The 56,790-nt window shown below is 58.4% G+C and carries 51 protein-coding genes, 1 tRNA gene and 2 pseudogenes (1 of these 54 only partly in view); 26 read left to right on the top strand and 28 right to left on the bottom strand.

Annotated features, from left to right (window positions below; all coding sequences use genetic code 11):
• Positions 1–1,963 (top strand): annotated as a pseudogene (locus H8F21_RS27825) (AAA family ATPase); its annotated part reaches 311 nt to the left of the window's first position; the annotation flags it as partial.
• A 68-nt stretch (positions 1,964–2,031) separates the two neighbouring features.
• Entirely contained in the window at positions 2,032–2,265 is a 234-nt protein-coding gene (locus H8F21_RS27820; protein ID WP_203481254.1) for a PLD nuclease N-terminal domain-containing protein, read from the top strand.
• 65 nt (positions 2,266–2,330) lie between these two features.
• Here the strand turns inward: H8F21_RS27820 and H8F21_RS27815 are convergent, their stop codons facing one another.
• Entirely contained in the window at positions 2,331–2,807 is a 477-nt protein-coding gene (locus H8F21_RS27815) for a hemerythrin domain-containing protein (protein WP_203481263.1), read from the bottom strand.
• 274 nt (positions 2,808–3,081) lie between these two features.
• Complete coding sequence (locus H8F21_RS27810; protein WP_203481265.1) at positions 3,082–4,266, bottom strand: zinc-dependent alcohol dehydrogenase; 1,185 nt, start codon at positions 4,264–4,266, stop codon at positions 3,082–3,084.
• Between the two features lie 276 nt (positions 4,267–4,542).
• Here H8F21_RS27810 and H8F21_RS27805 point away from each other — a divergent pair, with 276 nt between their 5' ends.
• From H8F21_RS27805 to H8F21_RS27785, 5 genes are all read left to right on the top strand, one after another.
• Positions 4,543–5,013 carry a sigma-70 family RNA polymerase sigma factor gene (locus tag H8F21_RS27805; RefSeq protein WP_203481267.1) on the top strand — a complete coding sequence of 157 codons (471 nt, stop codon included), beginning with the start codon at positions 4,543–4,545 and terminating at the stop codon, positions 5,011–5,013.
• On the top strand, positions 5,010–5,996 hold the full coding sequence (locus tag H8F21_RS27800) for a FecR domain-containing protein (protein ID WP_203481269.1): 987 nt from the start codon (positions 5,010–5,012) through the stop codon (positions 5,994–5,996). Before H8F21_RS27805 ends, H8F21_RS27800 begins: the two co-directional genes overlap by 4 nt.
• Positions 5,997–6,092: 96 nt before the next feature.
• On the top strand, positions 6,093–8,630 hold the full coding sequence (locus H8F21_RS27795) for a TonB-dependent siderophore receptor (protein ID WP_203481271.1): 2,538 nt from the start codon (positions 6,093–6,095) through the stop codon (positions 8,628–8,630).
• Between the two features lie 238 nt (positions 8,631–8,868).
• Positions 8,869–9,237 carry a hypothetical protein gene (locus H8F21_RS27790; protein ID WP_203481273.1) on the top strand — a complete coding sequence of 123 codons (369 nt, stop codon included), beginning with the start codon at positions 8,869–8,871 and terminating at the stop codon, positions 9,235–9,237.
• Between the two features lie 270 nt (positions 9,238–9,507).
• Positions 9,508–9,807: a hypothetical protein gene (locus H8F21_RS27785; protein WP_203481275.1), complete on the top strand. Its 300-nt coding sequence runs from the start codon at positions 9,508–9,510 to the stop codon at positions 9,805–9,807.
• A 138-nt stretch (positions 9,808–9,945) separates the two neighbouring features.
• Here the strand turns inward: H8F21_RS27785 and H8F21_RS27780 are convergent, their stop codons facing one another.
• Together H8F21_RS27780 and H8F21_RS27775 are read right to left on the bottom strand one after the other, a co-directional pair.
• Positions 9,946–10,527, bottom strand: a complete 582-nt coding sequence (locus tag H8F21_RS27780) for a hypothetical protein (protein WP_203481277.1) — start codon at positions 10,525–10,527, stop codon at positions 9,946–9,948.
• Between the two features lie 314 nt (positions 10,528–10,841).
• Positions 10,842–11,081: a hypothetical protein gene (locus H8F21_RS27775; RefSeq protein WP_203481278.1), complete on the bottom strand. Its 240-nt coding sequence runs from the start codon at positions 11,079–11,081 to the stop codon at positions 10,842–10,844.
• Positions 11,082–11,346: 265 nt separating this feature from the next.
• Here H8F21_RS27775 and H8F21_RS27770 point away from each other — a divergent pair, with 265 nt between their 5' ends.
• Positions 11,347–11,538 carry a hypothetical protein gene (locus H8F21_RS27770; protein ID WP_203481279.1) on the top strand — a complete coding sequence of 64 codons (192 nt, stop codon included), beginning with the start codon at positions 11,347–11,349 and terminating at the stop codon, positions 11,536–11,538.
• Between the two features lie 117 nt (positions 11,539–11,655).
• Complete coding sequence (locus H8F21_RS27765) at positions 11,656–12,114, top strand: GNAT family N-acetyltransferase (protein ID WP_203481280.1); 459 nt, start codon at positions 11,656–11,658, stop codon at positions 12,112–12,114.
• 1 nt (position 12,115) lies between these two features.
• Here H8F21_RS27765 and H8F21_RS27760 read toward each other — a convergent pair whose 3' ends face one another.
• Complete coding sequence (locus H8F21_RS27760; protein ID WP_203481281.1) at positions 12,116–12,358, bottom strand: hypothetical protein; 243 nt, start codon at positions 12,356–12,358, stop codon at positions 12,116–12,118.
• Between the two features lie 85 nt (positions 12,359–12,443).
• On the opposite strand from H8F21_RS27760, the gene H8F21_RS27755 reads away from it, so the two are divergent.
• Entirely contained in the window at positions 12,444–12,629 is a 186-nt protein-coding gene (locus tag H8F21_RS27755) for a hypothetical protein (protein ID WP_203481283.1), read from the top strand.
• A gap of 15 nt (positions 12,630–12,644) precedes the next feature.
• Here H8F21_RS27755 and H8F21_RS27750 read toward each other — a convergent pair whose 3' ends face one another.
• Together H8F21_RS27750 and H8F21_RS27745 are read right to left on the bottom strand one after the other, a co-directional pair.
• Complete coding sequence (locus tag H8F21_RS27750; protein ID WP_203481285.1) at positions 12,645–13,058, bottom strand: DoxX family protein; 414 nt, start codon at positions 13,056–13,058, stop codon at positions 12,645–12,647.
• A 116-nt stretch (positions 13,059–13,174) separates the two neighbouring features.
• Positions 13,175–13,259: transfer RNA gene (locus H8F21_RS27745), tRNA-Leu, on the bottom strand.
• Positions 13,260–13,529: 270 nt separating this feature from the next.
• Here H8F21_RS27745 and H8F21_RS27740 point away from each other — a divergent pair.
• The 3 genes from H8F21_RS27740 to H8F21_RS27730 are packed head-to-tail and all read left to right on the top strand — an operon-like array spanning position 13,530 to position 16,533.
• Positions 13,530–14,684, top strand: coding sequence for a two-component system sensor histidine kinase NtrB (locus H8F21_RS27740; RefSeq protein ID WP_236043253.1), 1,155 nt, complete (start codon positions 13,530–13,532; stop codon positions 14,682–14,684).
• 12 nt (positions 14,685–14,696) lie between these two features.
• Positions 14,697–16,142 carry an ATPase domain-containing protein gene (locus H8F21_RS27735; protein ID WP_203481353.1) on the top strand — a complete coding sequence of 482 codons (1,446 nt, stop codon included), beginning with the start codon at positions 14,697–14,699 and terminating at the stop codon, positions 16,140–16,142.
• Between the two features lie 19 nt (positions 16,143–16,161).
• Positions 16,162–16,533: a response regulator gene (locus H8F21_RS27730; protein ID WP_203481287.1), complete on the top strand. Its 372-nt coding sequence runs from the start codon at positions 16,162–16,164 to the stop codon at positions 16,531–16,533.
• Positions 16,534–16,605: 72 nt separating this feature from the next.
• On the opposite strand, the gene csrA is transcribed toward H8F21_RS27730, so the two are convergent.
• From csrA to H8F21_RS27690, 8 genes are all read right to left on the bottom strand, one after another.
• The gene (gene csrA / locus H8F21_RS27725; protein WP_136476935.1) at positions 16,606–16,806 is read right to left on the bottom strand and encodes a carbon storage regulator CsrA; all 201 of its coding nucleotides are present in this window, start codon (positions 16,804–16,806) and stop codon (positions 16,606–16,608) included.
• A gap of 282 nt (positions 16,807–17,088) precedes the next feature.
• Positions 17,089–18,102, bottom strand: coding sequence for a DNA topoisomerase IB (locus H8F21_RS27720; RefSeq protein WP_203481289.1), 1,014 nt, complete (start codon positions 18,100–18,102; stop codon positions 17,089–17,091).
• Positions 18,103–18,144: 42 nt separating this feature from the next.
• Entirely contained in the window at positions 18,145–19,233 is a 1,089-nt protein-coding gene (gene modC / locus H8F21_RS27715; protein WP_413243003.1) for a molybdenum ABC transporter ATP-binding protein, read from the bottom strand.
• A gap of 3 nt (positions 19,234–19,236) precedes the next feature.
• Positions 19,237–19,917 carry a molybdate ABC transporter permease subunit gene (gene modB, locus H8F21_RS27710; protein WP_203481297.1) on the bottom strand — a complete coding sequence of 227 codons (681 nt, stop codon included), beginning with the start codon at positions 19,915–19,917 and terminating at the stop codon, positions 19,237–19,239.
• Complete coding sequence (modA, locus tag H8F21_RS27705) at positions 19,917–20,675, bottom strand: molybdate ABC transporter substrate-binding protein (protein WP_203481299.1); 759 nt, start codon at positions 20,673–20,675, stop codon at positions 19,917–19,919. Before modA ends, modB begins: the two co-directional genes overlap by 1 nt.
• A gap of 81 nt (positions 20,676–20,756) precedes the next feature.
• Positions 20,757–21,830, bottom strand: a complete 1,074-nt coding sequence (locus H8F21_RS27700) for an NAD(P)H-dependent flavin oxidoreductase (protein WP_203481301.1) — start codon at positions 21,828–21,830, stop codon at positions 20,757–20,759.
• Positions 21,831–21,858: 28 nt separating this feature from the next.
• Positions 21,859–22,029 (bottom strand): hypothetical protein, encoded by a 171-nt coding sequence (locus H8F21_RS27695; protein ID WP_203481303.1) that lies wholly within the window; start codon positions 22,027–22,029, stop codon positions 21,859–21,861.
• 3 nt (positions 22,030–22,032) lie between these two features.
• Positions 22,033–22,335, bottom strand: coding sequence for a DUF1883 domain-containing protein (locus tag H8F21_RS27690; protein WP_038612501.1), 303 nt, complete (start codon positions 22,333–22,335; stop codon positions 22,033–22,035).
• Between the two features lie 160 nt (positions 22,336–22,495).
• Here H8F21_RS27690 and H8F21_RS27685 point away from each other — a divergent pair, with 160 nt between their 5' ends.
• Entirely contained in the window at positions 22,496–22,846 is a 351-nt protein-coding gene (locus tag H8F21_RS27685) for a hypothetical protein (protein WP_136476930.1), read from the top strand.
• 48 nt (positions 22,847–22,894) lie between these two features.
• Here the strand turns inward: H8F21_RS27685 and H8F21_RS27680 are convergent, their stop codons facing one another.
• Positions 22,895–23,557 carry an HAD family hydrolase gene (locus H8F21_RS27680; RefSeq protein ID WP_203481306.1) on the bottom strand — a complete coding sequence of 221 codons (663 nt, stop codon included), beginning with the start codon at positions 23,555–23,557 and terminating at the stop codon, positions 22,895–22,897.
• 77 nt (positions 23,558–23,634) lie between these two features.
• Between H8F21_RS27680 and lexA the strand changes: the two genes are divergently transcribed.
• From lexA to H8F21_RS27660, 4 genes are read left to right on the top strand one after another with little or no spacing between them, the layout of a single operon-like run.
• Positions 23,635–24,255 carry a transcriptional repressor LexA gene (lexA, locus tag H8F21_RS27675; RefSeq protein ID WP_203542741.1) on the top strand — a complete coding sequence of 207 codons (621 nt, stop codon included), beginning with the start codon at positions 23,635–23,637 and terminating at the stop codon, positions 24,253–24,255.
• Positions 24,255–24,872, top strand: a complete 618-nt coding sequence (gene imuA, locus H8F21_RS27670) for a translesion DNA synthesis-associated protein ImuA (protein ID WP_203481310.1) — start codon at positions 24,255–24,257, stop codon at positions 24,870–24,872. Before lexA ends, imuA begins: the two co-directional genes overlap by 1 nt.
• Positions 24,873–24,878: 6 nt before the next feature.
• Positions 24,879–26,294: a Y-family DNA polymerase gene (locus tag H8F21_RS27665; protein ID WP_203481312.1), complete on the top strand. Its 1,416-nt coding sequence runs from the start codon at positions 24,879–24,881 to the stop codon at positions 26,292–26,294.
• Positions 26,270–29,377, top strand: coding sequence for an error-prone DNA polymerase (locus H8F21_RS27660; RefSeq protein ID WP_203585724.1), 3,108 nt, complete (start codon positions 26,270–26,272; stop codon positions 29,375–29,377). The genes H8F21_RS27665 and H8F21_RS27660 overlap by 25 nt, the downstream gene beginning before the upstream one ends.
• Here the strand turns inward: H8F21_RS27660 and H8F21_RS27655 are convergent.
• Positions 29,328–30,290, bottom strand: a complete 963-nt coding sequence (locus H8F21_RS27655; protein ID WP_203481316.1) for a LysR family transcriptional regulator — start codon at positions 30,288–30,290, stop codon at positions 29,328–29,330. The two genes, H8F21_RS27660 and H8F21_RS27655, sit on opposite strands and share 50 nt — an antisense overlap.
• Positions 30,291–30,457: 167 nt before the next feature.
• Between H8F21_RS27655 and H8F21_RS27650 the strand changes: the two genes are divergently transcribed.
• Genes H8F21_RS27650 through H8F21_RS27640 form a run of 3 tightly spaced genes read left to right on the top strand, consistent with a single transcriptional unit; the run spans position 30,458 to position 34,062 of the window.
• On the top strand, positions 30,458–31,762 hold the full coding sequence (locus H8F21_RS27650; protein ID WP_203481318.1) for an MFS transporter: 1,305 nt from the start codon (positions 30,458–30,460) through the stop codon (positions 31,760–31,762).
• 28 nt (positions 31,763–31,790) lie between these two features.
• Positions 31,791–33,020, top strand: coding sequence for a Zn-dependent hydrolase (locus H8F21_RS27645; RefSeq protein ID WP_203481320.1), 1,230 nt, complete (start codon positions 31,791–31,793; stop codon positions 33,018–33,020).
• A gap of 10 nt (positions 33,021–33,030) precedes the next feature.
• Positions 33,031–34,062 carry a histone deacetylase family protein gene (locus tag H8F21_RS27640; RefSeq protein ID WP_203481321.1) on the top strand — a complete coding sequence of 344 codons (1,032 nt, stop codon included), beginning with the start codon at positions 33,031–33,033 and terminating at the stop codon, positions 34,060–34,062.
• Between the two features lie 17 nt (positions 34,063–34,079).
• On the opposite strand, the gene H8F21_RS27635 is transcribed toward H8F21_RS27640, so the two are convergent.
• On the bottom strand, positions 34,080–35,501 hold the full coding sequence (locus H8F21_RS27635) for an aminotransferase-like domain-containing protein (RefSeq protein ID WP_203585723.1): 1,422 nt from the start codon (positions 35,499–35,501) through the stop codon (positions 34,080–34,082).
• 223 nt (positions 35,502–35,724) lie between these two features.
• Here H8F21_RS27635 and H8F21_RS27630 point away from each other — a divergent pair, with 223 nt between their 5' ends.
• From H8F21_RS27630 to H8F21_RS27620, 3 genes are all read left to right on the top strand, one after another.
• Positions 35,725–37,143, top strand: a complete 1,419-nt coding sequence (locus H8F21_RS27630) for an amino acid permease (protein WP_203481325.1) — start codon at positions 35,725–35,727, stop codon at positions 37,141–37,143.
• Between the two features lie 168 nt (positions 37,144–37,311).
• Complete coding sequence (locus H8F21_RS27625; protein WP_203481327.1) at positions 37,312–40,863, top strand: leucine-rich repeat domain-containing protein; 3,552 nt, start codon at positions 37,312–37,314, stop codon at positions 40,861–40,863.
• 90 nt (positions 40,864–40,953) lie between these two features.
• Entirely contained in the window at positions 40,954–41,931 is a 978-nt protein-coding gene (locus tag H8F21_RS27620) for an NEL-type E3 ubiquitin ligase domain-containing protein (RefSeq protein ID WP_203481329.1), read from the top strand.
• Positions 41,932–41,987: 56 nt separating this feature from the next.
• Here the strand turns inward: H8F21_RS27620 and H8F21_RS27615 are convergent, their stop codons facing one another.
• Genes H8F21_RS27615 through H8F21_RS27600 form a run of 4 tightly spaced genes read right to left on the bottom strand, consistent with a single transcriptional unit; the run spans position 41,988 to position 46,121 of the window.
• Positions 41,988–43,556 carry an FAD-binding oxidoreductase gene (locus tag H8F21_RS27615; protein WP_203481331.1) on the bottom strand — a complete coding sequence of 523 codons (1,569 nt, stop codon included), beginning with the start codon at positions 43,554–43,556 and terminating at the stop codon, positions 41,988–41,990.
• 11 nt (positions 43,557–43,567) lie between these two features.
• Entirely contained in the window at positions 43,568–44,263 is a 696-nt protein-coding gene (locus H8F21_RS27610) for a hypothetical protein (RefSeq protein ID WP_236043251.1), read from the bottom strand.
• Between the two features lie 10 nt (positions 44,264–44,273).
• Complete coding sequence (locus H8F21_RS27605; protein WP_203481333.1) at positions 44,274–44,609, bottom strand: c-type cytochrome; 336 nt, start codon at positions 44,607–44,609, stop codon at positions 44,274–44,276.
• Between the two features lie 36 nt (positions 44,610–44,645).
• Entirely contained in the window at positions 44,646–46,121 is a 1,476-nt protein-coding gene (locus H8F21_RS27600; protein ID WP_203481334.1) for an aldehyde dehydrogenase family protein, read from the bottom strand.
• A 331-nt stretch (positions 46,122–46,452) separates the two neighbouring features.
• Here H8F21_RS27600 and H8F21_RS27595 point away from each other — a divergent pair, with 331 nt between their 5' ends.
• Positions 46,453–48,291: a sigma-54-dependent Fis family transcriptional regulator gene (locus H8F21_RS27595; RefSeq protein ID WP_203481336.1), complete on the top strand. Its 1,839-nt coding sequence runs from the start codon at positions 46,453–46,455 to the stop codon at positions 48,289–48,291.
• Between the two features lie 16 nt (positions 48,292–48,307).
• On the opposite strand, the gene H8F21_RS27590 is transcribed toward H8F21_RS27595, so the two are convergent.
• The 4 genes from H8F21_RS27590 to H8F21_RS27575 all read right to left on the bottom strand — a co-directional run bounded on the left by H8F21_RS27590 (position 48,308) and on the right by H8F21_RS27575 (position 53,229).
• On the bottom strand, positions 48,308–49,231 hold the full coding sequence (locus tag H8F21_RS27590) for a SphA family protein (RefSeq protein WP_203481338.1): 924 nt from the start codon (positions 49,229–49,231) through the stop codon (positions 48,308–48,310).
• A 223-nt stretch (positions 49,232–49,454) separates the two neighbouring features.
• Positions 49,455–50,891, bottom strand: coding sequence for a coniferyl aldehyde dehydrogenase (locus H8F21_RS27585; RefSeq protein WP_203481340.1), 1,437 nt, complete (start codon positions 50,889–50,891; stop codon positions 49,455–49,457).
• 3 nt (positions 50,892–50,894) lie between these two features.
• Complete coding sequence (locus H8F21_RS27580; RefSeq protein ID WP_328824545.1) at positions 50,895–52,511, bottom strand: GMC family oxidoreductase; 1,617 nt, start codon at positions 52,509–52,511, stop codon at positions 50,895–50,897.
• Between the two features lie 37 nt (positions 52,512–52,548).
• Complete coding sequence (locus H8F21_RS27575) at positions 52,549–53,229, bottom strand: OmpW/AlkL family protein (protein WP_236043250.1); 681 nt, start codon at positions 53,227–53,229, stop codon at positions 52,549–52,551.
• A 135-nt stretch (positions 53,230–53,364) separates the two neighbouring features.
• Between H8F21_RS27575 and H8F21_RS27570 the strand changes: the two genes are divergently transcribed.
• A complete protein-coding gene (locus H8F21_RS27570) occupies positions 53,365–54,414 on the top strand; it encodes an AraC family transcriptional regulator (protein WP_203585721.1) in 1,050 nt (349 codons plus the stop codon).
• Between the two features lie 48 nt (positions 54,415–54,462).
• Here H8F21_RS27570 and H8F21_RS27565 read toward each other — a convergent pair whose 3' ends face one another.
• Together H8F21_RS27565 and H8F21_RS27560 are read right to left on the bottom strand one after the other, a co-directional pair.
• On the bottom strand, positions 54,463–55,221 hold the full coding sequence (locus tag H8F21_RS27565; RefSeq protein WP_203482856.1) for a hypothetical protein: 759 nt from the start codon (positions 55,219–55,221) through the stop codon (positions 54,463–54,465).
• 16 nt (positions 55,222–55,237) lie between these two features.
• A pseudogene (locus H8F21_RS27560) lies at positions 55,238–56,790 on the bottom strand (T6SS effector BTH_I2691 family protein); the annotation flags it as partial.

Below are 56,790 nucleotides of genomic sequence, written 5' to 3'. Positions count from 1 at the left end.
GCTGCTGGTGTTGCGCGAAAGCGCCGGCCTGCTGCGATACACACCCGCGGCGAGAGGCTTTGCCGCGCTGTTCTGGAACCGCTGGGGTGAGGACATCGAGGCCGAGCTGTGGCCAGAGCGTGCCCGCAGCAGCCTGCAGCTGCGCGAGCTGTTTGGCAGCAGCGATGGCGTGCTGCGGCTGCAGGAAGAAATCGGTGCAGCAATGCTGGGGTTCCTTGGTCAGCATCCGCTCCCGATTGGCCTGGCACAGCGCCAGGCCGCGGCGGCCTACCTGGTTGAGGAACTGGCGGCCAAGTCGATCGAATTCACGTTCAGCAAATACGCCCGGCAATTGCTCGAATGTCTGCAGCGGCGCCTGCAGGCCAGCCATATGTGGGCCGACTATCGCGAGGCGCTGGACAACTTGCGTGGCCGCACGCTGCAACGTTGGTCGCTGGTGCAATCCTGGCTCGAGGGTCTTTGCGCCAAGGACGAGGCGCTTGCAGCACTGGCCGAGTACATTCCCGAAGCCGTCGCCATCAGCCTGCTGGACGATAAATTCCCGCGTCGCTTCACCGAGGTCGATCTGCGTTTGGGCGTCGGCGGTCTGCTCGGTGAGCATCCGTGTGTGCAGGGCGGTGCGCTGGTGCTGGCTATCGATGACTACTTCGTTCGCCTGCAACAGCACCGCAACGAATTCGTGCCGCAACTGCAGCGCTATCAGGCGCTGCGCCAGGAAGTGATCAACCGCGAGCGTCAGGCCCTGCGCCTGGCCGAGTTCAAGCCGCGGCCGTTGTCGTCGTTCGTACGCAACAAACTGATCAATGATGTGTATCTGGGTTATATCGGCGATAATCTGAGCAAGCAGATGGGCACCGCTGGCGAGAGCAAACGCACTGACCTTATGGGGCTGTTGATGCTTATCTCGCCGCCCGGTTATGGCAAGACCACGCTGATGGAATACGTTGCCCATCGCCTGGGCCTGATTTTCATGAAAATCAATGGCCCGGCGCTGGGCCACGAGGTGCGTTCGGTGGATCCGGCGCAGGCGCCCGACGCCACCTCACGTCAGGAGTTGGAAAAACTCAATCTGGCGCTGGAAATGGGCAATAACGTGATGCTCTACGTCGACGACATTCAGCACACCCACCCGGAGTTCCTGCAGAAATTCATCTCGCTGTGTGACGGAACACGGCGTATTGAGGGTGTGTGGAAAGACAGGACCAAGACCTACGACATGCGCGGCAAAAAGTTTTGCGTGGTGATGTCGGGCAACCCCTACACCGAGTCCGGTGACGTGTTCAAAATTCCCGACATGCTTGCCAACCGTGCCGATATCTACAACCTCGGCGACACTTTGGGCGGAATGCAGGAATCCTTCGACTTAAGCTATATCGAGAACGCCCTGACCTCCAACCCTGTATTGGCACCACTGGCCACTCGCGACATGGCCGATGTCTATTGTCTTGTGGCCAAGGCTGAGGGAAAACCCTTCTCAGTGAGCGAGCTATCGCACACCTACAGCGCCGCCGAGATCAACGAAATCAGTGCGACCCTACAGCGTCTGATGCAGGTTCGCGATGTGGTCGGTCGGGTCAACCAGCAGTACATCGTCAGCGCTGCGCAGGCCGATAGCTACCGCTGCGAGCCGGCGTTCAAGCTGCAGGGCAGCTATCGCAATATGAACAAGATGGCGGAGAAAATCAGCTCAGCCATGAACGACGCCGAACTGTTGCAACTGATCGCTGATCACTACCAGGGCGAATCGCAACTGCTCACCACGGGTGCTGAGGAAAACCTGCTTAAGCTTGCCGAGCTGCGCGGCAACCAGACGCCCGAGCAGGCTGAGCGCTGGGCACAGATCAAGCGCGACTTCATGCGTAACAAGGCCATGGCTGGCAGTGGTAGTGACGTGGGTGGCCGGGTGGTTGCGCAGCTCAATGACCTGGTCGAGAGCATACGTGGTTTGGTGGCCGTTAAACAGAAGTCGAAAATTTGAACGCCTCGGATAACGCGCTGCCAACCCTATATCAATCCCAGGGAGAAGCAGCCATGGCAGATGTCGTTATCTATTTCGGGATATTCGTTGCAGCAATCATCGTGCTCGTCGATCTGTGGGCGATCATCAGCGTTTTCCGTAGTGATAAGTCAGATGGCGTTAAAGTCCTGTGGTTTCTAGGCATCGTTATTTTCCCCGTTCTGGGGCTGATTGTCTGGGCGCTGTTCGGCCCTCGCGGAATCAAACCCGGCACGGGGCCGAGTTCACCCGAGCACAGTAAAGGCTGACGTCGTAAAGGTTACCCCGCTATCAACAATAAGCCCGCTTACGCGGGCTTATCGAGAAAGACAGTTCAGGCCCCGACTGCAATCCCAGACATGGACTTCTTGAGCTCAGCTTTCATCGCTTCCATCTGCATTCCGATTTCATCGAGTTTTGCCTTGCCGAGTATCTTCTTGGCTTTAGGAAACATTTCTTTCTCCTCTTCTTCGATGTGATGCTCGAGGAGTTCCTTGACGACCTTCACGCGCCCGGCAAATTCGGGTGTGCCCGGATCAGTCTGCTGCAGGTCCGGCAGCACCAATGAGTCGACAGTACGGTGCTCCTCCTTGGCTTCAAAGTACATGACATCTTCTTCTCTGCTCCCGGCGGCTTTGAAAGCGGGATACAAGATTTGCTCTTCCAGCTGGGTATGGATCGCGACTTCCATTTCCAGCTTGGCAAGCAAGTCAGTGCGCTTTTTGATACCGCGCTCGGTTGATTCACTCAGCGCTTCAAGAATCGACTTCACACGTTTGTGGTCTTCTTTCAACAACTCGATGGCGTTCATCATCGTCTCCTCGGGATTCGATTCGCATCAACGAAGGTGCCGATGCCGATTAAACAACCCTAAGACCCACGCAGCATTTGTGCCCACCGGTTGATAATAATTAATCGTTGAGAATCAGTAAGTTGAGCAAGCGTAGTGGCGACTTGCATCGTGCAAGCTGCCCGATACGCTTTTCCCATATTGCAATCAGCAAGGTCTGTTCGCACTCGTGGAGCACTCATTATCGCAAGAGTGGCTAGTACCGCTAAGCGAAGCCATGGAATGTTCAAGCGCTCTAGGCTCCACGCCCAGCGCCTGGAACAAGAATGACCTTGCGACATTCATCCTCTTTTTTATCGAACATCTTGTAGCCTTGGGCTGCTTCCTCCAACGCTAACCGATGGGTGACGATCAGTTCTGGTTGCAAGCGGCCAGCTTCAATGTGTTCCAGTAACGTCGGCAGATATTTTTGCACATGGGTCTGGCCCATCTTGAACGTCAGGCCCTTGTCGAAGGCATCGCCGAACATGAAGGCATGAATAAACCCCGCATAAACGCCTGGCACGCTGACCACACCGCCGCGGCGAACGGCGGCGATACTCTGGCGCAGCGCTTTGCCGCTACTGCCTTCGATCTTCAGGGCCGCGAGGACGGTTTCGGTCGTGCTGCCCTTGGCTTCAAAGCCCACTGCGTCGATTACCGCATCGACGCCACGCATTCCCGGTGTCTGGCGAATGATGGTATCGGCGGGATCGTCGTCTTGTTCAAAGTTGATGGCAATGACGCCATAGGTGTCGCGGGCATAGGCGAGTCGATAATCGTTGTCATCGACCATGAAAATCGTCTGTGCGCCAAGCATCTTCGCGCATGCGGCGCTGAGTAGGCCAACGGGGCCGGCGCCATAGATGGCAAGCGAGGAACCTTGGCCAATTTCGGCGTTGAGTACCGCCTGCCAAGCGGTCGGAAGGATATCCGAGAGAAACAACACTTTATCGTCGGTCAGTGCTGCGGGCACCTTGAACGGTCCGACATTGGCTTTTGGTACCCTTACTAATTCAGCCTGGCCGCCAGGAATACCGCCGTACAGATGGCTGTAGCCAAACAACGCCGCACCTGGCGGGATACTCTTCTTATTGATAATCGAGCCGCGTCCCGTATTGGTGGTTTCACAGGCGGCAAACAGCTCATGTTGACAAAAAAAGCAGCTGCCGCAGGCAATGACGAAAGGAATAACCACCCGATCACCGCGGTGCAATTCGATCACGGCACTGCCAGTGTCCTCCACTATTCCCATGAACTCATGGCCGAAGATGTCGCCATGTTCGGTAGACGGGATCTTGCCTCGATACAGGTGCAGGTCCGATCCACAGATTGCGGTAGCGGTCACTCGAAGGATGATGTCGTCTGGCTCTTGGAGCGCGGGGTCGGCAACGGTTTCCACCCTGACATCGTGTGCACCGTGGTAGGTCAATGCTCGCATGGGCTGTACTCCTCAAAATGGATTTTTGGGCATCTTTAGAGAGGAAGCCGAGCTGCCTGGCAAAGTTCAAACGAATGTTCAGCTTGAGGGCGCACACAGGGCTTGGCACAAGGCAATGAGGAAGTCGGATCAAGCCTTTTCAATACAGGGGGGCGCTTGTCATTCGAGATCAGTGCTGTATAGAATGCGATAAATTCGCAAATGCACTGCTATATCAAGTAGGGATTTCTCGTGTCTTCACAGCCTGTCTCACCGTCAGCGCAGGCTGATATCCAGATGCTTTACCTCGATCATCACGCTTGGTTGGTTGGCTGGTTACGCACGCGGCTGCGTCAGGGAGATAACGCTGCCGATCTGGCTCAAGACACCTTTGTGAACATATTGGGCAAACCTGAACGGCTACAGGATTTGCGCCAGCCTAGGGCGTGGCTAAGTACTGTTGCACGGGCTTTGATGATCGACCGTGCTCGTCGCCAGCGCGTTGAACGGGCCTACCTCGACGCTGTTGCCGGTTTACCTGATGCCGAAACACCATCACCCGAGACTCAATTTATCCTGCTGGAAACCCTCACCAGGATCGATGCATTGCTCGACGGTTTGCCGCCTAAAGTGCGCTCCGCGTTTCTGCTTTCGCGACTGGAAGGGCTGGGCTACAAAGAGATAGCCATACATCTGGGGGTGAGTTTGAGATCGGTGGAAGGGTATATGGCAAAGGCCATCCGCCACTGCTACCTCGCAACGCTATGAGCGCAGATGGTCGTCCGGAGTTGCCTGGCGAGGTTCTCGATCAGGCGATTGCCTGGAAGGTTCGGCTGCAGTCAGGCGACGCCGATGATCGCGTACGTCAGGGGTGCTTGCAGTGGCGACAGGCGCGGCCTGTTCATGAGGCCGCCTGGCAAGCCTTGCAAGCCAGTGAATCCGCGTTTCATGGCCTTGCAACGCTCTCAGGTGCCAGCAGCGGTGTCGCTTTGGATACCCTTGAGCGTATGCAACGCGGACGCATTGGTCGCCGTCGGTTGCTGCAGGTCGTCGGCGGCGGTCTGGTAATGGGAGGCATGGGTTGGGAGGTGCATAGGGGAGCGCTTGCTCCCTGGAACTCGGATTACACCACTCAAGTCGGCGAGCGGCGCAGCTTTAAACTCGCTGACGGCACTCGGCTGCAGATCAATACTTCCAGTGCGGTCGATGTAGCCTTCAGTCAACACAAGCGCGTGTTCACGCTTCAGCGTGGCGAGATATTTATCGACACTGGTGCGGACGATGGTGCCCCTGGGGGGCTACGTGGCTTTTGGGTTCAGACCCCTCAGGCAAGTTTAGAGGCGCTCGGCACCGCGTTTGCCGTGCGCCAGGAGCAAGACCAGACCCGCCTTAGGGTTGAGGAACATGCGGTGGTCATCCATCACTCCGTGCAGCGGCAACGCGTTGAGGCGGGCGAGGAATATGTGATTACAGCCAACGGACTGAGCAAAGTGACGGCTACCGACATGGATGCCAGCGCCTGGACCAGGGGCCAGTTGGTCGCCAGCCGTATGCGCATGCGCGACTTGGTCGCCGAGTTTGCGCGCTATCAGCGTGGCTGGATCAGCTGTGACCGGCAGATCGCCAATGTCGAGGTGTCGGGAGTCTTCCAGCTTGATGACATCGATCGGGCGCTCAATGCCCTCGGCGACTCCCTGCCGGTTCGGATCGAGCGCTTCACCTCGCTGTGGAGGAGGGTGGTTGCACGTTAAGTGTGAGCTGAAAAATGCGGTATGGCATTGCGGGTTTTTCTGAGCTCTTCGGCAAATAAGAAAAACCACTCGCCAACCGAAAGGAGCTCGCGTTTCATGTCATCTGCTACCTCCCAACCTCCCCATTTGCCTCGAACCCGTCTTGCGCTCGCGCTGCGCGGGGTGCTGTTCACTAGCACCACAGCCATGACCCTGTTCATTCCGCCAGCCTATGCCGAGCAGGCCCAAGTACATCGCTATGATCTGCCGGCCGGTACGCTTGAACAGTCGCTCAACGCCTTTGCCCAGACTGCAGGGATAAATTTGCCGTTCAATCCCGGGATGGTCCAGGGCAAGCGCGCGCCTGCGCTGCGAGGTGAGTACGCGGTTGCGCAAGGTCTTGAGATTCTGCTCAGTGGTTCTGGTCTTGCCGCTAGCCGCACTGCTGCTGGCAATTGGATGCTGTATCAGTTGATGAATGCCGGCGCTGCGCTGGAACTCGATAACACCATGATCAGCGGGCAGGGGATGGGCCAGGCAACCGAGAACTCGGGTTCATACACGACGGGTTTGGTCAGCGCCGGTTCGAAGACGCCGACAAGCTTGAAAAATACGCCGCAGAGTGTGTCGGTGGTCAGCCAACAGTTAATCGAAGATTTGCGCATGGTTGATCTGAGCGATGCCCTTAAGCGCGCGCCTGGCATCACGGTGAAAAATTCGAATTACCGATTGCCGCAGTTTTTATCGCGCGGTTTCCCCATCGACAACATTCAGATCGATGGCGCCTCGCCCATGGACATCGGTTCGGGTATTGGCACGTTCTACGCCAATAAAACCTACGATATGGCCGAGTTCGACCACATAGAGATTTTGCGTGGGGCATCTGGGCTGTTTGGTGGAACCGGCGATCCCGGTGGCATCATCAACGCTGTGCGAAAGCGCCCGTTAGATTACAACCAACTGAAAATAAACACCTCCGCCGGCTCCTGGGACAACTACCGCAGCGAAATCGATGTCACCGGTCCAATCGCTTTCGATGGTCGCCTGCGTGGGCGTGTGGTGACGGCTTACACCGATCGCCAGTACTTTTATGACAACCGCAGCACCGATAAGCCATTTATCTACGCGGTACTCGAAGCTGACCTTACCGATAGCGCCCGGGTGACCGTCGGCGGGCGTTATGAGCGGATCCATGAAAACGGTACCGGAGACGGTCTGCCACGCTACAGCACCGGCAAGGATCTCAAACTAGGGCGGAGCACGTGGTACACCCCGAACTGGGCGTACAGCGATAACGCTTCGCAGGAGTGGTTCGTCAAGTACGATCAGGACTTGGGCGAGACGTGGAAGCTTAACGTCAGTTTCACCAATACCTATGACAAGACCGAGGCCAAAAGCGCGTTTCTTTGGGGGGCGCCGGATCCAGAGACGATGCAAGGCGCCACGTGGGGTGGCAGCTTCATCAAGTCGTGGAGCGAGCAGTCGCTGTTCGATGCAAACGTTTCCGGCACGTTCTCGGCCTTCGGTCGTGAGCATGAGTTGTTGGTTGGTGCCGATGCGCAAAAGGTCACAAGTCGCTGGCGTGCGACTGGGGGCATGACCGATATCATTCCCATAGATGTCTACAATCCGAATGCCACGCCGCTGGGCCCCGATGCAATTGGCGATGACTTGACCCGTGACTACAGCCCGAACACCCGCAAGCAGTACGGGTTGTACTCGACGCTGCGCCTGCAGCTGACTGACCCGCTGCAACTAATCGTTGGTGCCCGCGCTCAGCGCTACAAATATGAGCAGAAGTACCAGACGGTAAACGCCAAAACTGGCGCGTGGGAGGCCCAACCTGGAATCGACTATCGCGAGCCCACCAAGATGGTACCGTTCGGCGGGCTGGTCTACGCCCTGGATGAGCAGTGGTCGGCATATGCAAGCTACTCGGAGATATTCAAACCCCAGGCTCAGCGTCGCGAGGGGCCTGTCACGTCCGGCAAGACAGTAGAACCCATGGTGGGTAAAACCTATGAAACGGGCTTGAAAGGTGAGTTGTTCAACAGTTCTCTGAACGTATCTGCAGCGCTGTTTTACACCCAGCGCGAGCACGAGGCGGTATTGGACCCAGCTCACACAGGGCAGTCGGTACTATACGGTGGCAGTTGCTGTTATTTGCCGCAAGGGGAGGTGGTCAGCAAGGGTGTCGACCTGGAGGCCAGCGGTGAACTGCTACCCGGTCTGATGGTAATGGGCGGCTATACCTACACCAATACACGAAACCGAGAGACCAGCAAGGCGTTCAGCAGTGTGACGCCTAAACATCTGGCCAAGCTCTGGGCGGTCTATACCTTGCCTGACAGGATGTCCCAGTGGAAAGTCGGGGGAGGTGTAACAGCGCAAAGCGCCAATTTTGTCAGTGGTGAATCCTACCGCCTGGACAGCAAGGGCAATCCCTACAGTACAACCCCATTCGACTTCAGCCAGGGCGGCTACGCCGTATGGGACACGATGGTGGAATACCAGTTGGATGAACACTGGACCGTCGCGCTCAATGGCAACAACCTGTTCGATCGCAAATACTTCGAGACCGTCAACACGGCGGAGTACGGTAACTACTATGGAGCGCCGCGCAACTACATGCTGACGTTGCGTGGCCAATTTTGAAGTTGCTGGTCGGGTGCAAGCCTGTTGTTTGCGTTAACAGCGCCTCACCCAATAGGCTGACTGCTCTGTGATTCGGTTGCCAAGGAAAAATATAGCTAACTTGAATATGGCGCTGTTATCAACGAACTATCATTTAGAAGCGCAATGATATTTCGTTATCCAGCAGTGTCTTACAATTAGAAAGGGCTTATATCATCCGAGCTATCCATTAGTTTTTGTTGGGGGTCGGAGGTGCCGCATGAAAAGCTTAAGGACGGCCGCCCATGGAGTGATATCGTCGTTTGTTGTCATTGTTTTACTGTCCGGTTGTGCACACAACCCGGATGTCCGTATTGGACATGACCAGATTTCTGGGAGCATCGCGAAAGGCCAGCCAGATTATTTAGGATGTGTTCAAGAGGAGCTTGGAGGCAGTTCAAGCACTTACGTGCAGAAGGGAGACAATACGCTCAAGCTGTTCGTTGATAGTACTGACCCAAACCAAGCCTCAGGCCTTGTTGAGGTTTATGGTGCAGGCAACCAACATCAGTACGCTGCTTATCAGCGAGATGCCTGGTATGACCATGGAAAGCTTCTAGATGCAGCCTACGTGTGCTCAAGAACATAAAGGGTGGTTGAAAAGGCACTACCAGCATACCGCGGTGAGCTGTTGAACTCTCAATGAAAGATAACCGGGCGCCGGGGTGGAGCGCGCTGCAGCAGCTTGGAGGCCCGGCCCTGCGCTGGGCCTTTCTGTGAACGTTAAAATGATCTGCATCCTTTTATTGGCCGATTGTCTGGCTGCGCTGTGGATGCTGCTTGTTGACCTTGAACATCGCGACACGTTGGCTATCTTGGTATTTGCCACTCGCTTAACAGACGGTTGCAGGAGGGCTGTATGAGAACACGCGGAGACGTTTTCTGGACGTGGGCAGACCCTACGCTTCACAGTCGAACCCATGATGAAACCCTTGATGACGGTACTTACATCGAGGTGCAGGTGAGGTTGTCGCGTACCGGTACAACGCAGATGTTTATTGGTGTGTATGCAGCTTCCGGCATGGCATTGCATGAGGAGGCTTTTGATTCGCGCCCTGGCGAGTCGATGACCAGGGCCTTGGCCTGGGGGGTAGGTCGGGCCCGTCAGGTTGCAGCGGATCGCGCTTCTATAGACGACAGAATCACCGGTTCGATGTAGGCCTTGATGGCGATATAAGGCCCGCTGATGCGGGCTTCTCCCTGGGGGTTGTGTCCGCCCATCCGGTGTATCGGTAAGCCTGGCAGCAGGTGATACAAACATCGGATGCAAGCTTGGCTGTAAAGGCTTTGCATGGATTTAAATCTGTGAAACGCCATTATCAGACGGTTGCTCTGCATCCTGCACGTTGCTGATCGAAACGGGTGCATTGGTGAACATAACGTTGTAGGTGCTCAGGTCGTTGTCGTTACGCTGCGATTCGATGGACAGTTTCTGACCTTTCCACAGAAGCACTTCGTTATCGAACATGGTGCCCGAACGGGTTTTGACCAGATTGGTTTTGCTGTGTGACGGTGGGCCGTAATCGGTACGAAGCATTTCGGCAACCAGGGCACTGCTATTCGAAGGGCCGGAAAAAACCAGTTTTTCGATTTTGCCGTTGGAAAGCTGGGCAACAAGTTGATAACCGAGCAGCACACGGCGGGAGCTCGCGCCCTGGATCAGGTACTGGTCAGGTGTATCGGTACTTATGCGGCACAACGTTTGAGTTGTAACGGTTGCGGCTGGACATTCTTCCACGTCTTTCAAAAAGTCTCCCTGCAGATCTACGCCCATGAAGGAGGTAGGTTCCTGTGCCCAAGGGGAGAGCTGCACGGCATCGGCTGCCAGTGCACAGGAAGGAATGAGAATTCCTGACATCACGAGTTGGAGAGCGTTCATGAGATCGTCCTTGATGGAGCTATGCTCGATGCAAGCAGGCCGCTTAGAGGGAAAGTGATTTTGGTGGAAGTCATACAATGTTGAGCGTCTTTGACCGGATTCAAGTTGAAAACGGGTTATGTAAGAAAATTCGCGGCAATTAGGCCATAGATCGGGCAAATTTTCAGCATATTCGCAAGGCGTCAATGCAAACAAATATCAGTTGCATTGCCGGGCGGCATTATACACATTCGTTCTTGCACGTCCTGCGAATTTTTGCCGTTGATTGTCGGCACCTAGGCGCCGCTGGATCGGCGGCGCTTTAGTGCTTCTGGCTAACTTGGCAGCAGGTAGGCCGGGCGGACAATCGGGATTGAGCTGTCCTCCGCGTTTAGGCGAGCGCAATGGATCATTGCTTCCTCCTTGCCGTTATAGCTGGGTTTCAACCTGATTTTTTCCTGGTTGTCATAGATATCAAATCCACCAGGTACGGTCGTGGCGTAGAAACGAGTGCCGGCGCGGAAGGATTCCTGCTCTATCGGCACTGCCGGAACGATAACGAATCTTGATTGCATTTTTTATGCCTCCCCAGGCAGACATCTAACTATTAGTCATCCTTTTGAGTCGCTGCAACAAAGCTTCGAGCGAGGCGACCAGAGGTATGAAAGCGCTTTTGTCCATCAGGTTTGGGCTCACGAAGGGGGGCGTTAGCGTTGGTCTTAATGACACGCATTACAGTAATGCAAACTATTCTCAAGAATGAGGCCGTCGTGTAATCTCCCCGCCGCTTGGACGGCAACCCAGTTTTGTTGCCCTTATCAGTGCTACGTGGGGATGGAAATGGATGACAAAAAAGGGGCCGTTGCGATTTTGCAATGGCGCGCCCGCTTCCTGGGTGAAGATGTGCTTCCGGAAGCTACCTACGATCAGGCATTAATGGCTGCCGAGCGCCTGGAGCGCTCGGGATCGGTGAGCGTTAGCGAATGGCTGGACATGGTTCGCCAGGCTAATGCAGCGTTGCTGCGCCACTAGCAAGCGCAGCAGTGGATGAGCAAGTGGCCTGCCACTTGTCGCCGAATTGGTCGGTACTGCCGACAGCCTCAGCCCTTACATTGCCCGCATTCCCAATCAGCACGGAGTGTACGAGCAATGAACAGTGATCACAGTACGATAATGATAAGAGCGGTTAACCCTGACGATTACGAACAGTGGCGAGGGGTATGGCTTGCGTATCAGGATTTCTACGAGGTGGCTTTCGAGGATGCCCTTACAGAACGTACCTTCAATCGCTTTCTCGACCCTGACGAGCCAATGGCCTCAGCGGTGGCCGTCAGGGCGGGCGAGGTTGTCGGGCTGGTCCATGCGGTACTGCACCGTTCGACCTGGTCCTTGGCAGACTTCTGTTACCTGGAAGACTTATATGTTCTGCCTTCAGTGCGCGGTGGGGGCGTTGGCAAGGCGCTGATCGAGTGGGTGCAGGCTTTGGCCCGTCAACAGCAGTGTGGACGGCTATACTGGCATACCCAACATAGCAACAAACAGGCTCAGAAGTTGTACGACTGGGTTGCGCAGAATGCCGGCTCACTCGAGTACCGGATGACGTTGTAACTCAAGTCATCACCCATGTTATCAGTGACAACAGTGCAGCCAGTAGCGTGCCCAGCACTGCGCAGTATTCAATCTTGGAATGCTGCGCGTGCAGGCGCACGTCCTCCAGGTACTGGGCTTGGGAGGGGGCATAAGGATTGTGTCGCAGGTCTTCGGCAAGATGCTGAAGTCGAGAATCGATAATGGCGCCTACGGTATAGTAGGTTGCCGCGTGACTGATGATAAAAATCAGCAGGTATTTCATAGCGCCCCCCTGGCGTTGACGACTGCAAGCCCCTGGCTTATATAAACATCCCTTTTTACCCAAAGCACAGTTGCAGGAACTGATGATGCACGACGAGCTGGATATACACGAGCCTGAGCACGATCATTTGCTCGATCATGAGTTCTACGAAAGCGATCCTGATCATCAGGATGAAGTTGATCCATTGTTCGACCCCCAGGACGACGAACCCGTCGACGCCCTGGATGAAGTTGATTGGGACGAAGGTGTCGATCCCCTGGACGATCTGTAGATCAGGGGCGTCGCGCTAACGCCCGTCTACTGAGAATCTACCCGCGCCGGTCACTGCCAGCAGCAGCAAGCCTCCACAAATACTCAAGTTCTTGAAAAACTGCACGCTGTTTGCTGCCCGCTCCGGATCGACCATGTTCCAGAATGGATGGCCGATCAATGCGGTTCCCAGCACGAACAAAGCGAATAGAAACGCCAATGGGCGAGTGAAAAAACCCACGATCAGCACAATAGCGACGAAAAACTCCATGACCACCGCAACGGCTGCTGCGATGACGGGCATGGGCGCACCCAGGGAAGCCAAATAATTCACCGTACCGTCGAAGCCTGTGAGTTTGCTCCAGCCAGACATGATGAACAGAATCATCAACAAGATACGCGCCAGCAAAATGATTACATCACGCTGGTTATCGAACAGGGTATAGCGCATGGCCGCCTTCCTTTGTGATAGGGCCATTTTACCTTAGCAGTTGGTTGTCGCCTCTGCGTCAGGGGAGCGGTAGCGCAGATAGCAAAAAGGCGCCGTGCAGGCGCCTTTTCAAAAGATGGTGCGAGTGGCGGGACTCGAACCCGCAAGGCTCACGCCGGCAGATTTTAAGTCTGCTGTGTATACCAATTCCACCACACTCGCACAATTCGACAGGGTCCGGAAACCGGGGCGTAGGCCCTGGAGGAAATGTATTTCCTCCACAATCAGGCGAGCTTTATAACTCATCGTTATATTTGAGTCAACTGCACCCAGGCCGCTAGCACGGCCTTTACAGGCCTATGGACGACCAGATTCCAAGCCTTCGAATTTAATCTGTGGCTATCTTTTCAAGGAGAAATACCCTGCTGCCGGAATTGCGCGTAGTGTTGGCTGTCTATGCTTGAATACATCTGCGGTTTGCGTGGAGTTGCTATGAGTTCTTCTGATCACTCGAATTTGCACACCATGCAGGCCAGTCTCTACGAACAACTGGTGCAGACGGTGGTGGATTACGCCATCTATATGCTCGATCTGGAAGGTCGGGTTGTGTCATGGAACGCAGGTGCCCAGCGGATCAAGGGCTGGGGTGCGCAGGAAATCATCGGCAAGCATTTTTCGCTGTTTTTTACCGAAGAAGATCGTGTCAATGGCAAGCCTGCCTTCCTGCTTGATCGTGCCATTAGCACGGGTGTCGCCCAGGATGAGGGTTGGCGCGTGCGCAAAGATGGCACGCGCTTCTGGGCCCTGGCGGCGTTGGATGTGATCCGCTCCGCGGATGGCGAAATCATCGGGCTGGCAAAGATTACCCGGGACATCACTGACCGCCGCGAGGCTGCCTTGCAGCTCGATGCCATGCGTGCGCAGCTGTTTCAGGCGCAGAAACTCGAAGCCCTCGGACTGCTGACCGGGGGCATGGCGCATGACTTCAACAACTTGCTGACCATCATTATCGGTTCGGCAAAACTGGCCCTGACCAGCCGCGACCCGCAACGCAGCCAACGTTTGCTCGAGCATATTCTCGATGCAGGTGAGCGCGGCACGCAGATGACTCAACAGCTGCTCAGCTTTGCCCGTTTCAAGGTTCTCAAGTCAGGCAAGGTGCAGGTGCCGGTTGTGATCGAGTCGATTTGCACCTTACTCGCTCATGCGTTGCCTGAAAATGTCGAGCTGCAAATACAGTTGGAGCCAGAACTGCAGCACATCGAGGTCGACGGCGGGCAACTGCAGATGGTTTTGCTCAATTTGATTCTCAACGCTCGTGATGCAGTAGAAAACGATGGGGTGATTCGTTTGTTGGGGCGTAACTGCCAGCTCGAGGGCGAAATCGAAAATCTGAACGGTGCGTTCGTGCAATTGGACGTCATTGATAATGGCAAGGGGATCATCCCCAGTGTGCTGCCGCGGATCTTCGAGCCTTTTTTCACCACCAAGGCCTTCGGCAAGGGGACTGGCCTGGGGTTGAGTCAGGTCTACGGTTTCGCCAAGCAGAGCAACGGCGCCGTGACCGTCGCCAGTGTGCCGGAAGAGGGCACGTGCATGACTTTGTATCTACCGGTTTTTCAGCCGGTCATTGTTACGTCGAACTGAACAGGTACGCGAATCGTGGAACAACTTAAACGCCTCGCTAGCGGAATCGACGGGCTGGACGCACTGCTCAAGGGCGGGCTCATTGTTGGCGCTTCCTACATCATTCAAGGGCCTCCAGGCTCAGGAAAAACCATCCTGGCCAACCAACTGGCGTTTAATCATGTCGGTCAGGGGGGGCGAGTGCTCGTTGCGACATTGTTGAGCGAGTCCCACGAACGCTTGTTTCAGTACCTCTCGACCTTGAGTTTTTTCGACCCCGGCCTGGTGGGTAAACAGATTCAGTTCGTCAGTGCCTTCGATACGCTGGAACGAGATGGGCTGGATCAAGTCGTCAAATTGTTGCGTGGTGAAATAAGCCGTCACCAGGCTACGTTGTTGGTGGTGGATGGCTTGCTGACTGCAAGGTCGCGAGCTGAAACCTCTCTCGATACCAAGAAGTTCATTGCCGGCCTACAAGGCCACGCAGCCTTTGCCGGTTGCTCGGTAGTGTTTTTGACCAGTTCTCGGCTCGATGACGGCAGTCCGGAACACACCATGGTCGATGGCGTCATCGAGTTGGGCGAGACCTTGTTCAGCAGTCGTTCGGTACGCCGTATCCAGGTACGCAAAACCCGTGGCAGCGGCGCATTGTCGGGGTTGCATGAGTGTGAAATTACTGCCGATGGCCTACAGGTTTATCCGCGCTTGGAGGCGCTGTACAGCTATCCCAGCAGTATGGGCAGTAATGAGCTGACTCGGGTCGGTAGTGGCATCAAGGTTCTCGATGAGCTGCTGGGCGGCGGCTTGCCAGGCAGTTCCATAACCCTAGTGATGGGGCCCTCGGGAATTGGCAAAACTTCCCTAGGGCTGAGTTTCCTGGCCGCGGCCACGACCAAGGAGCCGGGGCTGCATTTTGGTTTTTACGAAACACCACAGCGCCTGCGTTTGAAAGCCGGTGCCTTGGGGCACGATTTTGCCGCGATGGAACGAGAGGGTGCGTTGCATATTGCGTGGCAGCCAACCACCGAGGGTATTCTTGATGATGTCGGCGCACGCCTGTTACGTCTGGTTCGAGAGAAAAAAATCCGCCGGGTGTTGATCGACAGCCTCGGAGCCTTCACGCGTCTGGCCACCACTCCCGAACGCCTCAATGAATTTTTCCGGGCGCTGGCCGGTGAGCTGCGTGCACTGGATGTCAGTGTCATCGCAACTTGGGAAATGCGAGATATTTTTGGTTCGGAAATCAATGCCCCAGCACCGGATCTGTCGAGTATTGTCGATAACCTCATGTTGATGCGATTTGTCGAATTCGATTCGCAGCTCAAGCGCTTGCTGTCGATTCTCAAGGTGCGCGACAGCGGCTACGACCCAGCACTGCTGGAGTTGACTATCAGCAATCACGGTATCGATCTGAAGAAGGCATTTACCCAGGCAATGGCAGTGTTATCCGGTACACCCGTGCAGGTGGCGGACAAATGAGCCGTCAGGTTGCACGACCATGAGCACGATTCTGGTCGTCGACGACGAGTATTTGATCGCCGATATTCTAGGCATGTTCCTGGAAGATGAGGGCTTCGAGGTAATCAGGGCAGGTGACGGCGAACAGGCTTTGCAAGCGCTGGAGCGTACCCGTGTCGAGTTGGTCATCACCGACTATATGATGCCCAGGCTCAATGGTAAGGACCTGGCAATGAAAATTCGCGAAAACGAGCAGCTGCGGCATTTACCGATGATATTGATCAGTGGCGCCCAGGCTCATGAGGGGTGGGATAGCCCAGAGCTGTTTGCAGCCGTATTCGAAAAGCCCTTCGACATACCCAAGTTGATCGCCGCGGTAAATCAATTGCTTCGCCCACCCAAGTCGTCATAAGGCCATTGGGCCCGCCATCAAGGCTGACGCGATGAGGGTCAAGCGCATCCGTGCGGCTTGGGTCAGCGAGCATTACTCGTGGTGACTGTCTCCTTTTTCTGGTGCCGGGCTGCCGGCCTGAATGCGCTTGAAAATTTCCTCGCGGTGCACCTGAACATCTTTAGGCGCGTCGATGCCAATTCTCACTTGCATACCTTTAACGCCCAGAATGGTGACTTTGATGTCATCGTTGATGACGATGCTTTCGCCAACCTTACGGGTGAGTATCAGCATGTATATCTCCTTGGTAACGTAATTTGCTTTGCAGACTGAGCCCGCACAAGCCCGGGAATGCGCTGCGCGCCTTCCTCTTTTCCTTCATTAAAGACGCTTTCGGCGGATATTAATTCCCCCGAACACATATTCTGTAGTGAGTCATTAGTCGCATGTGCCCACTGGGGCGGATGAGCGCTTGGTGGCAACGAACGCTGCTCACACCCGCAAGCATAGGGGGCTTGAGCGAATATGGGAAATTTCTCTGCATGATAGGGAAATTGAGGTCGATTGTATTGGCTTTCAAGGGGGCGGAATGGATTTTAGAAATACAGCCAGGCGTACTTCCTCTGCATCCAGCCCCTGGCGTTTACGAGCGCGTGGCAGATTGGCCAGCTCGCCGCGCGCGAAACACTCCAGAAGTTGCGGGTGGATATAGCAGCGCCGGCATACCGCTGGGGTATTTCCCAGGCGCAAGGCGACCTGTTTGACGATTTCGACTACTTGGCGACGTGCTTCGGACTCCGGTTGCCATTGCAGCTTGCGCAGCAAGCTCAAGGCCAGCGCGCTGCCAGCCCAGGTGCGATAGTCCTTGGCGGTGAAGTCGCTGCCGGTCAGTTCTTGCAGGTACGCGTTGATATCGCTCGATCCAATGCTGTGACGATTGCCTTGCTCGTCCTGGTATTGGAACAAATCCTGGCCGGGTAAATCCATACAACGTTTGATCAGGTTGGCAAGGCGCCGGTTGCGCAAGGTGACCTGGTGTTCGATACCGCTCTTGCCGCGAAAACGAAAACGTATGGCGATGCCTTGTACTTTCACATGGCGGTTGCGCAGGGTCGTGAGGCCGAAAGAGTTGTTGTCGCGGGCATATTGGCGGTTGCCAACCCTTATCAGGGTCGCGTCGAGCAGGCTGACAATCAGGGCCATGACTTTCTGCCGGTCCAGGCCGGGGCGGGCGAGATGGCTGTCTAACTGGCTGCGTATCTTGGGCAGTGTGCTGGCGAAAGCCAACATGCGCGCATACTTGTGGCTGTCGCGAAAGTCACGCCAGTTTGGATGATAGCGGTATTGCTTGCGCCCACGAGCGTCACGTCCGGTAGCCTGCACATGGCCTTGCGGGTCGGCGCAGATCCACACATCGGTATAGGCCGGGGGAATGGCCAGGGCTTTTATCCGGTCGAGGGTGGCCGCATCCTTGATGTGTCGACCTTGCGCATCGACGTAGACGAACCGGCCGCGCAAGGTGCTGCGGCGCAGCCCCGGTTGGCTGTCGTCGACGTAGTGCAAGCAATCGGGTAAGGCAGTTTCGGCCATGGCACAAGTCCGCTAACGGGATCTGTGCTATGGACAACAGACTCAGCCCAGCAGTGCCACCGACTTTATCTGTGCTATCAGTTGCTGGCCGCTGTGCAGTCCAAGCTGATCGGCAGAATACCGGGTTATACGTGCCAGCAGCACGCTGCCGGCCGCGTCGAGGCTGACCAGAACGTGGGCGCTGTTATCCGCGGGTTGGAAGCCGATCACGCTCACGGGCAAGCGGTTGAGGATGCTGGAGTGCGCTTCTTGTCCCACGCTAAGGCTCACATCTCGTGCCTGTACCTTGAGGCGCAACATCGTGCCCAATGCCAGGGGGGCGTGGGCCACGCGTAGCGCCAGGGTACTGCCGGGTAGTTGCAGGCCCAATAACTGGTAGCTTGCGTCATGGCTGCTGACACGGCCTTCAATGATTACCCCTGCATCATCGCCCTGGGCCAGTGGCAGGTCGAGGCGTGAGAGGGTGGCGGCAATCGGGCCGCTGGCCAAGGCTTTGCCGTGCTCCAGTAACACCAGATGATCTGCCAGGCGGGCAACTTCGTCCTGGGCATGACTGACGTAGATAAGCGGGATTTCCAGCTCATTGTGCAACCGTTCAAGGTACGGCAGGATTTCGCGCTTACGCGGGCCGTCGAGGGCGGCGAGGGGTTCATCCATCAACAGCAGTTGTGGGCTGCTCAATAGTGCCCGGGCTATCCCGACGCGTTGCGCTTCTCCGCCTGAGAGGGTGGAGGGCTTGCGTTCGAGCAGGTGCTCGATACCGAGTAGTGAACAGGCTTGTTCCATGCCTACCTTGCGCGCCTGCGGCGCTACGCGTCGCCAGCCAAAGGTCAGGTTGCCATGCACGGTCAGGTGCGCAAACAAGCTGGGCTCTTGAAACACGTAGCCAACAGGGCGTTGATGTGGGGCGATGAAGTGGTTACGTCGCGAGTCCTGCCAAACCTGGCCATTGACCTCGATGTAGGCCTCGGACGCCCGCTCCAGACCGGCGAGACAGCGCAGGCAGGTGGTTTTGCCCGAGCCTGAGTGGCCAAACAGCGCGCTGATGCCGCGACCGGGCAGTTGCAGGTCGACATCCAGGTCGAAGGTGTCGCGCGCGACCTTGAGCCGGGCATGAATCATTTTTTGCAAGGTTCAGCTCCAGGCCGATCGGCCCCGGCGGCTGGAGTACAACGCCAGCAGCACGAGGAAGGAGAACACCAGCATGGCGCCGGCCAGCCAGTGCGCTTGCACATATTCCATGGCTTCGACATGGTCGAAGATCTGTACCGACACCACGCGGGTCTTGTCGGGAATATTGCCACCTATCATCAGCACCACGCCGAACTCACCCACGGTATGGGCGAAGCCGAGGATACTGGCGGTAATAAAGCCTGGTCGTGCCAGTGGCAGCACAACATGAATGAAAGTGTCCCAGGGGCTGGCTCTGAGTGTCGCTGCCACTTCCAAGGGTCGTTCGCCAATGGCACTGAAGGCGTTTTGCAGGGGTTGCACAACGAACGGCATTGAGTAGATGACCGAACCAATCACCAGGCCGCTGAAACTGAACACCACGGTGCCCAGTCCCAGTGCCTCGGTGGTTTGGCCAATCCAGCCGTTGGGCCCCAGGGCCAGCAACAAATAGAAACCGATTACGGTCGGCGGTAGCACCAGGGGTAGCGCCACCACAGCACCTATTGGCCCACGCAGCCACGAGCGCGTGCGCGCCAGCCACCAGGCAACGGGTGTGCCGACCAGAAGCAGAATCAAGGTGGTGAGGCTGGCCAGTTTAAAGGTCAGCCAGATAGCACCCAGGTCGCTGGCATCGAGTGGCATCAGATTTCGTAACCGTAGGACTTGATCACGGCAGCGGCTTTCGGCCCCTTGAGATATTCAACCAGGGCTTTGGCGGCGGCGCTGTCCTTACCTTTGTTGAGGATCAGCGCATCCTGTTTGATGGGCTCATGCAGGTTGGACGGTACGATCCAGGCCGAGCCCTCGCTTACCTTGCCATCCTTGTAGATCTGCGACAGGGCGACAAAACCCAGTTCGGCATTGCCGGTGGAGACGAACTGATAAGCCTGGGTGATGTTCTGGCCCTCGACGATCTTGCCCTTGGTGGCGTCGGTCAGTTGTAGTTTGTCCAGCACTTGCGTGGCGGCCAGACCGTAAGGTGCAGCTTTGGGGTTGGCGATGGATAGATGCTTGTACAGGTTTTTCTTCAGTACCTCGCCCTTGTCGTCGACATAGCCGGCCTTGGCCGACCACAGGGCCAGGGTGCCAACGGCGTAAGTAAAGCGCGAACCCTTGACGCCGGCGCCTTCCTTCTCGAGCTTTTCCGGGGTGCTGTCATCGGCTGCGAGGAACACTTCAAACGGTGCACCGTTCTTGATCTGCGCGTAGAACTGCCCGGTAGCACCGTAGGCAGCGACCAGTTTGTGGCCGGTGTCTTTCTCGAAATCCTTGGCTATTGCCTGGATTGGCGCAGTGAAGTTGGCCGCGACAGCTACCTGGACTTCATCGGCCCATGCACTGTTGAGCGTCATGAACGTGGATAGGGCGGCGAGGGCAAAGCGAGGTGCGCACTTACTCATGAAACACAGCTCCACTGATTGAAGGGGATTCGCTATATACGTGAATATATAGCCAATGCCCGACAAACGGAAAGTACCTCTTTAGCGCAGTAGCTGTGCCAGGGCTTTTTCTGCCAGGCTATGGGTCAGTTCGCCCGCAGGCAATGCGCGGGCCAAAGAGGCCCCCTGGCCTGCCCATAGACTGCTGAAATCGCCGTTTCCCGAGGGTTCAGTGATTGCACGCAGAGGCATCAAGGCGCCGCCCGCCAGCGGAAAGTGCGGGGCCAGGCTACTGATCGGTCCCAGTTCGCGCATGATCCGGGTGTTGATACCGCGGGCAGGGCGGCCGGTGAACAGGTTGGTCAAGGCTGTGTCGCTGTCTTTGGCCGTATTCAGCGCCTGACGGTGGGTCGCTGATACTTTGGCTTCAGGGCAGAGCAGATAGGCGGTGCCCATTTGTACGGCGCATGCGCCCAGGGCCAGGGCGGCTACAATGCCGCGATGGTCGCTGATGCCACCTGCGGCAATGACGGGCACTTTTACCGCATCGACTATCTGCGGCACCAATGCCAAGGTCCCAACCTGCGTATTCAAGTCGGTGCTTAGAAACATGCCACGATGGCCGCCGGCTTCATAGCCCATGGCGATGATCGCATCGCAGCCATGCTGCTCCAGCCAGATAGCCTCATCCACGGTGGTCGCGCTCGACAGCACTTTCGCCCCGGTAGCCTTGACCCGAGCCAGCAAGCCCGCTTCCGGCAAGCCGAAGTGAAAACTGACTACCGCAGGCTTGAATTCCTCGATCAATCGGCAACTGGCATCGTCGAACGGCGCGCGGTTCGACACCGGCGTCGGTGCCTCGTAGTCGGCGCCCAGCTCTTCATAGTAGGGTTTGAGTGCCTGCTTCCAGGCGGCATCACGCTCAGGGTCGGGCAGGGGGGGCTGATGGCAGAAGAAATTGACGTTGAGTGGGCCATTGCAGGCTTGCTTGAACACCTGAAGTTCGGCGCGCAGTTGCTCCAGGCTCAAGGTGGCGCAGGGAAGGGCGCCCAGGCCGCCAGCGTTGCTCACAGCAATGGCCATGGCCGAGCCGGTGGAACCGGCCATAGGCGCCTGAAGGATCGGCAGTTCGATACCGAGCAGATCGAGAAGACGGGTGTCTGGCCAATGACTCATGCCTGGGGTTCCTTGTGCGCAGTTACCGTTACAGGGCTTTGCTCACCTTGATATCGGTGATTTTCTTCGCATCGTCGCCGTGCAGTTTTTGCAGGGCGGCCTGAACTTCTTGCGGCGCATCGCTGCTCATCTGCGCGAAATCGAAGCGTTGCTCGCCGTCAAGCTTGTATTTGATGACGTACTTGGTGGTCTGGCTCATGGCTTATCTCAGTTTCGACGACGAACGGCGGATGAACTTGATCTTGTGAGTAAAGGTTGGCTTGGTGACCGCCGACAATGCGCGCGGGCCAACGGTATCGATGGTGATATTCCAGAAACCGGTGCTGGGGACAGTGATCTTCGCCGGGAAGTCGACAAAAGCACCGCCATGGTAGGTATGCCGCCCGCCATTCTTGAAGCTGCGGAAGTTGGCGTCGTTCATCAGGCGGATGTTGCAGCGCTGGGAACACTCGATGACGACAATGTCGTCTTCGTTGAGATGTTCGCGCTGGTGTACGAATTTCATGTTGCTCTCCGCAATGGATCTTGGACCAAATCAAAACGATACCATGATCAACGGTTACACTGTCGCCCTTCGTGCCTGACCTAGGATAAATCTGCCAATTAAGGGAGCAAAATGGTCTGGGCGCGGTCTGAATATTTTTCCGTGGTGGAGGTGCAGTTTGATGAAGTGGGTTGTAGCAGCGTTGGCAGTTACGCTAGGTGGTTGTGTCAGCGTGTCCGAGCTTGAAAGTACGCCGGAAACCTTGAACGTTATTTCCGGCAAAAAGCCCCAGGAGTACGCGACCTGCGTGCAGCAACAGCTGGCTGAAAGCCGTGGTCCTCTCGAGGTGGAGCCGCACCGTGACGGCCTGCGCCTGATCGTTCCGCAAAAGGTGGGTGGCGGGCCGGCAGCGCTGGTGGACATCAATGAGCGCGGCAGTGGCAGCAGCATCAAGCTCTACGAGCGTCTTAACAACTTCCCCCTGCGCCTGGGTGATGTGAAAACTGCGGCGACGCGCTGTATTTCCGGGTAATCCAACCTTCATAGGCGCAGGTGCAGCTTATTGTCCGGTCAGCTTGATTCAATCAGTTGCCTGCATCCGCTCTATCAGTGCCCACAATTGTGGGTCATCGAAGTCTGCCACTACCAACTGCGCTCCAGCTGCAAGCAAGGCCTCGGGCGTCTGGCTGGTAGAAAGGCCGACGGTGAATATCCCGGCGCGGCTGGCCGCCGTCACCCCAGGTACCGAATCTTCGAATGCCAGGGCGTGACCGGCGTGTGCTTGCAGGCACCCAAGACCGCTGAGATAAGGCAACGGGTCGGGCTTTGCCCGCGGCAGTTCTTCAGCCACCAGCACATGCGCAAAACGTTCGCCCAGCCCCATGGCCGCCAGCATGTGCACGGCGTTGGCCCGTGGCGCATTGGTTACCACGGCCATGCCAATGCCCGTCTGTTCGGCATGCTCAAGCAGCCGGAGCAGGCCGGCGGTGGGTTGCAGTGTGGGCGACAGGGCACGAAATCGCGCTTCCTTGCGGTCGGCAAACATCTGGTGCTCGGCCAATGAACGGTCGGGAAACAGGTAGCGACACAGGTCGGCGTTGGCCCGTCCGCTGACATGGGCGTCGAACTCTGCCTCGGTGAACACCCGGCCTTCTTCCAGCAATAGCTGCTGCATGGCTTGCAGGTGGAGTTTGTCGGTGTCGGTCAGGGTTCCGTCGAGATCGAACAACAAGGCTTGAAGCATTCTGGGTATCCGCTGCAGTGGCCGCTCATCATAACCTGATCACCGGGGCTGGTCAGTGAACGATGAAAAGAGTACAAATGTACTCCATGAATACACTATCGCCCAAACGCAGCGCCATCCTCACGTTCATTCGTGAGCGTATAGCCGATCATGGCCAGCCACCGAGCCTGGCCGACATCGCCACGGCCTTCGGCTTTGCCTCGCGCAGCGTGGCGCGCAAGCATATCCAGGCGCTGACCGAGGCCGGCTTCATCGAGGTCACGCGCAATCAGGCCCGGTCCATCCGTCTTTGCGGGGTTGCGCGTCGGCCCGAGGTCCTGGAAATCCCGGTGCTGGGCCAGGTGGCAGCAGGGCGCCCCATTGGCCCGGATGTCGACATCCATGAGCAGCTCATGCTCGATGCACAACTATTCAGCCGTTCGCCTGACTATCTGCTCAAGGTGCGGGGGGATTCCATGCTCGACGACGGCATCCTCGATGGCGACCTGGTCGGTATCAAGCAACAGGCAGATGCACGTGACGGGCAGATCATCGTCGCCCGCCTCGATGGCGAGGTGACTATCAAGCGCTTTGAACGGGTCAACGCCGAGCACTATCGCCTGCTGCCACGCAACCCGGCCTATACCCCCATAGAGATTGGCCCCGGTCAGGACTTTGTCATCGAGGGCGTGTTCTGTGGCCTGGTGAGGCGCGGCTGATGGGCGCGGTAGTCAGCCTTGATGGGTTGCTCGACCAGCGCCGTGTCTGGAAGGGCCGGCCCCAGGCGCAGCCTCAGGGTGTGCAGCCAACAGGCCATGCCGCGTTGGACACGCGATTGCCCGGTGGTGGCTGGCCGCCAGGGGCGCTCACCGAGTTATTGTTGGCGGCGCAGGGCTGTGGCGAATTGCAGTTGCTTTGGCCCAGCCTGGCGCGGCTGACAGCCAATGCCGAGCGGGTGGTATTGATTTCGCCCCCGTTCATTCCTTATGCACCGGCCTGGCAAGCGGCGGGCGTCGATCTGCAATGGTTGACCCTGGTCGAGACACCGGCCGATGAAGTGCTCTGGGCTGCCGAGCAGTGCCTGCGCTCGGGCAGTTGTGGCGCGGTGCTGTGCTGGCCGCACAAGGCCGACGACCGCGCCTTGCGTCGCTTGCAGGTGGCTGCCGAAAGTGGCCAAACTCTGGCTTTTGCCTTGCGCTCCCTGCAGGCAGCCGCAAACCCTTCACCCGCGGCTTTGCGCATTGCTATCGATGCCCGCCCGGCGCAATGGCGGGTGCTCAAGTGTCGGGGCGGTCTGGCGCCTGCGACGCCCATTGCCTGCGCCGGTCGAGGCTGATGGATCATGCTCTGGGCCTGTATCCTGCTGCCACAACTGGCACTCGACGCGGTGCAGCGTGGACGCGCCGATCCTGATGCGCCCCTGGTGTTGCTCAGTGGTCCGCCCCAGCGGCGGATCCTGCAGGCGGTCAACCCTGCTGCAGCCAACCTGGGCCTGCGCGCCGGTCAAGCGTTGACCACCGCGCAGGCGCTGGCAGGCAATTTTACCTGTGTCGATCACGACCCTGCCGCTGTCGAGGTACTTGAGCAGCTATTGGCGGCTTGGGCCTACCGCTTCAGTTCCCAGGTCAGCCTGCATTATCCAAGAGTGTTGTTGCTTGAAATCCAATCCAGTCTCGGGCTGTTTGGCCCCTGGCCAAGCTTTGAGGCGCGTTTACGCGCTGAATTGACCGCCCTGGGCTTTCGCCACCGCATCGTCCTGGCCAGTAATCCGGTAGCGGCGCGCATGCTCGCCAACTGTCACGATGGCTTGGCGCTCGATTGCCCGGAGCAGACGCGCGCCGCCCTTGAACAATTGCCTATCGAGCGCGTTGGCTTGCCAGCGGAGGCCGCCAGTGCGTTTGCCCGCATGGGGCTGCGTCGGCTCGGCCAGGTCATGGCCTTGCCCCGTGAGGCCCTGGCCCGGCGTTTTGCTGCTGCAGTGCAGTTGCATCTGGACCGCTTGCTGGGCGTGCGGCCCATGGCTTTGAGTTTTTATTTGCCACCGGATCGCTTCGATCTGCGCCTGGAGTTGAATTTCGATGTCGAGTCGCACCAGGCTTTGCTTTTTCCACTGCGGCGCCTGATCAACGACCTGGCCGCATTTCTGGCTGGGCGTGACAGCGGGGTACAGCGTTTTACCCTGCACCTGGAGCACGCCGAGGGAGCGGACACTAGTGTGCCAGTCGGCCTGCTGGCTGCCGAGCGCGATGCGTTGATGCTTTTCGAGCTGGCCCGGGGGCGTCTTGAGCAACTGCAGTTGCGGGCACCGGTGCGCAATCTGCGCTTGCAGGCTGAAGACCTGCCGGCCTTTGTGCCGCAGCATCGCGAGCTGTTTGACCCACGTCCGCAGCAGAACCAACCCTGGGAGCAACTGCGTGAGCGCCTGCGTGCCCGCCTGGGCGACACTGCGGTGCACAGCTTGACGGCCGAGGCTGATCATCGCCCCGAATGTGCCTGGCGTCTGGATCATGCAACCAAACTGGCGCCGCTCGCGCCCGCGGCACTGCGTCCAGGCTGGCTGCTGCCCGAGGCCCAGGCGTTGCCTGGGGTGGGTATACAACTGCTGACACACGCCGAGCGGATCGAGTCCGGTTGGTGGGATGGTGGTGATGTACGCCGCGATTATTATCGGGTGCAGACCCCGACCGGCCTGTACGCCTGGGCCTACCGCAATATTGGGGAAGAGGGGCCATTGTGGCTGCAGGGCTGGTTTGCATGAGCACGGTCGCGGCTTATGCCGAATTGCACTGCCTATCGAATTTCAGCTTCCAGCGCGGCGCCTCAAGCGCCCAGGAGCTGTTCCAACGTGCCAAGCAGCAAGGTTACCAGGCACTGGCGATCACCGACGAGTGCACCTTGGCGGGAATCGTCCGCGCCTGGCAAGCGGCCAAGGCTGTAGCGCTACCCTTGATTGTCGGCAGCGAGATTCGCCTGCATGAAGGCCCCAGGCTGGTGCTGCTGGCGGAGAATCTGCGCGGTTACCAGAACCTCTGTCGACTGATCACCCAAGGGCGCCGACGCGCGTCGAAGGGGGCTTATCAGGTATTACGCGAGGACTTCGACGCCTCTACGCACGGATTGCTGGCCCTGTGGATTCCTGATGAAGACGAGCAGGACCTGAACGTTGGCCACTGGTTGCGCGAACGTTTTGCCGAGCGGCTGTGGTTGGCGGTGCAACTGCATCGCGGCGCCGACGATGGCCAGCGCCTGCAGCAGTTGCTTGCGTTGGCGGCAACCCTGCAGCTTCCTGCCGTGGCCACCGGTGATGTGCACATGCATGCCCGAGGTCGGCGCGCCTTGCAGGACAGCATGACGGCAATCCGTCATCACTGCACCGTGGCCGAGGCTGGGCAGCGACTTTTCGCCAACGGTGAGCGTCACCTGCGACCCATGGCGCAACTGACCGAACTCTACCCGTCAGCCTTGCTTGAAGAAAGCGTGCACATTGCCGCACGTTGTTCCTTTGACCTCAGCCAGTTGCGCTACCAGTACCCTCGGGAGCTGGTGCCTGAAGGACAGACGGCCAGCGCCTGGTTGCGCCACTTGTGCGAACAGGGACAGCGTTGGCGCTGGCCGGGCGGTATCGAAGCAAAAGCCCGTCAAGCGCTTGAATCCGAACTCGAGCTGATTGCCGAGCTGAACTACGAAAGCTATTTCCTCACGGTGCATGACATCGTCAACTTTGCCCGTGGCCAGGGCATTCTCTGTCAGGGGCGCGGTTCGGCCGCCAACTCGGTGGTCTGCTTCGTGCTGGGAATCACCGAGCTGGACCCGATGCATAGCCACCTGCTGTTCGAGCGCTTCCTGTCACGCGAGCGTGACGAACCCCCGGATATCGATGTCGACTTCGAGCACGAGCGTCGAGAAGAGGTCCTGCAGTATGTGTTCAGTCGCTACGGTCGCCACCGTGCGGCCTTGACTGCCGTGGCCAGTACATACCATGCCGCAGGCGCTGTGCGCGATATCGCCCGGGTGCTGGGCTTGCCGGTGGCGCAAATCAACAGCCTGGCGGACTGCTGCGGGCGCTGGAGCGATCGCATGCCGCCTGCCGAACAATTGCGTGAAGCCGGCTTCGATCCTGACAGTCCCTTGCTGCGCCGGGTGTTGGCATTGACCGCCGAGCTTATTGGCTTTCCCCGGCATCTTTCCCAGCATCCCGGTGGTTTCGTGATATCCGAACAGCCCCTGGATAGCCTGGTGCCGGTGGAGAGCGCCGCGATGGAAGGGCGCACAGTGATTCAGTGGGACAAGGACGACCTCGATCTGGTCGGCCTGCTCAAGGTCGATATCCTCGCCCTGGGCATGCTCAGTGCCTTGCGTCGTTGCTTTGACCTGCTCTACCGGTATCGCGGTCGCGAGCTGAGTCTGGCGACAATTCCGCCTGATTGTGCTGCCACCTATGAAATGATTGGCCGTGCCGACACGGTTGGGGTCTTCCAGATCGAGTCGCGGGCGCAGATGGCCATGTTGCCACGCCTGAAACCGAAGAAGTTCTACGACCTGGTCATTGAGGTCGCGATCGTTCGACCTGGACCGATTCAGGGTGACATGGTCCATCCCTACTTGCGCCGGCGCCAGGGGACGGAGCCGGTGAGCTACCCCTCTGCGGCGTTGAAGGCCGTATTCGAGCGCACCCTGGGCGTACCGTTGTTCCAGGAGCAGGTTATGGAACTGGCCATGGTCGCGGGAGGGTATTCGGCGGGCGAGGCTGATCAACTGCGCCGGGCCATGGCCGCCTGGAAACGTCATGGTGGGCTTGAACCGCACCGCGAACGGTTGATTCGCGGCATGCTTGCCAACGGCTACAGCAGTGAATTCGCCGAGCGTATCTTCGAGCAGATAAAGGGCTTTGGCAGTTATGGTTTTCCGGAGTCCCATGCGGCCAGCTTTGCCTTGCTGACCTATGCCAGTTGCTGGCTCAAATGTCATGAGCCGGCGATCTTCGCCTGCGCGCTGATCAATAGCTGGCCGATGGGTTTCTACAGCCCCGATCAGATTCTTCAGGATGCGCGCCGACACCGTATCGAGATCCGTCCGGTGGATGCCTGCCATAGCGACTGGGACTGCAGCCTGGAACCTGGAGCAGGGCAGGCGCTGGCGATTCGCTTGGGGTTGCGGCAGATACGCGGGTTTCGCCAGGACGACGCCCGACGCATTGAGCAGGCCCGAGCCCAGGCGGGTTGGCGTGATGTCAGTGACCTCTGCCTGCGCGCCCAACTTGATGCCCGGGCGCGTGAGCTGCTGGCCGATGCGGGCGCCTTGCGCGGGCTGGCCAGCGACCGCTACCGGGCGCGCTGGAGCGTAGCGGCGGTACAGGCACAACTGCCGTTGTTCGCAGGCCTCGAAGCCGCGCAGGAGGCGCCGGTTGACTTGCCCCAGCCCTCGGTTGGCGAAGACCTGTTCGCTGATTACGCCAGTGTCGGCACCACGTTGGGTCCGCACCCCCTGACGTTGCTGCGCCGGCGCCTTGACGCCCTTGGCTGTCGCAGCTCCCAGGCGCTGGAGGGCGCTGAGCATGGCGACAAAGTCAGCGTCGCCGGGCTGGTCACCGGTCGCCAACGGCCAGGCACCGCCAGTGGGGTGACCTTTGTTACCCTTGAGGATGAATTTGGCAATGTCAACGTCGTGGTCTGGCGCGATCTGGCAGAGCGCCAACGCCGCGCTTTGGTCGGATCCAGGCTGATGCGCGTGAGTGGGCGCCTCGAGTGTGAAAGCGGGGTGCGCCACTTGATCGCCCAGCGTCTGGAAGACCTCAGTCCGTTGTTGCAGGGGCTGGATGTTCGCAGTCGGGATTTTCGTTAGCCGCGTGCTCCTGCAGCGTATCGATGAACAATGATTCAGCCCGGCTCATGCGTTGCTCTCGGTTCCACAGCAGATGAATGTCTACATCGGCAATGCCTTCATGGGGCGGCAGTTGCCAGAGCAACCCGGCCTTGGCATCCGCCGCCACCACATGGGCCGGCAAACAACCAATGCCAAACCCGGCAATGACCAGGCGCCGCACTTCTTCCAGGCTCGGTGAGGACGCGACAATGCGTCCACTGAAGCCTTGCTGGTCGCGGAAAATGGTCAGCGGTGAAAGCATGCCGCCGATCTGGTCGCTGGTGAAACTGACGAAGTTCTCACGTTGCAGATCGCCCTCGGCGACATCGTGCTTGCCGAACAGTCCATGATGTTTGCCACAGAAGAAGGCATAACGCTGACGCAGAAACAAACGCTGTTGCAGGCGCGGCTGCGGTCGGCGATTGAGGCTCAGGCCCAGTGTTGCAGTTTTTTCCTGTAGAGCACTGACGATGTCGGAGCTGCGCATCACGTCGATCTCAAGGTCCACACGTGGATGCTGGCGATGGAAATCGGCAAGAAAGCGGTCGAACCAGTCGCAGAAAATACGGCTGATCATCAGGAGCCGCACTTTGCCAATCACTTCGTCGGCAGGCTCTTCCAGAACCCCGCCGATCTGCGACATCTGCCCATAGATTTCCCCGGCCAAATGAAATATCTGCTCGCCCACTTCAGTCAGGGCAAAGCGCGGACCACGGCGGGCGATCAGTTGCCGACCGAGCTGTTCCTCCAGGCGCTTGAGCGCCTGGCTCACCGCGGGTTGGGTCAGGTGCAAGCGCGCTGCAGCGCGGCTGATACTGAGTTCCTGGCCAATCACCCGAAAGGTGCGCAGCAGGTTCCAGTCAAGGCGGTCGTTGAGCAGGCGGTCAGGCATGGCGGGTTCCGCTGTTTGAATATAACGATGGCTAATAGTGCAAATAATAAATAGAAAATTGACTAATCATAGCCCCGAGACGAAAAATCGTTGTCATACAGACGTCATCAGAACGCCGCGGACCTACCGTTCCTCCTGCCAGAAAAATAATCAAAGGAGCCTGACCCATGAAGCCTTCCGCTTCACCCCAGCCACGCCGGGCTGCAGCTGCCGCCTTTATCGGCACCATGATCGAGTGGTATGACTTCTACATCTACGCCACTGCCGCGGCGCTGGTGTTTGGCGCCTTGTTCTTTCCCTCCGACGACAAGCTGTTCAGTACCATGGCTGCCTTCGGCACCTTCGCCGTGGGGTTTTTCGCAAGGCCGTTGGGCGGCATTATTTTCGGCCATATCGGCGACCGGATCGGGCGTAAAAAGTCACTGGTGATTACCCTGGTGATGATGGGTGTGGTCACGGTGTGCATTGGCCTGTTACCGACATATGCCCAGATCGGTGCCGCGGCGCCGGTGCTGCTGATTCTGCTGCGCATTGTCCAAGGCATTGCCGTGGGTGGTGAGTGGGGTGGGGCGGTGTTGATGGCCGGCGAGCATGCGCCCAAGGGGCGACGCAATTTCTTTGCCTCCTTCGCACAGCTGGGCAGCCCGGCAGGCCTGATTCTGTCGTTGCTGGCCTTTAGCGCGGTGACGCGTTTGCCTGAAGAACAGCTGATGACCTGGGGCTGGCGCTTGCCGTTCTTGGCCAGTGCCTTGTTGCTGCTGGTTGGCCTGGCCATTCGCCTGGGCGTTAACGAATCGCCGGAGTTTCTCGCCAGCCGCGAGCAGGCTAGCAAGGCCAAGCGCAAAGAGCAGGCGCCAGTAATGGAAGTGCTGCGCACGGCCTGGCGCCCCCTGTTGCTGTGCATTGGCGCCAATACCCTTGGCATTGCCGGGGTGTACTTCACCAATACCTTCATGATCGCCTACAGCACCCAGCAGTTGGAGTTGCCGCGCTCGTTGATTCTGGAATGCCTGTTTGTGGTGGCGATCATCCAGTTTTGCATTCAGCCCCTGGCCGCCTGGGTGGCAGAGAAGATCGGGGCTACGCGTTTCCTGTGTCTGGTGTCGTTGCTGGCCATTGCCTCGCCTTATCCGATGTTCGTGCTTGTCAGCTCCGGCCAGGCCCCACTGATCATTGTGGGTATTGCCTTGGCGGTAGTGTGCATGGCGTCCTTTTACGCAGTGATTGCAGGGTACGTCAGTGGCATGTTCGATACCCGCGTGCGCTATACCGCCATTTCCATGGCCTATCAGGTCTGCGGGGCTATCGCCGGTGGCCTGACCCCGCTGGTAGGCACTTGGCTGGCGCATAAATTTGTCGGTCAGTGGTGGCCGATGGCGGTGTTCTACAGCTTGATCGCGACGATTTCGCTGCTCTGCGTGCTGGCCCTGGCGCATCGCCATGCCATGGCGCGTCGCCTGGAAATGGCCTGACTTATCAATGAATACTGGAGTAGTCGCGATGTTGAAAAGCAACGGCGAACGCCTGTGGGCGAGCCTGATGGCCATGGCCGAAATCGGTGCAACGGCCCGTGGTGGCAGTTGCCGGCTGGCCTTGAGCGGCGAGGACAAAGCGGGCCGCGAACTGTTCGCCCACTGGTGTCGTGAGGCGGGAATGACCCTTAGCGTCGACCCTATCGGCAATCTTTTTGCCCGTCGCCCCGGAACCGAGGCCGAGGCCGCTGCAGTGATGATGGGCAGTCACCTCGACACCCAGCCTGAAGGGGGACGCTTTGACGGTGTCTACGGTGTATTGGCCGGGCTTGAAGTGGTGCGCCGCCTTAATGAGCTGCAGATCCACACCCGCAAACCGCTGGAAATAGCGGTGTGGACCAATGAAGAGGGCGCCCGTTTCACACCGGCAATGTTTGGTTCTGCCGTGTTTACCGGCACGATGAAACTAGAAGATGCATTGGCGGTGCGCGACGCCGAGGGCGTCAGTGTTGCCGAGGCATTGCAGCGTATAGGCTTCGCCGGACAGCGAGCGCTGGGTGGCGCCGTGGATGCCTACTTCGAGGCACATATCGAGCAAGGCCCGATTCTTGAAGACAACGCCAAGAGCATTGGCGTGGTCAGCGGCGGGCAGGCCATTTGTTGGCTCGATGTTCAAGTTCAAGGCATGGCTGCTCACGCAGGCACCACCCCCATGCCGCTGCGCAAGGATGCACTTTACGGCGCCGCACCGATGATCCAGGCGATCGAACAGTTGGCCAGTGATTTCGCGCCTCACGGCCTGACCACCGTTGGTGAATTGAGCATCAGCAAATCGTCGCGCAATACCATTCCCGGGCTGTTGCAGTTCACCGTGGACCTGCGCCACCACCTCGACAGCGCAATTGAGGAAATGGAGCTACAGGTCACTAGGCGCTTGCAGGCTATCGCCGGTCAGCGCGGGCTTAAGATCAGCATCAGCCGGCACTGGGTTAGTCCAGCCACCCCTTTTGATGCTGATTGCGTTGCCGCAGTGCAGCAGGCGGTGGATGGCCTGGGTTATGCCCAGCAATCAATCGTCAGCGGTGCCGGCCATGATGCGATCCTGCTGGCACGCTATTGCCCGACGGCGATGATTTTTATCCCTTGCGTGGGCGGCTTGAGCCATAACGAGGCTGAAGATGTATTGCCCGAGGACGTGCGCCAAGGCGCCGACGTGTTGCTTAACGCCGTACTGGCCCGCGCTGGCCGAGTTGCATAAGGAGAAGCCCATGCGTTGCTACTTTCACCCCGAACAGCTGCTGCATCATCCCCGCAGTTACTACTCGCGCGGGCAGATGCGCACCCCGCAGGAAGTGCCGGAACGTGCGCAGCATCTGCTGCAGGCCGCGAAGAACCTAGGCTTTGATATAGCCCAGCCAGAAGACGCGGGGTTGCAACCCTTGCTGGCTGTGCACGGTGCCCCGTACCTGACGTTTCTTGAAGAAGCGCATCAGCGTTGGAAGGAAATTCCAGAGGACTGGGGCGACGAAGTCATGTCAAACATCTTTGTGCGCGAACCCAATGCCTTGCGCGGCATACTTGCCCAGGCCGCCCGCTACCTGGCCGATGGCAGCTGCCCGGTGGGTGAATTGACCTGGCGCTCGGCCTACTGGTCGGCACAAAGCGCAGTAGCTGCAGCCAAGGCGCTGCTCGAGGGTGAACCTGCTGCCTATGCCTTGTGCCGGCCGCCAGGACACCACGCCCGCGCCGAAGCAGCCGGTGGCTTCTGCTATCTCAATAACGCCGCCGTTGCGGCCCAGGTGTTGCGTGAGCGCTTCAGTCGCGTCGCCGTCCTCGACACCGATATGCATCACGGTCAAGGCATTCAGGAGATCTTCTATGAGCGCGACGATGTGTTGTATGTCTCCGTTCACGGCGACCCGACCAACTTCTACCCCGGCGTAGCCGGCTTTGCCGATGAGCGTGGAAGCGGCACAGGGGAGGGTTACAACCTCAATTTGCCAATGGCTCATGGCGCCAGCGAAGCGGACTTTCTCGCTCAGTTGGACGTTGCCCTAGCGGCAGTGAAGAATTTTGGTGCGCAAGTGCTGGTGCTGTCACTGGGCTTCGATATCTTCGAGCTGGATCCGCAGAGCAAGGTTGCCGTCAGTCGTGAAGGTTTCGCCACCTTGGGTGAGCGTATTCGTGAGATGGGCATACCCTGCCTGATCGTTCAGGAAGGTGGGTATCACCTGGACAGTCTTGAAGACAATGCACGGGCATTTTTTGCCGACAAGCGTGACTGGTGTCTGCCCCGCTAATGGCCGCCAACCAGGCGTTACTGCCCGCGTCGGGCGTGCTTGACCAGCAGTTTTTCCAGCTTCTCCCACAGCTGCGGATCGGTGCTGAAGGCGACGTTGAAACGCATCCACCCGGTGGGCTGTGAGTCCACCATGAATAGCTGCCCTGGCCCCAGCATCATGCCTTGAGCCAGGGCGTCATCGAGCAGCGCAGCGCTGTTGGCGATAGCAGGGTGACGGGCCCATAAATACATGCCCTCATCGCTTTCGATAAAACGTTCAAAGCCTAGCCGCGAGAGCTGTTCGCTGACCTCCCGCTGGGCCTCGGCCAGGCGTTGGCGCAAGCGTTTGAGATGCTTGCGCCAACGCCCGTCGGTGATCGCCGCATACACCACGCGCTCCATCAATTGCGAGGTGGTCAGGCCCGAGCGCATTTTCAGCTGCAACAATTGCTGCATCAACTGTGGGTTGGAGAGCATGAAACCGACACGTACGTTGGGCGAAATGCTTTTCGAGTAGCTACCGATATACACCACCTGTTGCAGTTGATCGAGGCTGGCCAGGCACGGCAGGGGTTCGGCAATCATGTCGGCATAAAGGTTGTTCTCCACCAAGCGGAAATCGTGCTTGGCGGCCAACTGCAACAATCGATGCAACTGTGCCAGGGGTGTGCACGAACTGGTCGGGCTGTGCAGGTGTGGTTGCGTGAAGAACACGGTCGGACGATGTTGTTCGAGCAAACGTTCCAGGTGATCGAGGTCATAGCCGTTAGGGGTGCGCGGAACACCGAGCAGCGTCGCTCCCTGAAAACGCAGAATGCTCATCAGGTTGGGGTAACCGGGATCGTCCACCAATACGACGTCGCCTGGGCACACTAGCGTGCGAACGGCCAGGTCCAGGGCCTGGCTGGCGCCGTGGGTGAGCATCAGCTGCGCGGGATGGGCGACGATGCGCAGGTCTTGCTGCAAATTCTGTGCGGTCAGTGTGCGCAACTCCAGCAGCCCCATCGGATCGCCATAGCCACTGAGCTCCAGCACGCTGCCGGCGACCTGGCGCATGCCCCGCCGCAACCCGTCCTCGAACATCCAGTCGTTGGGCAGCCAGCCGCAACCAGGCTTCAGCGCCAGCCGGCGGCTTTCGAAGATCTGCTGCATGTACCACTCGGAATTGAACGCCGGCTTGCCTGCGGCAGGCCCGCTCGCCTGGCTGTCGATCAATTCCACCACCGAGCGGTTGACGAAGAATCCTGCGTTGCCTCGGCTCACCAGCATGCCTTGGGCAACCAGACGGTCGTAGGCCTCCACCACCGTAAAGGTGCTCACCGAGTAGGTCGCGGCAAACGCCCGTATGGAGGGCACTTTGGCGCCCGGCTTGAGGGTCTGGTTTTCGATCAGCTCGCGCAGCCTGTTGATGATCTGATTGACCAGGGGAGGCGATTCGTCGGGGCGTAAATCAAACATTTGCAAGCTTTGCCTTCGGGGGTGCGTAACGCCTGGCGCGTTCAGGGCGGGGGTGTACTGCAATGGCGGCCTGTACAGTGCAGTGAACTTTGCATCGTGCTGTGCATGGCTCTCTGTGACATACATTTTTACATTAGCACCCTGTAATCGCTAGCTAAAGAAGATTCAGGCAGCTGCGGTTTCATGAGTTTCCTTGCATAAAAAGAACACGAGGTAGCTACAGATGGACGCAACATCCACATCCACTTCTTCAGGGAAGGTGGAGCACGAAAGCAAGCTCAGCGCTTCGCTGAAATCACGTCACCTGACCATGATGTCGATCGCTGGAGTCATTGGCGGCGCATTGTTCGTAGGTTCCGGCAGCGTGATCCACAGCGCAGGCCCAGCGGCTATTCTGGCTTACCTGGCCGGAGGCATCCTGGTCGTGCTGATCATGCGCATGCTGGGCGAAATGGCGACCTCGTCGCCTGATACCGGTTCGTTTTCCACCTACGCCGAACGCGCCATCGGCCGTTGGGCAGGTTTCACTATCGGCTGGTTGTATTGGTGGTTCTGGGTGATTCTCATGGCCTGGGAAGCCTATGTGGCAGGCAAGATCCTGCATGGCTGGTTCCCATCAGTCAGCGTCAATGTCTTTGTTCTGGCCACCACGCTGGTGCTGATCAGTGTCAACTTCTTCAACGTCAAGCACTACGGTGAGTTCGAATTCTGGTTCGCGCTGATAAAGGTGGTGGCGATCATATGTTTTCTTGTGGTCTGCGGTATGGCAGTGCTCAATCTCTGGCCTACCGGGGAGGTTCACGGCCTGAGCAACCTGACCGCCCAGGGCTTTATGCCCAATGGCATGGAAGCGGTTGTGGTGGCCATGCTCGGGGTGATGTTTGCGTTCCTTGGCGCTGAAATTGTGACCATCGCTGCCGCCGAATCGAAAAACCCATCCGAGCAAATCGTCAAGGCGACCAATTCGGTGGTGTGGCGGATCTGCCTATTCTATGTTGGCTCCATCTTCCTGATCGTTGCCCTGGTACCTTGGAATGACCCACTGATGGGCCAGTCGGGTTACGGCTCGTACCGTCGCACCCTGGAACTGCTGGGGATCCCTGGCGCCGAACTGGTGATGAACTTCGTGGTTTTGACGTCGGTGAGCAGTTGCCTGATCTCGGCGCACTACACCGCTTCGCGCATGTTGTTTTCCCTGTCGACCCGTGGCGATGCGCCCTCGTTCTTCAAAATCACCCGCGCAGGCACCGGTGTACCGGTGTTCTCGATCATCGGTTCGTGCTCTGTGGCCGTGTTCGTGGCGCTGATCAACTTCAGCGAAACGCTGCGTCCGAAAGACGTACTCGATGTGTTGATGAACACCACCGGCATGATCGCCCTGTTGGTTTATTTGGTGATCGCCTTCTCGCAGTTGAAGATGCGTCGCAAGCTGGAGGCCGAAGGCAAGCAAATCCGCTTGAAAATGTGGCTGTTCCCGTGGCTGACCTATTTGGTGATCGTGTTCATCATCGGCTGTCTGGTGACCATGGCATTTGTGCCGGACTACCAGGTACTGGTGTTCTCGACCGCTGCGGCGGCTATTGTCGTGGCCTTGATGGGCGCAGTGCTGCACATACGCGCAGCGAAAAAAGCCGCGGCGTGACGTGGTGATCCTTCTGCTCTGAAACCTTACGCTTGCTGCAAGGGCAAGCGTATGAGTAGGCTCAACTGCTTCCTGCGCCAAGCGGCGCAGGAGGTGGTCGTAGATACTTAGCACATTGCCGCCGTATGCAGACCTAACCTGTGCATTTTCAACAGGAGGTTGAAGCCTATGTCGGCGAGCAATGACGACACCCCGATCAAAGGTTCATTGGAAAGCAGCCTGGAGGACTATCAGGACGGCTTTATCAGCGGCGCTTTTCCTGCATGGCTGCGTAGCGCCAGTGTTGCGCAGTTGACGGCGCTTAAAGAGGCGATGGTCTTGAGCCTGTACTTCAACCAGCGTATGCGCAGTGTGCTGGCCGGGTTACAGGATGTAGAAGGTTTTACCCTTGCGCTGTTGCAGCAGGCTATGAGTACCACCTTTGGGCCTGGGTATGACGTCAAACGCCTGCAATTCAGAATGGGCCGCAAGGAGCCGGTAATCACCCCCCAGCCTATTGGTTATCCTATTACGGCTGCGGTGTATTCCAATGTGCCATTGCTGGAAGCGGCACTGCGCAACTTCACGGCCCAAGACAGTCAGCCCGGGGGCTACCTGGCCGGTAACGGTTTGCTCGATACCCAAGACCCCACGGCGGTGCTGCCCACCGCCGACAAGTTCGCTCAGTTGTGCCGAAAGCTGGATCTGGGCAAGCACTATCAAAGCCACCTGGACTCGGTGCTCGAACCTGCCGATGCCGTCGACGAAAAGCCAGGTGAGGGCCGCCGCCAAGTAGCCTCGCTGATTGCGCGCGCGCAGCGCTACACAATGTTGGTAGATGCCCACATCGCGTGGATCAAGGGGCAGTTGAGGGAAGACGAACACCAATTGCTTGTTGAACTGTGTACGCTGCGAAGTCCGATTAGCCTCAACGATGATCACGTCATACCCAAGCAGTTGAGCCTCTTGGAATGCCGGTTGGAGGAGATAGTCGTCCTCGATGTGCGCGATGACAGCCTCAGTCCGTGGTATAGCTCCAGCAATCGGGTACTGGTGTACATACCTGGCGATCCTCAATCACCTTGGCGTGCCTACCGTTCGTTGCGGTATTTCGCCAACGATTTGGGCAAGCGACTGCGCACGCACACCTATCAACACTTTTTCAGTCGTTTCGTGCGGCGCCGAGACAGCCAACGCTTCTTCAACAGCGTGATCAGCGGCTACTCGCAGGTGTCCGACCTGGCCAACATCGATCTGCAAGAACGCATGCACGCCTTTGACGGCTATGTGTTCGAAAGCCTGGCCCAGGCCTGGATCAAGCGAATCAAGGACGACGCGGCAATGATCGCAATGCCGACTGCAGCGGTTGATCGCGAAGTCCAGCGTGCGCACGACGAGCGCCTGGCAGCCGAAGGCTGGACCCTGCTCAACCTGGCAGGGTTGTTCGTGCCGGTGCTCGGTGCGATGTTACTTGCCGTGGCGGTCTGGGATTTATTGCGAGGATGCTTCTATGGGATCCAAGCCTGGCGAGAGGGCGATACTCACGAAGCCCTGGATCACTTGCTCAATGTCAGCATCGACCTGGCGGCGGTGGCGGCAACAGGTGCAAGCGTGCATGCTGCGCGCGTTGCCTGGCAGCGCTCGGTGGTGGTCGATAGCCTGATCCCTGCACAATTGGAAAACGGTAGCCAGCGCCTATGGAATCAAGACATCACCCCCTACCGTAGTGAGGCACCGCCCGTTGCGCCGGTCCAGAGCCAGGACGGGCTGTTTCGTGCGAACAGTCGGAACTGGGTCGAGATGGAGGGTAACTACTACGCAGTCAGTCAACGCCAGCGTGCACGTGCCTGGTGTTTGTACTCACGACGGGGGCATGCGCCAGCACTGGTAAGCAACGGTGCTGGCGCATGGCGTTTGGGTAGCGAACAACCTGCCCAGTGGGATGCTCGTTATCATATGTTTCGTCGGCTTGGCAGTTTCTACCGGATTTTCGCCGATCAACAGATCGAAGAGATCCTCACTACTACCGCCATGACGGACGAGCAACTACGCGCCCTGCATGTATATGCCCACGCCCCTGATGCCTGTTTCGTCGATACCTGCGAACGCTTTGCCATCGATCAGCGCATCCGTAGCGCAATTACTCAAGTGAACCAAGGGCAAACGGTCACCGATCCAGCCGTGCGCGACGTTATCAGCGCGCTGCCCGGGGCCGAGCAATTGTCCGGGCCGGCGCTGGGCGGGGTGGTCGTGGCGCAGCGGCGATTGTTGTTCCAGCAGATCTACGACGCCAGCCTGAGTCGTGAGCCGCAGGGGGCTATGCTGTTGCGCCGCGCTTTCCCCAGTTTGCATTCCCCGGCGGCAGCCGCCGTACTCGAAGGTGCCGGCGTCAGCGAAAGGGCTTGTTTGCTTGAGAGCGGCCGTGTGCCGTTGGCGATGGCCGAAGCTGCACGCTCTGCAGTGCGGCAAATCCGCGTAGCACGCGTATATGAATCGCTGTATTTGTACACACCGCAGTCGCTGGATCTTGCTCGGGTATGCCTGACATTGTGCGGCAGTCTGCCGGGTGCGCCCGCGACGATGGGGTGGCGCTTGTTCGACGGCCGTCTGCAAGGGCCTGCAGTGTTGTCGACGGGTGCTGTGGAAACAGGCCGGTGCCTCGACCTGGTGCACGATGCGGGGGACTTTCAGCTATTCGATGTTCAAGGTCGGTTACTGGCCGGTCCGGGTGATTTTTTCAGTGTCATTGCTGCAGGCTTTGAGGATGCCTACCGCGACGGCATGGGTTTAAGTGAACCCTTTGATCACAACCTGCGCGTACTCCTGGCAGCGCAGGCCAAAATGCAGCGCCAGGAGGTCGAGCAACTGATCGGGCAGCCCACACGTATTGGCTGGTTTCGACCACCACAGCGATTGGCAGGAGGTCGCCTGGGCTATCCTTTGTCCGGTCGCCGCCCTGGTCCGCCACGTCGGCCTGCTGCATTGTATAACCAGCTACGTCTGCTCTATCCGGCGTTTCATGACGCGCAGATCGAAAGTTGGCTTGAGGCTATAAGGCGTTCGGGACAAGATCCGCAGCGTGAAGTGGTGCGCTTGCAGCGCGAGCTTTCAAGGCTACAGGAGGCGTTGCATCACTGGAGTGAAAACCTCCCCACGCAGTCGTCGCAGCGGGTGCCGCGGGGCAGTCTGAGCAGGGCTTTGATCAGTTGCTGGCAGCACACGCTGGGCACTGAAGTCCACTCGGTAACCGGCGAGCTGGAAGGCTACCGCTTCATGATATGGGGATTGGACCTGGATACCTTGCCAGCGCTACCTGAGTCGGTCAGCTTCGGGCATGTCCGCCAGCTTGCCTTTCGGGACATGGGCCTGGAGGAAATTCCTCAAGGTTTTCTTCGGGCATTTCCCAGGTTGACTCACCTTGAGCTGCCCAACAATCGTCTGACCCGGTTGCCGCAAGACTTGGCGCAACTTCGCCTGCTGCGCGAACTGGACTGCGCCAATAACAGTATCGCGCTGGATCAGGCGCAGACACAGATGCTTGAAACGTGTGAAAGCCTCGAAGCCATTAACCTGTCCTCCAACCCGTTGGGCCGCGTGTTTTCACTCGCCAGGATGCTGCGACTGCAACGCGTACACCTGCAGCGCACCCACATCACCGAGTTCCCGCCAGATCTGCTCACCCGTCAGGAATTGAGCGTCGTGGACCTGCGCAACAATCAGATTACCCAGGTGCCAGACTAGTATTACCGCCTGCCCCAGTGGCTCAGTAGCACCATTCTGCTGGAGTGGAATCCATTGCAGGAAGACGCCGCACATCGATTGCGCGCGTTCATGCAATCCAACGGCTGGCATGTGGCGGCGGGCTGGTTGGAGGGTGCCAGGTCCAACCTGGCTGCTGTCCGTGAGCGCTGGCTGCAGGTGCTCGGTATTGACGAGCGCACGGCGCGCGCCGACACGTGGGACCAGATGCAAGCTAGCAGCGGTTCCACAGCGCTTTTCGAATTACTCGAACGCTTGCTTGAAACCGCCGATTTTGTGCATCACCGAGTGAGCTTGGCCGAGCGTGTCTTTACCCTCCTTGAGGCCATGCGTCAGTACAGTGGGTTACGCGAAGCACTGTTCGAGTTAATGGCACACCTGGAATTGACTTGTCAGGACAGTGCAGCGCTGCACCTGAGCGCGTTGGAACTGCGCATGTTGGTATGGCGCGCGTGTAGCGAGGTAGGGCCAGGTCAAGAACAGGCTGCCCTGATTGGTCTGGGACGACAACTGTGGCGTCTGGAGCAGGTGGATCAACTCGCGTTGCAGGATATCCAGGCACGGCAGGCGGCAGGCCACAATCCCGATGAAATCGAGGTTGGGCTTGCCTATCGTCTGGAACTGCGCAACCTGCTTGACCTGCCAGCCCAGCCAGGCGACATGAACTTTCGTGTGGTCGCGGGCCTGAATGTCAGGCAGGTGCGATTGGGTGGGGAGCAAATACTTGCGCGGGAAAGTGCAGAGCAACTGGCGGGATCCCTGGTAACGCGGGACTTCTGGGTAGAACATTTGAAACGGGCGTATGCCTCGCGCTTTGAAGCGGTCAATACACCTGCCCAGGTGCAGTCGACTGAACTGATGGAAGTCGCGGCGAGCGGCGCCATGCCTGACGGGCAGTACAAGGCGGCGCAAGACAAGCTCAAGGCTGCGTGGGATCTGGCTGTAGCTGCGCTTATCAAGACCTTGACCCGGGAAGCCTTGGGATTGTCGGGCGAGCACCCAGAAACTGTCACTCAAGCACCGACCCCGGGACCTTCAAGTCGTACATGATCGGGGCTGTGTAGCCCATGGGGAAACCCCGCCAGGCACTTCTAGCGGGGCAGGACTCAAAATGGGTTGTTCAAGTCAATTCCCGATTTGCCGGGTGCCAGGATGTTGTTCGGATCAAGCGCACGCTTGATCGCATGTTCGACCTTGCGCTTGACCGGGCCATAGCTTTGCGCAACGCGTTCCTGGAACGCGGTATTGACCCTGTACACGGCGTAACCGTGTTGCTCGAACACATCCAGAAGCTCGGCAAAGCACGCGTTGGCGCGCTGGGTTTCCTCGGTATTGGTGCGGTCGTACAACACGTCGATGACGTGGTGCATGTCACGCCAACCGACGATGAATTCGCCGACATAATCCAGGCCATATTTGTTGAGGATCTTCTTCGCCAGCGCCTGCTGTTTGTCACACTCGCTGCCCCGCGCCTGGCTGACTGGGGCGAACCACATCGAACCACCACCACCACGCCAGTTGTACAGGCCGAACTCCTGCAGATTGGGCACCCCGGACATCAACTGTGCACGGTATTTGAACGGCTGGGTTTCACCTGCCTGCTCTTCAGTGACAATGCGCCCCTTGCCCAATTGCTTAAGCGCGCCATTGACAATTTTCCAGTTCACATCGACCTGCTCCTGGGTGCCATAGAGCGCGGCATAGACGTTCCAGGCACCGAGGTTCTTGTCCTTCTGGATCTGCTTGAGGATGGCATCGGAGGTGGCACCAGGCTCGCTGGTGTAGTCACTGCGGCGAGTGTTGCAGGTGGAGGCTTCCCACAGCACACCGGCGATCACCACCGAGTTGGGAATGATCTGGGCTATGCGCAGCGGGCGGATGAATTCAACGATTTCGGCAATGTCAGATTCATTGTCGAATTTGATTTCGAACGGTTTGAACACCGGTGGCTTGGGCATCAGCCAGAAACCCATCTTGGTGCAGATACCATAGTTGGCCTGGGTAAACATCCCGTCCAGGGTAGGGCCGTAGCCCCACTTGAAGACTTGCCAGGCATTGTCACCTTTAACGCCACCCATGCCGGTGCGGTAAACATCGCCACTGGCCAGCACCACCTCCATCCCGCATTGCATCAGAAAGTGCTCGCCGTAAGGCGTGTAGCCCACACCACGGTCCATGGTATTGCCCAACGGCCCAGCAATTGCTGAAGGAGCAGAAAACGACAGCATCAGAGGCAGCTTGTGTTCCTGGATGTAGTCGTAGAGCTGTTGGTAGGTTACCCCCGGCTCAACCAGTGCCGTGCACAGGTCGGGATCGACGTGGAGGATTTTGTTCATCTTCTTCAGGTCCAGGATCACCTGGCCACGCTGGCCGGGTGCGGCGGAGCCATAACCGAAGTTGCGACCAGTGGAGATGGTCCAGATCGGGATCTTGAACTGGTTGCAAATCTTCACCACCCCCTGCACCTGTTCCACTGTAGTGGCGGTGAGCGCCGCTGCAGGCGCGTGCTCGGCGTTGTCCACGGCCATCATGATCTTGTTGTAGGGGATCAGTTGCTCGTCCTTGAGCAACACGTTTTCATCACCTAGCAGGGCGCGGAACTGGGTGAGGGCTTGCTGGAAATGGTCGCTATCGACGCCACGAGGCAGCAGGGTGTTGGCAGTTGCTTGAGTCATGTTGGAATCCTTCATACGTGGATCGAGAACGACACATAAGTGCCAGTCAGTGCCCCGGAATGCTTGGCGCTCAACGGTGCCTGGCCGGTGTCGGTGCTGCCCAGGGTTGCCAGGGCGTAACCGAGCGTGGCCGCCCATTGATCATTGCCGCTGCCTTGGCCGATGCTGGTCGCCAGGTGCAGGGTGGGGGCAGGGCTGTGCAGGCGCTGCTCATGCAGGTCAAAGCCAAGGCCACAACGATTGAGCTGATGCACCAGTTGCAAGGCACAGCCGTGTGCAGCCTCGGCGCTGAGCAGGCGGTGGCGCGAGTGGCTGGCATTGGCGCTATGTTGGCCAAGCCACTGCACACGTGCCCCGGCACTGCGGGCCAGGTCGATGATCAGCGTGGCGCTGGCATCATCGAGCAGCCCGATCAGACGCTGTGGCTGGCCACTTGAGAGGCGCTGTTGCACATCCAGTAATGCCGCCAGGTCCAGGTTTGCGCTCATGACTTGAATGCGCGGCGTGGAGGGGCTGGCTTGCAGGCCCTGGACAAAAGCTGAACCAGCGACTGCAGGGCTGACGAGTGCCAGGCTGGCGGCCTGGACTGGGCCGGCGCGGCCCAGTAAATTGTTGGCCAGGCTCAGGCTTGAGCTACTCATGGCCACGCCGGCCAGGCCTCCCAGCGCCATGCCCTTAAGGAGTGAGCGACGTTCGACGTTCATCATCACAGTGCCCTCAGGGTTTGGCTGGCGTGACTGGCGCCTGGGAAATGTAGTCCGCCACCTGTTGCAGGGCATGGTCGTCAATGAACGAGGCGGGGAAGGCGGGCATGGCGCGAAAGCCGTTGCGCACCACAGCCGTGATATAGGCTGCTGGTAATTGGCGACCCTTGATCTGCGGGCCGACCTGACCTTCATGGCAATGGCCACAGGTTTTGGTGTAGACATTTTCGCCGCCTTTCCACACACCGTCGCCATCAGCGACGGCCGCATTGGCCAGGAGGATCACAGGCAAGGCAAGGCAGGTGGTGACGCTTCGTCGCACAGCCTGACGGTTGGGCAAGAGTGACATTGCAGACTCCTTATTTTTATGGGGCAGAACGCACAATCAGAACGGGTAATGGCGTGGCTGGTGTTGCACGGTGATCCAGTGGTCGGTGGTGAATTCCTCGATTGCCCAGTCGCCGTTGAAACGGCCCAGCCCCGAGTTTTTCTCGCCACCGAAGGGCGCGTTGGGTTCGTCGTTGACCGGAATGTCGTTGATGTGGGTCATGCCCACCTGCAGGCGTTGAGCGAACTGCACACCGCGCTCCAGGCTGGCGCTGAACACCGCGCTGGACAGGCCGTATTCGCTGCGATTGGCCAACTCCAGCGCATGCTCGGCATCGCGCGCAGCCTGGATACCTACCAACGGGCCAAAGATCTCTTCATGGGCGATGTCCATGCCGGCACTGACGTTGGCAAACACGTGAGGTGGCAGCACATTGCCCTGGGCCTGACCTCCGACCAGCAATTGCGCGCCTTCTGCCAGGGCCGTGCCGATCTTTTGCTCAAGGCCAGCCAACTGCCGGGCGTTGATGACCGGACCGATCACCGTCGTCGGCAAGTTTGGGTCGCCGCAGGGCAAGGCTTTGACTCGCTCGACAAAGCGTTGGGTAAAGGAATCGAGCAGCGGTTGTTCGACGATGATGCGGTTGACCGCCATGCAGATCTGACCCTGGTGCAGAAACTTGCCGACCACGGCGGCATTGACTGCCTGTTCCACGTCGGCATCGGCCAGGACCACGAACGGGCTGTTGCCGCCCAACTCCAGGGCCAGGTGCTTGAGATGCTCGCCGCCGCTGGCGATTCGGCCAATGTTGCGGCCCACCTGGGTGGAGCCGGTAAAGGAAATGAAGGCAGGTACCGGGTGCTCTACAAAGGCATCACCGATGTCGGCACCAGCGCCCACCACCACACTCAGCGCCCCGGCTGGTAGGCCGGCTTCCTCGAAGATGCGTGCCAACAGCAGGCCGCCGCTGACAGGGGTATCACTGGCCGGTTTGACTACCACGGTATTGCCCAGGGCCAGGGCAGGGGCGAGAGAGCGGGCGGTCAGGTGCAGGGGAAAGTTCCACGGGCTGATCACGCCGATTACGCCCAAGGGCTTGCGGTACACACGGCTTTCCTTGCCGGGAATATTGGAGCTGACAATGCGGCCGTGTACACGGCTGGGCAGGCTGGCTGCTTCCTGGGTAATGGCGCGGGCAGCGCCCCATTCGATCTGGGCCTTGATCCGTGTGCTGCCGGATTCGCGGATTATCCAGTCGATGATTTCGTCGCGGCGCTCATCGAAGATGCGCACGGCCTCAAGCATCACCTTGCTGCGTAAGGCCGGCGATTGTCCGGCCCAGGCCGACTGAACCTGGTGAGCGCAGCGGTAGGCGGCATCGAGGTCTGCGCGGGTGGCCATGGGAATCTGCAGCAGTGATTGCTGAGTGAAGGGGTCGGATACTGTCAGCGAGCGCTCAGCGCTGCCAGCACGCCATTCTCCGGCCAACGGCTGTAGGTGAAGATTCTGGTAGGCAGGGCGGGTAAGGGTCATCGGTTTCTCTCTTGTTGTGTCGAAATGATTTCGATGAACAGCCCATAACAACTATCGTGCCATGTTGTTTTTTAGAGAGAAAACATAGATAAAACAGAGGGTTGATTATTGTTTGGGTGTTTTCGGCAGAGTTGGTAAGAGGGGACAGTGCGAAAATTTATGCAGAGAAGTCGGCGACTGCAGAAAGCTCGACACACTCGGTCTGACGCAAAATTTGGGCGGTTATCGGACATTTTCGCCCTCTAGCACCGGCCTTGGCCGAGCGGCCAATTGACCCGGCCGAAGCGGGGGGCATACTGCAAGACTCACCTTAATGCCTTTGGTATTGCCTATGACTCCTACAACACCTGGCAAGCCTGGCCGCACCGTCGATGAAGATTTTTTCCGACAGGTACTGGGCCGCCATAAACGCCTGATCGTCGACCGCACCAACCAGTTCGGCAGCAGTGGTCTGCCATCAGCCGAGCAATTGGCGCAGTCTGTGGCCTTCGCCCCTCAGGACGGCAGTATCTGGTTGTGCGGCCAGCGCATGATGCTGCTGCAAGGCTCGGCCTTTGGTGCTATTCGCCGCGAGCTGATCGACGCCCTGGGCCTGGACAAGGCCCGTGGCTTGTTAACGCGCATTGGCTGGCAGGCTGGCGCCCGCGACGCTGCGCAAGTCAGCGAGCAATGGCCTGAAGGTGATCACGCCAGCCTCTACAGCGCCGGTCCTCGTCTGCACATGCTCGAAGGCATGGTCAATGTCGAAGTCGTGCGTTTTGAGATCGATTCCAGTGTCGGGCATTTCTACTCCGAGTTTCTCTGGCACAACTCCCTGGAGGTGGACGAGCACATTGCCGCCTATGGTCTTGGCGGGGAACCGGCGTGCTGGATGGAAATCGGCTATGCCAGCGGCTACGCCTCCTCGCTGCTGGGGCGCCTGGTAGTGTTTCGCGAACTGCAATGCCGTGCCATGGGCCATCCGGCTTGTCGTATCGTGGGTAAGCCTGCCGAACAGTGGGAAGACATTGATGTTGATCTGGCTTATCTGGATCCGGGTGATTTTCTTAGTCGCAGCGCTTATACCTCGGGGGTCGACACACGCCTGGCCGAGTTGGAGGTGCCCAGCGATGGCAAGCAACTGGTAGGCATTTCTGCCAGCTTCGTTGCTGCCAGCCAGTTGCTTCAGCGCGTGGCGCCTACCCAGGCAACCGTCTTGTTGACCGGTGAATCCGGGGTGGGCAAGGAGCTGTTCGCCCACACCTTGCACCAGGCCAGCCGCCGTCACCACACGCCATTGGTGGCGTTGAACTGCGCAACGCTGCCGGAGAACCTGATTGAAGCCGAACTGTTTGGCGTCGAGCGTGGCGCTTTCACCGGTGCCGAGCGTTCCCGCCCAGGGCGATTCGAGCGGGCCAACGGCGGCACCTTGTTTCTCGATGAAATCGGCACCTTGAGCTTGCATGCCCAAAGCAAGATATTGCGTGCCTTGCAGGAAGGTGAGATCGAACGTGTGGGCGGCACCTCGCCGATCCAGGTTGATGTACGCGTGATTGCCGCGACCAACCTCGATCTGCGTCAGGAGGTAGAGGCGGGGCGCTTTCGTGAGGACCTGTTCTACCGTTTGAACGTCTTTCCCATTCATTTACCGCCGCTTCGTGAGCGGCGCGAAGATATTCCGTTGTTGATGAGCTATTTCCTGCGCCGCTTCAGCCAGCGCCATGGTCGCCAATTGGCAGGCTTCAGTATGCGACTGGTCAACGCGCTGCTGACCTATCGCTTTCCCGGCAACATTCGCGAGCTGCAGAACCTGGTGGAGCGCGGCGTGATCGCTGCCAGCGATGGTGAAGCGATCGATGTAGTGCACCTGGCAGAAGCAGGCGCGCCGTTGATTGATTCGGCAATTGGCTTGACCGCCGAGGGACGCCTGGCTTTGCGAGAAGCAGCGCCTCGGCCCGCTGCCAGCGAGGAGCAAGAACGCCCCGGCGAAGCTGCAGCCGATGCCCCGGAACTGGCGCGTCTGCAGGCGTTCTTTGCCGGTCAGGAGCGGGTGCTGGGCACCTCGCTGGAAGAAATCGAGCGACTGTTGGTGAGTCTGGCGCTGGAGCGCTCCGGCGGTAACGTTACGGCGGCAGCGCAAATGCTCGGCATGAGCCGTGCCCAGGTCAGCTACCGACTCAAAGGCAGCTGACCCGGGCACGCGGGCGTTACAGCGGCGTGGTGAATTTCAACCAGTACGTCTGGCCTTCGGCACGGTTGCGCACACCGGATTCGTCCTGCCATTTGGCGCTGAACATCCAGCCTTGCTTGCTGCTGTACTGCACGGCAGGGCCGATGGAGAAGGAGCGACCACGGTTGCCGTCGCTGGCCTCGACCAGGGCGGCGGCGGAGCAGTCTCCGGCACTGCACTTGTCGTCGCTGACTTGCTGATAGGCGTGCCCGCCGACGCCCAGCACCCAGCCGTTGCCAAGGCCCCAGCCCAAGGTGTAGTCGGCATGCAGTTCACGGCCCGACTGATAGTGGGTCGCCTTGTTTTCAAAGTTGTAGTCGTACATCAGGCGCACATCGGCGTTCAGGCCGGCGGGGTCCAGGTAGGTCATCGCCAGCACACCTTGCACGGTGTAGTAATTGTTGCCGAGATTGATCAAGTCATCCTCGTCGTACTCGCTGGCAGTGGGCAGGACGAAGTCGACACCGGTGGCGATGTGCAGCTTCTCGCTTGGATGAAAACCGATCACCGGGCCCAAGTGGGCATCGCCGATGCCGCGCTTGCGATCATGCGGTCCACCCTTGATGTTCAGACGCATGTCATTGAGGGGCAGCAGCGCGTGAAAACCCAGGTCGCCGCCGAGTACTTTCTGTTCCGTGACCCAGACAAAGCGCGGCACCAACGTGGTAACACGCAAGTCGATGTCAGCCGCCTTGGCACCGCTGTTGTCGCGCAAGCTGTCAGCCAGGTAATTACCTACGAACAATTGGCCGTAAGTACCAGGGGGCGGCAGGATACCCATGCCGTAAATTTCGATACCCATGGGCCAGGAAGAAATGCCGCCTTCGGTAGCCTGAGCGTGCCAGGCGGAGGTAGCCAGCAATAGGCTAGTGGCAAGGTGCAGTGGGGCGTGTTTGAACATGAGAGGGTCAACCTTATTGTTATGGGCAGCGCCATGCAGTAGCGCCTGGCCCGACCCTATCAAGTTTCATGCCATCTATTATTTCTATATTTATCAGTGTCTTGCGATTTTATCGCGTCGTTTCTCCAGAACTGTTGTCGGGAATTATTAAGAAAATTCAGCGGCGTGTGAAAAACTCACGACGCCGTCACTGTTTGATGCCCAACGCCTAATGTGCGTGCGGTTATTCGGATTTGCCCAGATAGAAGCGCACGGCAAGGCGTTGTACCCAGCGTCCGTAAGGTGGGTAAAACAGCTGGACGGGGAACCAGCGTTGGCGCTTGAGCACGGCTTTGCCATGCGACAAGGTGCGAAAGCCTTCCTGGCCATGGTAGGAACCCATGCCGGAATTACCCACCCCACCGAATGGCAGGTCGTGCTGGAACGCGTGCCAGGCCCAATCGCCCAGGGTCACCCCACCACTGTGGGTTTCCTTGAGCAGGCGCTCGGTTTGTCGTGCATCCAGGCCAAACGGGTAGAGCGCCAGCGGGCGTGGACGGGCCTGGATGTAAGCGATCGCCTGGCTGAGATCGGCGTACTCGATGATTGGCAGCAAGGGACCAAAAATTTCTTCCCGGGCCACGCGCATGTCTTCGTTCACCCCGGTAATCACCTGCAGAGGCAAACGTCGTGGCGATGCCGAGGCGCTTCGACAAGACAGGACCACCGCACCTTTGTCCCGGGCATCGGCCAGGAGCGCCTGCATTCGTTGAGCCTGCCGGTCATTAATAAGGCTGGTGTAGTCGGCGCTGTGGGCCGGGTCTGGGTACAGCCGCTCGAACGCCCGCTTGAGCGCCTGGGCAAACGCCTCGGCCTTGCCTTGCGGTACCAGCACATAGTCTGGGGCAATGCACACCTGGCCGGCGTTGAAACCCTTGCCGTGGGCAATGCGCAACGCTGCCTCTTCAAGATCGGCAGCCTCGCCAACCAGCGCCGGAGACTTGCCACCCAGCTCCAGCGTCACCGGCACCAGATGCTCGGCAGCGGCGCGCATTACCTGACGGCCAACTTGCGGCGCGCCGGTAAACACCAAGTGATCGAATGGCAGTGCAGTAAAAGCCTGAGCGGCGGCGAGCTCGCCGGTGAACACCGCCACCTCGTCTTCGTCGAACACCTCGCCAAGCATGTCCTTGAGCACCTGGTAGCTGTGCGGTGCGTACTCGGACACTTTGATCATCGCCCGGTTGCCGGCAGCCAGCGCTGCAATCAGTGGCCCCAATGTCAGGTACAGGGGGAAGTTCCAGGTGCCGACGATGCCGACTACGCCTTTGGGTTGGTACTGCACCCAGGCGCGATTGCCGAGAAACAACAGCTCAGTCTTGCGTGGCTCGGCTTTCATCCAGCGGCGCAGATGAGCGATTGCATGGCGTGCCTGCAACACCGGCCCGAGGACTTCGATTTGTAGGGTCTCGAATGCTGCGCGGCCACCGAAGTCAGCGTCGAGGGCCTTGATGATTGGCTGCTGGTAGCGACGCAACACGGCGATCAGACGTTTGAGGTTGTTGATTCGAACATTCAACGGCGCAAAAGGTTGCTGGTTGAATGCCTGGCGCTGACGCTGCAGCAAGCGTTGCATGCGTTCGACTTCCTGGATGTCGATTGCCTGGACAAGATCATTCATGGTTCAGCCCTCCTGGCGGCTGTGCAGCAACATAGCGGCGGCTTTCTCGCCGATCATGATGCTCGGCGCGTTGGTGTTGCCGCCGATCAGCGTTGGCATGATCGAGGCATCGGCGACGCGCAGGCCGGCGATACCGTGAACGCGGAGTTGGTCATCCACCACTGCCAAGGGGTCGTTACCCATTTTGCAGGTGCCGACCGGGTGGTACTGGGTGTCGGCGCGGTTGCGAATATCCTGCTCCACCGCCTGGCGGTTCTGCGCGTCCAGGGGGTAGAGCGGCTTACCGCGAAACGGCGCCAATGGCGCGTCCTCAAGGAGGCTGCGAAGGAAATCGGCACCGCGCATCAGTACTTCCATATCCTGTGCTCGGCTGAAAAAGCACGGGTCAATCAACGGTGCGGCGCTCGGGTCCTTGCTGGCCAACTTTACCGTGCCGCGGCTCTCGGGCCGTAGCAGCGTCAGGTGACAGCTGAATCCGTGGCCCGGCCGCATCTTGCGCGCGTGATCATCGACAATCGCCGGTACGAAGATCAATTGCAGGTCGGGCATTGGCAGGTCGGGGTGACTTTTGAAAAATCCCCCCGATTCGGCGAAGGGCGATGTCACCAGGCCCTTGCGCTCTCGCTTCCACTGCACCATGGCCTTGAGCATCTTCCAACTGAAGGTCGGCGAGAATCCGAAGGTGTCGGTTTTATTGCGGCTGCGGTAGGTGATGACATAGTCGATATGGTCCTGCAGGTTTTCCCCCACCCCCGCAAGTTCATGAACCACACTGATGCCATGCTTGAGCAATTCCTGCCGAGGACCGATACCCGAAAGCAAAAGCACTTGCGGCGAGCCGAAACTGCCGGCGCTGAGGATCACCTCCTGACGCGCCTTGAGCACCACACGCTGGCCACCCTGTAGCAGTTGCACGCCGGTGGCCCGGGCTGACTCAATCAAGACCCGCTCGACAGTGGCACCCGTCAACACCGTGAGGTTGGGGCGCTCGACGTTGGGCGTAAGGAAAGCCTTGGCTGCACTGCAACGTTCGCCATTGCGCTGAGTGACCTGGTACATGAACGCGCCTTCCTGCTCGGCACCGTTGTAGTCTTTGGCAGGACCGATGCCGTTGCGCTGGGCGGCCTGGAGAAACGCTGCATTCAAGGCGCTGGGACAACTCACCTCACCCACACTCAAAGGCCCGTGTTGACCGTGATAGTCATCGTTGAGGCTGTGGTTGTGCTCCGACTTGATGAAGTAGGGCAGCACCTCTGCATATGACCAGCCTTGATTACCAAGCGCAGCCCAGTGATCGTAGTCCTGGCGATGCCCGCGCACATAGAGCATGGCGTTGATCGAACTGGAACCACCGAGCGTCTTGCCGCGTGGTTGATAGCCCCGACGCCCGTTAAGTCCGGGCTGTGGTACGGTCTGGAACGCCCAGTTGTTGATCTTTGTCGGCAGCATGGCAACCATGCCGACCGGTGCATGGATCAGCACGCTGCGATCGGCACCACCGGCTTCGACCAGGCAGACGCTGATGTTCGGGTCTTCGCTGAGGCGGCTGGCGATCACACAGCCTGCCGAGCCGCCACCGACGACGATGTAGTCGAAACTGTTGTTGTGTTCAGTAGTCACGTTCAGTGCTCCGTGAAGTGCGCGTGCAGAAGAAGAGTCAGAAGCGGTAGCCGACCGTGAAGGAATAGACATCTGGGTCAGCCTCGACATCGATCTTGCGTTTGACCTGGCCTAGCCCTGGGGTTTGGGTCTTGATGGTGGCGGTGGTGTCGAGCCAGTAGCGGGCGTAGGAAAATCCGGCGCTCCAGTGACCGGTCAAGGGGATCTCGACACCCACTTTGGCGACCGCGCCCCAGGAATCGTCCATCTTCGAGGTGCTGGAAGTACCGCCAAAGGCGGTGTTGTAGGCGGCAGTCATTTTTTCTTCGCTGAACCAGGTGTAATTGACACCCAGGGCGACATACGGCTCGACGCCCAGCACATTGAAGTTATAGGCCAGCAGTACTGCGGGGAACCAGGCCCGGGCACTGCCGACCTTACCGAGAGGAGCCGCGGAGCCGGCACCATCAAAATCAATCACTGGCGGTGCGCCGGTCTGTATCACCAAGGACCAAGGCCCGCCGAGCCTGCGCTCATAAATCAGTGCTAGCGTGCCGCTGTCTCGTACGGTGGCCTGGACATTGGCCGGGGTGGTGCCGGGCATCCCGGTCATATCGCTGGAATGGGTGTTGAACTGGATGTCGGCGTAGCCGATTCGCACACTATTCAGGGGTTCATCGCTGGCCAGTGACGGTAATGAAATCAGCAGGGTGCCCGCGGCGAGGGTGGGAGCAAGCATTCGTCTCATGGGAGCCTCAGATCTTATTTTTTTGGTGCTTCTGATCTAATGCTGCAACGCTTAGTGGTGGGACGGGAGGTTGTATTCCGCCAGTGTGGGGGTTAATTTCTGCCAACCTTGAATGGAGATCCGCTGATGACCCAACTGATCGTGGGTGCATATGGCACCTCTCAAGATGTGCCACAGAACAACATGCTCGGCCTCCCGGCGTTGCTGGCCGAGCTGCGCAGCCAGGACGTGGGCGTCGAGGGATTGCTGGAGGGCACCGCGCTTTCGCTGGCACAGATGCAGGACGCCAACACGCGCATCTCTCATCGGCAAAAAGTGACAATTTTCGCCAACATGCAGCGGCTGATGCGCCACCCTGACAGCGGTTTGCGCGCCGGTGAGCGCCAACGTATCAGTGACTTCGGTATCTTCGGCTACGCCTTGCTGAGCAGCGAACACTTCGGTCAGGCCGTGGATTTCGGCATCAGGCACATCCGCTTGCTGGGGCCGGTGTTCGAAAAAACTTTTCGAGTGGAGGGAAATGAGGGCATTTTCGTTGGCCAGGGGTTCTTTGCCCTGGGCGAACTGATGCCATTGGCTACGGAGTTCTGGTTCGCCTCCATCCAGTCGTTGATCCAATGTGTGCTGGAAAGGCCTTTTCCGTCCGTGCGAATGGCGTTCCCATACCCTGCGCCGGCCTATTGGCAACGCTATGAAGAAGTCTTTCGTTGCCCGGTGGAATTCAACAGCCCGGTTATGGAATGGCGCTTTGATGCTTCGGTGCTGCAGCAGCCTTGCCCGAATGCCAACCCAATTACCTCGGCGATGTCGATGGGGTTCTGTCAGCAACTCGTCGCCAGCCTGCCAGACGAATCCGACCTGATTGAATCCGTGCGCCTGGCCTGCCTGAGTCGCACCGGACGCTTCCCGGGCATCGACGTAGTTGCACAAACTCTTGGCCTATCGACCCGCACACTGCATCGGCGCCTGGCAGAACACCAACGCACCTACCAGAGCGTACTCGATGAAGTACGCTGCGCCTTGGCCATCGAGTTTTTACAGCAGAGCGATATGCCGATGGACGACCTGGCGGTTCAAGTGGGGTTTTCCGAAGCGGCCAACTTTCGCAAAGCGTTCAGGAAATGGACAGGGCGAGCGCCAGGTGACTACCGCAGGTCGCTGCGCAGTGGTTCTTGACGGTGTGGTGATGACCAGAGAGATAAGGACAAATCAGACTGATGTTCCTCAATCAGTGCCTAGCGGGACGTTTACTTTTGCTCTGATGAAAGGTACGCCAGGCAAGAGGTAGGGTCTAATGAAATTCGCAACGCGCTCTTTGTCTTTCTTTTGGCAATGAATGTTGAAGTTCCAGCACGTCTTGACGGTATCGCCTTTGCGGAAGAATTTGTATTTCACATCGACAACTTCTCTGTTAGTGGCAATGGCGAGCTGGACAATATCCCTCCACTCGAATTCGTGGTGATGGTATTGGGTATGCAGTTCTCTATAGCTTTTAGAGTGTGCCATTGAGAGATAGGTCAAGCCTAGGCCGCCTGGGCCCACCAAGGCGCCGATCAAGAAAGAAGGGTCAATGGTTGCCATGAAAATGAAGATGACAGCGGTAATACCAGCCATCCATTTTAGGCAGGGCAGTGCCCATTTCGGAAAATCTTTCCATTTACAATACTCCACGCCAGACTTGCTGATGCGATAGGCGAAATTCATTCGTTGGTGGGTCATGGAGGAAATGGTCAAAATTATAAGTATATAGAAGCCTATGCTGATGGATATTCGAGCAAAGAATCCCTCTCCTGGGGAGGGATTTAAGTATACGGAATATGCGACACCTAATGTTATTAGGTTCATGAATGCAAACATGCAATTTGCTATAAATGTGTTGTAGTTCCGTGCTTGAATTGTCCAGGTTAATAGTTCGGGCTCATGCAAAAATTTCCACTTGAGTTGGCTTGGTAGATCGGGTGGTTTGTTGAGGCTGATTAGCATAATGATGCTCTTGAATTTAGTGGGGTATTGCTAGCTTTAATAGTTGGGTGCTTTTATTCATCAGCACTACGCCATCTTCTTCCTTCAGTTCTCCGCTAAAGGCATTATTGGATCGATTCGCTTCTTGTGCTGACCCTGCAAGTGACAAGCGAAATAGATAGCCGCGACCGTCAGCGCGCCGCAGTACGTCGAGTGGGTATATAACTTCCATTTCAAAAGTAGGCTCGGCAGTTGATGTTTCGATCCAGGCTTGCCAAAGCCTATGCTTATCGGTATCGGTATAGATGTAATCTTTGTTGTTTGTGGCTCCACGAGGGTCGTCAGGTAGCTGACCAAGTAATCTGGGGTTTACCCAATTGCCGTTAAGAAATTGGACGTAATAATTATCCGGTGTGAGTTGCAATCCGGCCTTGCAAAAGTAGGTTTTGTCGACCATTGCAGGTTGTAAGGTCAGCTCCTTTCCCGCCAATGTCGCAGGTACTAGAACCTGTATCCAAAAGCCCTTCCACCTTCTCATGGTGTGGCCACCGCCGTAATACAATCCCCTGCCCACGACAGTGGGGCGTTGCAGCGTCTCCAGCAGCGCGCGAATTTGTTGGGGGTGGCCGTCGTTGCCCATCCATTCAGGTTTTGCACCGCGTCCCCAACTGCACCGGTGGAGCCATAGACGTAGACCCTCGCGCTTGTAGTTGTTGGCGGCCATAGTGATCAATAAGTAGGCAATGCCAAGAATTGCTAGAGCAACTGTCACGGGTGTGGACATGACCCAGGCAAAGTTGAACCAGTAGCCTAGGCCAACGCCAACCAACTGCCCTGTGGAAATGACTGCCATCCCTTTGACGATACGTTCCTTCCCAGTGAGGAGCGCATGCTCTTCTTCACTGGTTGCACGGGCAGCCTCATTTGCGATTTGCCAAGCTTCTAGCCCGGCTGCAACAGCCCCCAGCGTTGCCCATGTCGCCGTGCGCAGAATCAAACCTTTCGAAACCGCCGCAAACTCTTGTGCTACTGCTGCCTGGCTACTACCGCTGGCAACGGTTTGCGCCTCTCGCAGCCATTGGGAATAGCCAGCTTGAGCGACCTTCAACGTTTCCGTACCAAGTTCGGTAATCATCGCTCCCGCCCGATTCCACGCCGGCCCCACCCACAGCGCTGCTATCGCATTCCCCGCATACGCCGCATTGGCACTCAGTACACGCCATTCCTCCGCCGTGAACTGTCCGTCATTGCTGACTTGTTTGGCGGTGTTCCACAGGTTCCATGCGTTCAAGCCGACCAGCACCACGGGGAGGGCGGTGCCCAGGTTTTGTCCCATCCAGGCTTTGGTGCGGGCCAGATACTGGCCTCGATCGGCGGTTTGCATGTTTGCCATGACTTCAGCCTGGCCCAGGTCGGTGAGCCAGTGGTTGATTTGCGTCACGCCGATCTTCAGGCGGGTGGCACCACTGGCGCTGGCGATGATTTGGTTGGGGCGCATCAGGACCTGCGTTTTCATTCGCCCATCCAGCGCCTGCAGGGCATAGCGGGCGGCGCGTTGATCGTGTGCGTTGCGGGCCGTTCGCAAGGTAA

The sequence above is a fragment of the Pseudomonas arcuscaelestis genome, from assembly GCF_016881005.1.
GTDB classification, from domain to species: Bacteria; Pseudomonadota; Gammaproteobacteria; order Pseudomonadales; family Pseudomonadaceae; genus Aquipseudomonas; species Aquipseudomonas arcuscaelestis.
Note: the sequence above shows the minus strand (reverse complement) of the source record. Positions and strands in the feature narration are given on the sequence as shown.

Coding starts and splice junctions, on each gene's coding strand:
- H8F21_RS27635 (WP_203585723.1), bottom strand. CDS start 35,501: ATGTTTGATTTACGCCCCGACGAATCGCCTCCCCTGGTCAATCAGATC.
- H8F21_RS27615 (WP_203481331.1), bottom strand. CDS start 43,556: ATGACTCAAGCAACTGCCAACACCCTGCTGCCTCGTGGCGTCGATAGC.
- H8F21_RS27780 (WP_203481277.1), bottom strand. CDS start 10,527: ATGAACGCTCTCCAACTCGTGATGTCAGGAATTCTCATTCCTTCCTGT.
- H8F21_RS27720 (WP_203481289.1), bottom strand. CDS start 18,102: ATGGCCGAAACTGCCTTACCCGATTGCTTGCACTACGTCGACGACAGC.
- H8F21_RS27595 (WP_203481336.1), top strand. CDS start 46,453: ATGACTCCTACAACACCTGGCAAGCCTGGCCGCACCGTCGATGAAGAT.
- H8F21_RS27765 (WP_203481280.1), top strand. CDS start 11,656: ATGAACAGTGATCACAGTACGATAATGATAAGAGCGGTTAACCCTGAC.
- H8F21_RS27770 (WP_203481279.1), top strand. CDS start 11,347: ATGGATGACAAAAAAGGGGCCGTTGCGATTTTGCAATGGCGCGCCCGC.
- H8F21_RS27590 (WP_203481338.1), bottom strand. CDS start 49,231: ATGTTCAAACACGCCCCACTGCACCTTGCCACTAGCCTATTGCTGGCT.
- H8F21_RS27695 (WP_203481303.1), bottom strand. CDS start 22,029: ATGAGCCAGACCACCAAGTACGTCATCAAATACAAGCTTGACGGCGAG.
- H8F21_RS27785 (WP_203481275.1), top strand. CDS start 9,508: ATGAGAACACGCGGAGACGTTTTCTGGACGTGGGCAGACCCTACGCTT.
- H8F21_RS27565 (WP_203482856.1), bottom strand. CDS start 55,221: ATGCTAATCAGCCTCAACAAACCACCCGATCTACCAAGCCAACTCAAG.
- H8F21_RS27800 (WP_203481269.1), top strand. CDS start 5,010: ATGAGCGCAGATGGTCGTCCGGAGTTGCCTGGCGAGGTTCTCGATCAG.
- H8F21_RS27700 (WP_203481301.1), bottom strand. CDS start 21,830: ATGAGTCATTGGCCAGACACCCGTCTTCTCGATCTGCTCGGTATCGAA.
- H8F21_RS27665 (WP_203481312.1), top strand. CDS start 24,879: ATGCTCTGGGCCTGTATCCTGCTGCCACAACTGGCACTCGACGCGGTG.
- H8F21_RS27680 (WP_203481306.1), bottom strand. CDS start 23,557: ATGCTTCAAGCCTTGTTGTTCGATCTCGACGGAACCCTGACCGACACC.
- H8F21_RS27585 (WP_203481340.1), bottom strand. CDS start 50,891: ATGAATGATCTTGTCCAGGCAATCGACATCCAGGAAGTCGAACGCATG.
- H8F21_RS27740 (WP_236043253.1), top strand. CDS start 13,530: ATGAGTTCTTCTGATCACTCGAATTTGCACACCATGCAGGCCAGTCTC.
- H8F21_RS27730 (WP_203481287.1), top strand. CDS start 16,162: ATGAGCACGATTCTGGTCGTCGACGACGAGTATTTGATCGCCGATATT.
- imuA (WP_203481310.1), top strand. CDS start 24,255: ATGGGCGCGGTAGTCAGCCTTGATGGGTTGCTCGACCAGCGCCGTGTC.
- csrA (WP_136476935.1), bottom strand. CDS start 16,806: ATGCTGATACTCACCCGTAAGGTTGGCGAAAGCATCGTCATCAACGAT.
- H8F21_RS27820 (WP_203481254.1), top strand. CDS start 2,032: ATGGCAGATGTCGTTATCTATTTCGGGATATTCGTTGCAGCAATCATC.
- H8F21_RS27610 (WP_236043251.1), bottom strand. CDS start 44,263: ATGATGAACGTCGAACGTCGCTCACTCCTTAAGGGCATGGCGCTGGGA.
- H8F21_RS27655 (WP_203481316.1), bottom strand. CDS start 30,290: ATGCCTGACCGCCTGCTCAACGACCGCCTTGACTGGAACCTGCTGCGC.
- H8F21_RS27775 (WP_203481278.1), bottom strand. CDS start 11,081: ATGCAATCAAGATTCGTTATCGTTCCGGCAGTGCCGATAGAGCAGGAA.
- H8F21_RS27805 (WP_203481267.1), top strand. CDS start 4,543: ATGCTTTACCTCGATCATCACGCTTGGTTGGTTGGCTGGTTACGCACG.
- H8F21_RS27600 (WP_203481334.1), bottom strand. CDS start 46,121: ATGACCCTTACCCGCCCTGCCTACCAGAATCTTCACCTACAGCCGTTG.
- H8F21_RS27575 (WP_236043250.1), bottom strand. CDS start 53,229: ATGCTTGCTCCCACCCTCGCCGCGGGCACCCTGCTGATTTCATTACCG.
- H8F21_RS27630 (WP_203481325.1), top strand. CDS start 35,725: ATGGACGCAACATCCACATCCACTTCTTCAGGGAAGGTGGAGCACGAA.
- H8F21_RS27620 (WP_203481329.1), top strand. CDS start 40,954: ATGCAATCCAACGGCTGGCATGTGGCGGCGGGCTGGTTGGAGGGTGCC.
- H8F21_RS27690 (WP_038612501.1), bottom strand. CDS start 22,335: ATGAAATTCGTACACCAGCGCGAACATCTCAACGAAGACGACATTGTC.
- H8F21_RS27750 (WP_203481285.1), bottom strand. CDS start 13,058: ATGCGCTATACCCTGTTCGATAACCAGCGTGATGTAATCATTTTGCTG.
- H8F21_RS27810 (WP_203481265.1), bottom strand. CDS start 4,266: ATGCGAGCATTGACCTACCACGGTGCACACGATGTCAGGGTGGAAACC.
- H8F21_RS27605 (WP_203481333.1), bottom strand. CDS start 44,609: ATGTCACTCTTGCCCAACCGTCAGGCTGTGCGACGAAGCGTCACCACC.
- H8F21_RS27685 (WP_136476930.1), top strand. CDS start 22,496: ATGAAGTGGGTTGTAGCAGCGTTGGCAGTTACGCTAGGTGGTTGTGTC.
- H8F21_RS27795 (WP_203481271.1), top strand. CDS start 6,093: ATGTCATCTGCTACCTCCCAACCTCCCCATTTGCCTCGAACCCGTCTT.
- H8F21_RS27790 (WP_203481273.1), top strand. CDS start 8,869: ATGAAAAGCTTAAGGACGGCCGCCCATGGAGTGATATCGTCGTTTGTT.
- H8F21_RS27650 (WP_203481318.1), top strand. CDS start 30,458: ATGAAGCCTTCCGCTTCACCCCAGCCACGCCGGGCTGCAGCTGCCGCC.
- H8F21_RS27625 (WP_203481327.1), top strand. CDS start 37,312: ATGTCGGCGAGCAATGACGACACCCCGATCAAAGGTTCATTGGAAAGC.
- lexA (WP_203542741.1), top strand. CDS start 23,635: ATGTACTCCATGAATACACTATCGCCCAAACGCAGCGCCATCCTCACG.
- H8F21_RS27570 (WP_203585721.1), top strand. CDS start 53,365: ATGACCCAACTGATCGTGGGTGCATATGGCACCTCTCAAGATGTGCCA.
- modA (WP_203481299.1), bottom strand. CDS start 20,675: ATGAGTAAGTGCGCACCTCGCTTTGCCCTCGCCGCCCTATCCACGTTC.
- H8F21_RS27760 (WP_203481281.1), bottom strand. CDS start 12,358: ATGAAATACCTGCTGATTTTTATCATCAGTCACGCGGCAACCTACTAT.
- H8F21_RS27640 (WP_203481321.1), top strand. CDS start 33,031: ATGCGTTGCTACTTTCACCCCGAACAGCTGCTGCATCATCCCCGCAGT.
- modB (WP_203481297.1), bottom strand. CDS start 19,917: ATGCCACTCGATGCCAGCGACCTGGGTGCTATCTGGCTGACCTTTAAA.
- H8F21_RS27815 (WP_203481263.1), bottom strand. CDS start 2,807: ATGAACGCCATCGAGTTGTTGAAAGAAGACCACAAACGTGTGAAGTCG.
- H8F21_RS27755 (WP_203481283.1), top strand. CDS start 12,444: ATGCACGACGAGCTGGATATACACGAGCCTGAGCACGATCATTTGCTC.
- H8F21_RS27645 (WP_203481320.1), top strand. CDS start 31,791: ATGTTGAAAAGCAACGGCGAACGCCTGTGGGCGAGCCTGATGGCCATG.